This is a genomic window from Nonomuraea sp. MTCD27, from assembly GCF_041950495.1.
GTDB lineage: Bacteria > Actinomycetota > Actinomycetes > Streptosporangiales > Streptosporangiaceae > Nonomuraea.
In genome coordinates, this window is record NZ_JBGNUW010000006.1 from 508,142 (window position 1) to 551,489 (window position 43,348).

Genomic DNA, 43,348 nt, shown 5'->3' on the forward strand with positions numbered 1-43,348 from the left:
CGTCCCCCCAGAAACATCCTCCGGCCGCGAACCCCACCCGGCGTTCGGATGCTTCTCTCGTGACACCCACCGCACTGGATGTCGTGGTTAGAGAGTGCCGGACCCGGCTTGCAGAAGACTTGTAGAACGCTTGCGGCTTCCGTCCGCCTTTATCCACATCCGGGACTTGCGGGGGACTAGTCGCGTTCGGCGGCGGCCGGGACGACCTCGTCCTCCGGCGGCGTGACCCGCCGCACCACGACCGTGCTGATGCGGTTGCGGCGGCCGGCCAGGCTCTCCGCCGTCAGCGAGAGCCCGGCCACCTCCGCATGCGACCCGGCTATCGGCACCCGCCCGAGCGCGTGGGCCAGCAGCCCGCCCACCGTCTCCACGTCCTCGACCTCGATCTCCGTGTCGAACAGCTCGCCGAGCTCGTCCACCGGCATGCGGGCCGTCACCCGCAGCCCGCCGCCCGGCACGGGCTCCACGCGGGGCGCCTCCTGGTCGTACTCGTCGGTGATCTCCCCGACGATCTCCTCCAGGACGTCCTCGATCGTCACCAGGCCGGCCGTGCCGCCGTATTCGTCGATCACGATGGCGATGTGGATCTGCCTGGCCTGCATCTCCCGCATGAGCTGGTCGATGGGCTTGCTCTCCGGCACGTAGGCGGCCGAACGCATGATCGTGTCGACCGGCTCCTTGCCCCCGCCCTCGCCGGACTCGTGGATCTTGCGGGCGATGTCCTTGAGGTAGGCGATGCCGACGACGTCGTCCTCGTTCTCGCCCACGACCGGGATGCGGGAGAACCCGCTGCGCAGCGCCAGCGACAGGGCCTGACTGATCGTCTTCGTGCGCTCGATGTAGACCATGTCGGTGCGCGGCACCATGACCTCGCGCACCAGCGTGTCGCCCAGCTCGAAGACCGAGTGGATCATCTCGCGCTCGTCGGGCTCGATCACCCGGCGCTCCTCGGCCAGGTCCACCAGGTCGCGCAGCTCGGCCTCCGAGGTGAACGGGCCGTCGCGGAAACCCTTGCCCGGCGTCAGCGCGTTGCCGAGCAGGATGAGGAGCTTGGGCAGGGGGCCGAAGATGCGGGTCAGGCCGTACACGATGGGGGCGCTGGCCAGCGCGACCGGCTCGGCGTGCTGGCGGCCCAGCGTGCGCGGCATGACCCCGACCACCACGTAGCTGATCAGGATCATCACGACCGCGGCCCAGACGTAGGCCCAGCCCTGGTCGTGCAGGAGGTCGATGAACAGCAGGGTCGCGATCACCGTGGCGACCAGCTCGCAGCTCAGCCGCAGCAGCAGGAGCAGGTTGAGATAGCGCGGCGGGTCGGTCACGATCGCCTGCAGCCGCGCCGCCCCCCGCCTGGCCTCACGCGTGTATTCCTCGGCACGCACCCTGGAGATGCGCGTCAGCGCCGTCTCCGCGCTGGCGATCAGGCCACCGATGATCACCAGGGCGACGACGGACAGCAACCAGGCGTTCACCGCGGGTTGCGCACCTCCTGCCACGACTCGAGGAGCCGGGACTGCAGTCCGAACATCTCCTTGTGCTCCTCCGGCTCGGCGTGGTCGTAGCCGAGCAGGTGGAGGATGCCGTGGGTGCACAGCAGCTCGAGCTCGTCGGCGGTGCTGTGGCCGGCCTCCTCGGCCTGCCTGGCGGCCACCTGCGGGCAGAGCACGACGTCACCCAGCAGCGCCGGGTCGGCGGGGCCGTCGGACTCCCCCCGCGCGCCGCCGCCGGGACGCAGCTCGTCCATCGGGAACGCCAGCACGTCCGTCGGACCGGGCTCGCCCATCCACTTCTCGTGCAGCTCGGCCATGGCGTCCTCGTCGACCACCACGATGGACAGCTCGGCGAGCGGGTTGATGCCCATCTCGCGGAGCACGTGAGCGGCCAGGGCGGTGATGCTCTCCTCGTCGACCCCGACGCCGGACTCGTTGTTGATCTCGATGCTCACGGTCGCCGCTTCCCCCGCTGCTGGATGGCCTTCGGCTCCTGGGCCTCCCGCGAGGCGTCGTAGCGGCCGTAGGCGTCGACGATGTCGCTGACCAGCTTGTGCCGGACCACGTCGGCGCTGGACAGGCGGGCGAAGTGGATGTCGGGGATGCCGTCGAGGATGTCCTGCACCACCCGCAGGCCGCTGACCGTGCCCGAGGGCAGGTCGACCTGCGTCACGTCACCGGTCACCACGATCTTGGAGTTGAAGCCGAGCCTGGTCAGGAACATCTTCATCTGCTCGGCCGAGGAGTTTTGCGCCTCGTCGAGGATGATGAAGGCGTCGTTGAGGGTGTTGTGGGTCAGGAGGAAGTCCTCGGTGACGTACAGCGAGTCCTCCGCCGCCACCTGGATGCACACGCACTCCGCGGTACCACGTGGTTCGATGCGGTCCACGAAGCGCATCGGGCGACCGCCTCCGGACGCGTTGTAGGCCTCGGCCTTCCGCGACAGCCGGAAAGGCTCGATGCCTTCCGGAAGCCGGATGTCCAGGATGTACGCGTCGTGCCGGTGGCGGATCTGCCTGCCCCGCGCCGACCCGGGCGTGCGTCCTCTCGCCGGACGCGTGCGCCAGTAGGCCACGCCTCCGAGGGACTGGACGAGGAAGACCACGTCCTCGCGAAGCCGCGGCGAGACGGTGCTGAACTGGATCCGGCACGTGCGCCCCTGCTGGGTGACAGGCCCCCCGTCAGCGTCGAGCAGTCCCTGCAGGACCGCCATCCTCGTCTCAGCCGTGTTGCGCAGATAGACCTCGGGCACGAACTTCGTGTTCGACTTGCAGCCCGACAGGCGCAGGCGCCGCATGACGTCGGTGATCGGATTGGCGATCGTCATGCTTTCCCCGGGCTGCCTCACCCGGTTGAGCACGTAGTCCGGCCCGCCCTTCCACCGCGCCCGCACGCCGGGAAGGGCATGCTCGAGCGCCATGACCAGCTCCGGGTCTTCCGTCGCGAAACTCGGGGTGGTCGTCCCGGTGACACACCCGTCTCCCAGGAGCAGGCCGAGCGCGTACGGATCCATGGGAACCTCGCGCTCGGGAAAGCAGACCGGCACGCTCAGCAGCGGCAGCTCCCACTTGTGGTAGTGAGAGGACCGCAGGTCGCCGATCAGCTCCTTGGTCTCCAACACCCGCCACGGCTGCTCGCGTCTGGCGTCGTCACGGGTGCGGACAGTCCAGAGGTGGTCTTCGGAGGCGAGCACCGAAGCACCGTCCTGGCTGTACAGCCGATAGATCTTCTTCTCCCCCTGCGGGTAGACGCCCAGCACAGGGGTCGGCTCGCCGTTCGACCCGATGACGAGGTCACCGACCTCGAGCTCTCCGATGGAGCGCCATCCGTCGGGAGTCAGCACGCCGGTGCCGAGCGGCTGCGCCCGGCCGCGCATGTATGCCAGCGGTGCGACCTCGATCGTGCCCGCCGCCATCAGCTTGGGGATCGAGTCGGGGTCGACCATGTCGTGCAGCGCGTCGTAGAGGGGCCGCAGGTAGGGGTCGATCTTCTCGTAGAGCGTGCCGGGCAGGAAGCCGAGCCGCTCGCCGGCCTCGACCGCCGGGCGGGTCAGGATGATGCGGTTGACCCGCTTCTCCTGCAGCGCGCGCACGGCCTTGGCCATCGCGAGATAGGTCTTGCCGGTGCCGGCCGGGCCGATGCCGAACACGATCGTGTGCTTGTCGATCGCGTCGACGTAGCGCTTCTGGTTGACCGTCTTCGGGCGGATCGTCCGGCCACGGGAGGACAGGATGTCGAGGGAGAGGACCTCGGCGGGGCGGTCGGAGGTCATGCGCAGCATGGCGATGCTGCGCTCGACCGCGTCGGGGGTGAGCTCTCCGCCGCTGCGCAGGACTTCGACCAGCTCCTCGAAGAGCCGCACCACGGTGCCGCTCTCGTCGGGGCTGCCGGTCACGGTGATCTCGTTGCCCCGCACATGGATGTCGGCCCGGAAGGCGCCCTCGATGACGCGCAGCAGCTCGTCACGGGAGCCCAGGAGGCTGACCATCGGATATTCGTCCGGTATCAGCACCTTCGCTTGAGTGCGCGAGGGAGGTGCCGTGCGTCGGGATTCGTGTAGTTCGGACATGGGCAGGCCAGCGGCCTGATGCCTCCCGGTCTCTTTCGGTGTGCTTCTCCGCCCATCGTATCCGGGAGCAGGCGGATTGCTCGCGTCAATATCACCGCGTCCGGTTATCCGGGCGGCCAGCTCAGATCCCGCCCGCCCAGGATGTGGGCGTGCACGTGGAAGACGGTCTGCCCGGCGCCGGGCCCGGTGTTGAACACGATCCGGTAACCGCCCTCGGCCACGCCGTCCAGCACGGCCACCTCGTGGGCGGACTTCAGCACCTCGTCGGCGAGACCGTCGTCGGCCGCCGCCAGCGCTGCCGCGTCGGCGTGGTGCTCCTTCGGGATGACCAGCGCGTGGGTGGGCGCCTGCGGGTTGATGTCGCGGAACGCGAGGGTCCGGCCGGTTTCATAAACGATCTCAGCGGGAATCTGCTTGGCGACGATTTTGCAGAAGAGGCAATCGCTCACCCGATCACCCTACAGAGAGGGCTGCCGTCAGCGAGTCCGTTGCGAATCGGTAATCGGCTGTGTCGTGCGTACGAAGATCGACGCGGTTAGGGTGAGTGTGCGACACTTCAGCGTAAAAACAGACGATTCAGGGTCGGGCGAGCGCCACCTGGCGAGGACACGACTGGGTAATGCACCCTAAGGAACCGGGGAAACCTCAAGAACCGGAAGAGCGTAAACCCTCTGGGAAGGCCGCGCGTCCCACTGATGTGACCACCGAAACCCTTCTGGCCGACAGGTCGATGGGGGCGGTGCCGGTCGGGTGGGATGCCGACATGGCCGTTACCGCGCTGTACAGCGCGCACTTTCGGTCGTTGGTGCGTCTCGCTGTGTTGCTGGTGCGCGACATAGCAACAGCTGAGGAAGTCGTGCAGGATGCGTTCGTCGCCATCCATGGCGCCTGGCGTAGGCTGCGCGACCCCGACAAAGCACTCGCCTACCTGCGTCAATCTGTCGTCAACCGGTCCAGGTCCGTGCTGCGTCACCGCGCGGTCGTCGAGAAGTATGCTCCCAAGGGCCTGCCCGACGCCCCGAGCGCCGAGAACGGCGCGATCGGCGAGCTGGAACGCTCCGCCGTCATCGAGGCGTTACGTGCCCTGCCGACCCGACAGAGAGAAGCACTGGTCCTACGCTACTACGGTGATCTGTCCGAAGCTGAGATCGCCCACGCCATGGGCATCAGCAAGGGCGCGGTCAAGAGCCACACGGCACGTGGCATGGCCGCCTTGCGATCGGTCCTGGAGAAAATGTCATGACCCAGCCCCCCGACGAGTACGGCGATCTGCTGCGCCGTGCGCTCCGCGCGGAGGCGGACGCGGTCGTGCCCTCGCCGGAAGGACTGGAGATCATCCGTGCCCGCATCGAGCGGCGTGGCGTACGCAACCTGTTCTGGTGGCGAGCGGGCGCGGCCGCCGCCAGCGCCATCCTGGTGGCCGGAACGATCGTGATGGCTGTCCCCGAGCTGCGTTCCCAGATCATCGACCAGAAGCCCGTCGCCCCGCTGGGCAACGAGGTCACCGAAGTCCCGTCCAACTCCTCCACCACCCGCTCGCAGCAGCCCCCGGCGCAGGAGCCGAGTCCCGACCAGCCCAAGGTCGTGATCCCTGACACCACGCAGCCGGCGTCGCCGCGGCCCACCAAGAAGGCCGACTCGACCAGCAGGCCGTCGCCGTCGCCGTCGCCCAGCGCCACCCCCACCGACTGCCCGTCCACCCAGGCCGAGCAGGTCGAGCCGCCGGCCGACTGCCCCGTGATCTCGCCGACGCCCACCGTGGAGCAGACGACAGCGCAGCCCACGACGTCGTGTCCACCTGAGGAATGCCCGCCCGACGACGTGACGGAGACTCCCACCACCGTGGCCAGTCCCCTGCTGGAGACCGACCAGACCACGCCCTAGGAGCTCACCAGCGCCCCGTGCGGCTGAGCAGCACGGCCGCCGCCGCCACCCCCGCCGTGGACGTGCGCAGGACCGTCGGCCCCAGCAGCACCGGCATCGCCTTGGCCGCCCGGAACCCGGCCAGCTCCTCCTCCGAGACGCCCCCTTCGGGCCCCACGACCACCACGATGTCGCCCCCGGCCGGCAGCTCCACCCCGGACAGCGGCTCGGCCGCCTCCTCGTGCAGCACCAGCCCCAGCGCCGCCTCCGACAGCAGCCGCTCGACCTGCGCGGTCGAGGCCAGGTCCGCCACCTCGGGCAGGTGGAACCGGCGGGCCTGCTTGCCCGCCTCGCGGGCCGTGGAGCGCCACCGGCCCAGCGCCTTGGCGACCTTGTTGCCCTTCCACTGCGTGATGCTGCGCGCGGCCGCCCAGGGCACGATCACGTCCACACCCGCCTCGGTCATCATCTCGACCGCCAGCTCGCCCCGGTCGCCCTTGGGCAGCCCCTGGACGACCACGATCCGGGGCCGGGGCGCCTCGACGTCGTAGCGGCGCAGCACGTCGAGCCTGAGCGCGTCCTTCAGCGTCTCGCGGACGACGCATTCGGCCACCCCGCCGGCCCCGTCGGTCAGATCGACCCGCTCACCGGCCCGCAGGCGGCGCACGGAGGCCGCGTGCCGCCCCTCGGGGCCGTCGAGCGTCAGCTCCGGCCCGTCCAGCCGGTGGGCCAGGAACACGGGTGCGGTCACGTCACCGGCCGTTGAAGGCGTCACGCAGGCGGGAGAAAAAACCCTGCTGTCCCGGTGCGAACTTGCCAGGCGGGCGCTCCTCACCCCGCTGCCTGGACAGTTCGCGCAGGAGCTCTTCCTGGGCCGTGTCGAGCCGGGTCGGCGTCTCCACGTTGACGTGGATCAGCAGGTCACCCCTGCCGGACTCGTTGAGCCGCTGCACACCGCGCCCGTACATGGTGATGACCTGGCCGGACTGCGTGCCGGGGCGGACGTCGACCTCCTCGGAGCCGTCGAGCGTCTCCACCGCCAGGATGGTGCCGAGGGCGGCGGCGGTCATCGGGATCTGCACGGTGCAGTGCAGGTCGTCGCCGCGCCGCTCGAAGATCTCGTGGGCCCGCTCGACGATCTCCAGGAACAGGTCTCCGGGTGGTCCGCCGCCGGGGCCGACCTCGCCCTCGCCGGCGAGCTGGATGTGGGTGCCGTCCTCCACGCCCGCGGGGATGCGGACCTTGATCGTACGGCGGGTGCGCACCCGGCCGTCGCCGGAGCACTCCTGGCAGGGGTGGCGGATGATCGTGCCGAAGCCACCGCACTGCGGGCACGGCCGCGAGGTCATGACCTGGCCCAGGAAGGACCGGGTGACCTGGGAGATCTCGCCGCGCCCGTTGCACATGTCACAGGTGTCGGGGTGGGTGCCCGCCGCGGCTCCCGCGCCGTGGCACACCTCGCACAGCACGGCCGTGTCGACGACCAGCTCGCGGGTGGTGCCGAACGCCGTCTCGCGCAGGTCGAGCTCCACCCGGATGGTGGCGTTGCGGCCCCTGCGGGCGCGCGAGCGGGGCCCCCGGGCGCCGCCCGCCGTGCCGAAGAAGGCGTCCATGATGTCGCTGAAGGGGAAGCCCGCTCCGAAGCCTCCGGCGCCCGCGCCCGCCGCCGCGCCGCCGAAGGGGTCGCCACCCAGGTCGTACATCTGGCGCTTGTTCGGATCGGACAGCACCTCGTAAGCCTGCGTGATCTCCTTGAACCGCTCCTGGGTCTCAGGATCGGGGTTCACGTCGGGGTGCAGCTCACGGGCGAGTCGGCGGTAGGCCTTCTTGATCTCGTCCTGACTTGCGTCACGGCGCACCCCGAGGGTGGCGTAGTAGTCGCTGTTTGCCACTTATCGACCTCTTATGATGCAGCCAGGATCTGGCTGACGTAGCGTGCCACCGCGCGTACGGCGCCCATCGTCACGGGATAGTCCATCCTGGTCGGCCCCAGCACGCCGAGCCGGGCAAGTTGGTTGTCGCCAGAACCGTATCCGGTCGCGACGACGGATGTGCCGCGCAGGTAGGGGTTTTCTGAGCCGATGCGCACGGTGAGAGCGGACGGCGTGTCTGATGAAGTCTCGCCGAGCAGCCGCATCAGGACCACCTGCTCTTCCAGCGCCTCCAGCACGTCGCGCAGGCCGACGGTGAAGTCGGCGCCGGCGAGGTTGGCCGCGCCGGCGAACACGATCTTCTCGTCGTGCCGCTCCACCAGCGTCTCGAGCAGCACGGACAGGATCGTGGCCACGGCGGGCCGGTCTTCGACGGGCAGCCGCTCGGGCAGGTCGGCGACCAGCTCCGGGACGGTGCTCAGGCCGCAGCCGTCGAGGCAGGCGTTGAGCACGGCCCGCAGATGCGCAATGCGGGTGTCCTCCACCACTTCGGGCAGCTCGACCACGCGCTGCTCGACCCGGCCGGTGTTGGTGATCAGCACGAGCATGACCCGCCGGTCGTTCAGCGGGACCAGCTCGACGTGCCTGACCGTCGAACGCGTCAGCGTCGGGTATTGCACCACCGCCACCTGCCTGGTCAGCTGCGCGAGCAGCCGGACCGTGCGGGTGACCACGTCGTCGAGGTCGACGGCGCCGGCGAGGAACGTCTCGATCGCCCTGCGCTCGGCCCCCGACAACGGCTTGACCTGCGACAGCCGGTCGACGAACAGGCGGTAGCCCTTGTCCGTCGGCACACGGCCCGCGCTGGTGTGGGGCTGGGTGATGTAGCCTTCCTCCTCCAGCGCGGCCATGTCGTTCCTGACCGTCGCCGGGGAGACCTTCAGGTTGTGGCGCTCGGCGAGTGCCTTGGAGCCCACCGGTTCGTTGGTGGACACGTAGTCTTCGACAATGGCGCGGAGCACCGCCAGTTTCCGATCGTCGAGCACGTGCTCACCTCCTGCCTCTGTCCTTATCAGGAACGCGGTGTCTAGCACTCTGTGTTCCCGAGTGCCAAGTGTACGGCTCTCGCCCACAAGGTGCGATAACACCGCGTCCCATCCTGCTGCTAGCTTCCTGGAAGCGACAGGCCTCACACTTGCCCATATGACCGACGAATCCCAGCCCCCGTCGTACGGCCCCCCGCCCGGGCAGGGTCCTTACCACGGTCAGCCGCGACCTCCTCAGTACGGCCCGCAGCCCGGCTCCCAGCCCGGCTACGGCCCGCAACCGGGCTCCCAGCCCGGTTACGGCCCCCAGCCCGGCTCTCAGCCCGGCCCCGGCCAGCCACCACAGGGCCAGCCGCCCTACGGACAGCCGCCTTTCGGCCAGCCACCGCAGTACGGCCAGCCACCGCAGTACGGTCAGCTGCCGCAGTACGGTCAGCCCACCCAGTTCGGCCCGCCACCTCAGTACGGACAATACGGCCAACAGCCCCAATTTCCGCCACGAATCGACTCCAAAGCGATAAAGCCCCGCCTGTGGTGGCTCGCGGCGGCCTGGGGCGTGTTCGTGGTGTGCGCGGTGGCGGGGGTGCTCATGTTCACCGGCGGGGTGGTGAGCAGCGTGGCGGACCTGGCTCCGACCCGGACGTTCGCGTCGGGCGAAAGCGTCACCGTCCCGGTGGACCCGGCCGACAAGCCCGCCGTGTACATCGCCAGTGACACTCAGGTCACCTACGACTGCGCCATCACCGGCGGGCCCGGGCAGGCCAGGCTGGCCAAGACCGCGGGCACCCAGAAGGTCACGGTGAACGGGGCCGTCTGGGAGCAGTTCCTCGTGATCAACGCCCCGGCCAAGGGCGACTACCAGCTCACCTGCACCAACCAGGAGCAGGCCACCGTACGCTACGGCGTGGGCCGCGACGCCCTGTCCGCCGTGGGCGGGATCACCGGCGGGCTGGCCGCGCTGGTGCTCGTCCCCGGCGTGGGTCTGCTCGTCGCGATCGCCGGCACCATCACCGTCCTCGTACGCCGCAGCGGTGCGCGTAAGCGCCTTGCGGTCAGCGGGTGATTTGCTACGGTCCCCGTGTGTACGAGGGCGATGTTCTGTCGGGAAATTGGCGTCGGCCGGGCAAGGGCAAGATCCCGAAAGTGCCCGCCGAGCCGGACCTCGTCGTGGAGGACGCGGACAGCGGCTTCTGCGGCGCCGTGGTGGCCTGCGACAAGGAGGCCGTCACGCTCGAAGACCGGTTCGGCAAGCGCCGCCTGTTCCCCCTCGCACCCGCCGCCTTCCTGCTGGACGGCAAGGCCGTGACCCTGGTCCGCCCCACGGCGGCCCCCGCGGGCCCCAGGCGCAGCGCGTCGGGCTCCATCGCCGTGGAGGGGCTGCGGGCCAGGGTGGCCAGGCAGAGCCGGATCTACGTGGAGGGCGTGCACGACGCCGCCCTCGTGGAGAAGATCTGGGGCCATGACCTTCGGGTCGAGGGGGTCGTGGTCGAATATCTCGAAGGCGTGGACGACCTGCCCGCCATCGTGGCGGAGTTCGGCCCCGAGCCGGGGCGCCGGCTGGGCGTGCTGGTGGACCACCTGGTGCCCGGCTCCAAGGAGAGCAGGATCGCCGCCGAGATCACCTCACCGGACGTGCTGGTGGTGGGGCACCCCTACATCGACATCTGGCAGGCGGTCAAACCCTCCGTGCTGCGCATCCCCGCCTGGCCCGACGTGCCGCGCGGGGTGCCGTGGAAGGAGGGCGTGATCGCCGCCCTCGGCTGGCGCATGGAGCCCGCGGAGGCATGGCGGCGCATTCTCGGCGCCGTCTCGAAGTACACGGACCTGGAGCCGGAGCTGCTCGGCCGGGTCGAGGAACTGATCGACTTCGTTACGGAGGCACCATGACCCACGACCCGCCCCAGCCACCGCCCGACGACGACGCCACGCGCAGAGTCACCCCCGCGGACCTCCCCCCGCCCTCCGGCCCCCAGCAGCCCGGCTACGGCCAGCCGCCGCCTCCCGGGTACGGCCAGCAACCCGGATCGCAGCCGGGTTACGGCCAGCAACCCGGCTCCCAGCCCGGCTACGGCCAGCAACCCGGCTCCCAGCCCGGCTACGGCCAGCAGCCCAGCTACGGCCAGCCGCCGCCTCCCGGGTACGGCCAGCAGCCAGGCTCCCAGCCCGGCTACGGGCAGCCGGGCGCCTACGGGCAGCAGATCCCCTATGGCCAGCAGGCGCCTTACGGCCACCAGTCCGGCTCCCAGCCCAACTACGGGCAGCCGCCGCCCCCCGGCTACGGCCAGCCGGGCGCGTACGGCCGCCCCGGCGCACACGGCTACCCCCAGGGCCCCGGCGAGCCGTACATCCCCGGCAGGTTCGGCCCGCGCCCCGGCACCGACGACACCACCATGGCGATGCTCTCGCACCTCCTCGGCCTGCTGGTCTCGTGGATCGGCCCGCTGATCATCTACCTGATGAAGAAGGACGAGTCCCCCTACGTCAGGGACCAGGCCGCTGAGGCGCTGAACTTCCAGATCACGATGTTCATCGGCTACCTGATCGCCGGCATCCTGACGGTCGTCTTCATCGGCATCCTGCTACTGCCGATCGTCTGGATCCTGTCGCTGATCTTCCACATCCAGGCCGCCATGGCCACGAACAAGGGCCAGCCGTACCGCTACCCGTTCTCCATCCGGATGATCACCTAGACCAGGAGATCCCTGATGAGGGCGTCGGCCAGCAGCCGCCCCTGGAGGGTCAGCACCATCAGCCCCGACCTGAACGGCTCGGGCTCCAGCAGCCCGCGCGCCAGTGCGCTCGCCACGGCCGTGCGCGCCGCGGGCGCCACCTCGGCCAGCGGGTAGCCGGAGACCAGCCGCAGCTCCAGCATCAGCCGCTCGGCGTCGCGGTCGTCCTGGCCGAGCACCTCGCGCGCGTGGGCGGGCGAGGCGCCGGCGGCCAGCCGCTGCGCGTAGGCGGCCGGGTGTTTGACGTTCCACCAGCGGGTGCCGCCGACGTGGCTGTGCGCGCCGGGGCCGGCCGCCCACCAGTCGCCGCCGGTCCAGTAGAGCAGGTTGTGGCGGCAGCGCGCCTCGTCGGAGACGGCCCAGTTGGACACCTCGTACCAGCTGAACCCGGCCGCGGCCAGCAGCTCGTCGGCGATCAGGTAGCGGTCGGCGGCCACGTCGTCGTCGGGCATCGGCAGCTCGCCGCGCCGGATCCGGGCCGCCAGCCGGGTGCCCTCCTCGACGATCAGCGAGTACGCCGACACGTGGTCGGGACCGGCCTCGATCGCCGCCGTCAGCGAGGCCCGCCAGTCGTCGTCGGACTCCCCCGGCGTGCTGTAGATCAGGTCGAGGTTGACGTGCTCGAACCCGGCCGCCCGCGCCTCCCGCACGGCCGCCGCCGCCCGGCCGGGCGTGTGCCGCCGGTCGAGGACCTGGAGCACGTGCTCGCGGGCGCTCTGCATGCCGAAGCTGATCCGGTTGAACCCGCCGTGGCGCAGCTTCTCCAGGTAGGAGGGGTCGACGGACTCGGGATTGGCCTCCGTGGTGACCTCGGCCCCCGGCTTCAGCCCGAACTCCGAGTCGATCGCGGCCAGGATCCTGGCCAGGTCTTCCGGGGGCAGCAGGGTGGGGGTGCCACCGCCGAAGAACACCGTCTCCACCGGCAGGTCGGAGCCGCCCAGGACGCGGCGCGCGAGGCGTATCTCCGCCACCACCGTGTCGGCGTAGTCTCGGTGCGAGGCGCCTGGGCCCAGCTCGGCGGCGGTGTAGGTGTTGAAGTCGCAGTAGCCGCAACGCGTCACGCAGAACGGCACGTGCACGTAGAAGCCGAACGGGCGCTCGCCGAGGCCGCTCAGGGCGCCGGCGGGCAGCTCGCCCGAGGTGGGCGCGGGATCGCCGTCAGGCAGGGTCGATGGCACGCCTCCAGTTTGCCCGGCTCCCAAGGGTGCTCCGATCCACCTGCAAACCGTGGCGGGTCCACTGACGCCATACCGGCAAAGGGGACATCGAATTCGCCCGTACCACGGCGGAGCGGATGTGGGAGGCGGGGGCTCCGGTCACCGACTGGACGAACGCCTTCCTGCAGCCGCCGCCCGAGCGTGAGCCTGCCGTCGGCGGCGACCACCAGGCAGGACCTCGCCGACCTGGTGGTGTCGCTGTTCTCCCACCCCGCGTTCGCGTGGGGGCTGCTGTCGGATCCGGCGGAGGTCGCGCGGATCGTTGACGGTGACGGGCGGCGGCTCTACGATCGCGTCTAACTTATAGGAAAGTTTCCTATATAAGTGGCGCAGTCCCCGGGAGCCGCTCCGTGAAGAAGAAGATCCTGCTCGCACTGTCGCTCTTACTCGGCCTCACGGCGATCTCCGTGCCCGCCGAGGCCCACTCCGGCTTCAAACGGGTCGCGTACTTCATCCAATGGGGCATCTACGGCCGGAACTACCACGTCAAGGACGTGGACGTCTCGGGCGCCGCGGCCAAGCTCACGCACCTGAACTACGCGTTCGGCTTCGTGAACGCCGAAGGCGGCTGCTACTCGGCCGACCCGTGGGCCGACTGGCAGCGGCCGGTGCCGGCGGAGCAGAGCGTGGACGGGGTCGCGGACGCGCCCGGCCAGGCCCTCAACGGCAACCTCAACCAGCTCCGCAAGCTCAAGGCCAAGCACCCTGGGCTCAAGACGATGATCTCCCTGGGCGGCTGGACCGGCTCGAAGTACTTCTCCGACGCCGTGCTCACCCCCGAGTCCCGGGCCGCGCTGGCCAGCTCCTGCATCGACCTGTGGCTGCGCGGCAACCTGCCGGGGCTGGAGCCGGGCGCGGGCGCCGGCGTGTTCGACGGGATCGACCTGGACTGGGAGTGGCCGGGCTCGGCCGGGGCCGAGGGCAACGTCATCAGGCCCGAGGACAAGCGGAACTTCACGCTGTTCGTGGAGGAGCTGCGAGGGCAGCTCAAGGCGTTCTCGTCCGGGGCGCAGCTCACGGCGTTCCTGCCGGCCGCGGCGGCCAAGATCGACGCCGGGTTCGAGGTGCGCAGGGTGTTCAGGCAGCTCGACTTCGCGACCGTGCAGGGGTACGACCTGCACGGTACGTGGGAGCCGCAGACCGGGCACAACGGGAACCTGTTCACCGACCGGCGGGACCCGAACCCGGTGAAGTACAGCGTGGACCAGACCGTACGCGACTACCTCTCGCGCGGCGCGCCCGCCCGCAAGCTCGTGGTCGGCGTGCCCGCGTACGGCCAGGGCTGGACGGGCGTGACCGGCGGCGGCGACGGCCTGTACGCGCCCGCCACCGGCCCGGCCCCCGGCAAGTGGGCCCCCGGCACGGAGGACTACAAGGACCTGGTCGGCAAGCCCGGCAAGCGCTACCGCGACCTGCGCACCGGGGCCATGTGGCTCTATGACGGGAACGAGTTCTGGTCCTACGACGACCCGGCCATGCTGGTGCAGAAGGCGGCCTACATCCGGCTCAAGGGGCTCGGCGGGTCGATGATGTGGTCGATCGACCAGGACGACGCGCGCGCCTCGCTCACCTCGGCGCTCTACTCGGTCCTGCGCTGACGACCCGGCCGGGCGCGGCCTCCCCTCTCAGGCGAGGACGCGCTCGGCCATCTCGTCCCACCGGGCGTCATGTCCGGGAACCGCCAGGATGCGGCGCAACGCGTCCCTGTCACCGTGCCTGGCCCGGAACCAGTCGGCCACGCTGACTCCGGTATCGGGCCGCGAGACGATCTCCACCTCGTCCCCCGCCCCCAGCTCGCCGAGCTCGACCACCTTCAGGTACGCCCCGGGCCGCGCCGCCGCCGTGAACCGCTTGATCCAGCCGGACTCGTCCATCCAGTTGCGGAACACCACGCACGGCGTCCTCGGCTTGGTCACCTCCAGCACGGCCCCGCCCACCCGCCACCGCTCGCCGACCAGGGCGCCGTTGACGTCGAGGCCGGACGTGGTCAGGTTCTCGCCGAACTGCCCGTGGCGCAGCTCCCTGCCCAGCTCGCCCTCCCACCAGTCGTAATCCTCACCGGCGTAGGCGTAGACGGCCTGATCGGGCGAGCCGTGGTGCTGCTTGTCCGCCTGCTCGTCCCCGACCAGCCCGTCGGCCAGCACCTGGACCCGGTGCGGGACCGCCCGCTTGTCGATCGCCGTACGCTTCAGGTTCCCCGCCCAATCGGCGTCGACCGGCGTGCCCACGTTCACCGAGAGAATGCGCATAGGGGGACGGTAACCGAGGATCCGCACCGGCAGCGACCCGCCTCCACCCCAGGGTGGAGATCGGGGCACTCAACCCACAGACCGATCCGGTACGATCGCCGCCTCCCTACGGTCGTGGCCTGTGGAAACTGTGCAAATCTCCCTCCTCGTCCTCCTCGCCGTCGTGTTCGTCATCTACCGCCAGACGCGCACCCGCCCCGCCGCCGCGACGGGCAGCCTCTACACCGCCGCCGCCATGATCGTCCTCGGCCTCGTCTCGGGCGGCCTGCTCGACTCCGGGGGTTCGGGCGGGCTCGTCGACACCGGGCACCTCGCCCTCAGCGCCACCCTCTTCGCCGTGGAGGCGGTCGCCGCCGTGGCGCTCGGTGTGTGGCGCGCGAGGACCGTACGCATGTGGGTCGACGACTCCGGTGTCGCCTGGTCGAAGGCCACCGGCTGGACCCTGCTGGCCTGGCTGGCCTCTATGGCCACCCGCGTCGCCCTCTACTTCGCCGGGGTGGCCGCCGGCCTGACCGTCTCCACCGGGAGTGTCCTGGTGTTCCTCGGCCTGACCATCGGCACCCAGGCGTACCTCGTCGCCCGCCGGGGACGTGCGCTCACCGGCAACCGGATACTTTCATGAGGTGATGCGTGGATTGTCCAGAGTCGTCCCCGTCGCGTTGCGGCTGGGGTTGATCGTGCTGCTGATCGTGGTCCAGGTGCGGGCGACCCCCGCACCCGGCCTCACCGGCGTCGCCCTGGCCGTCACGCTCCTGACCGTGGCACTCGCCCTCACGCTGCTCGCGATCCTCCTCCTGTCGCGCCCGCCCCATGTCCTGCCGCGCCCGCCACACGTCATGTCGCCCTCGCCGCACCTCATGTCGCGCCCGCCGCATCTCATGTCGCCTTCGCCACACGAGACCTCTCGCCGGGCAACGGCGGCCGACGCCGCACAGCCGCACCGAGGAGCCGCGCCATGGAAGGCGGTCCGCCTGCCGGGGAGAGCCTCACAGCTCGTCACACTGATCGCCCTCGGCCTGGCGGTGCTCTTCTCCATCGCCCTCAACTCGATCACCCACAGCGGGGTGACGATCGGCGTCCTGCTCGTCTGCGTCAGCCTGGCGGTGAGCCGCCTGTCGTTGCGCCAGTCGTTCACCATCGGGCTGCTGGCCGTCATAGGGCTCGTCGTGGCCGCCGAGCTCTCCGGCTCCCCGGCGAACGACCTCACCCTCGTTCTCAGCGTCTGCCTGATCTTCCTGATCACGTACGCGGCGAAGCAGCGCAAGGCCACCAGGGCCGCCGAGGCGAGGGAGGCCGTGCTCGCGGAGCGAGCCAGAATCGCCAGGGAGATCCACGACATCCTCGCCCACTCGCTCTCCGCCCAGCTCGTCCACCTGGAAGGAGCCAAGCTGCTGCTCCGCGCGGAGCGGACGGCCGAGGCCCTCGACCGCGTCACCCACGCCCGCGACCTGGCCAAGTCGGGCCTAGATGAGGCCAGGCGGGCGGTGTCGGCGCTGCGCGAGGACCCGCCCGCGCTGCCCGTGGCGCTGCGTACCCTCGCGAAGGACTTCGAGCACACGGCGCACCAGTCGTGCACGCTGCGCATCTCGGGTCCCGAGCAGCGCCTCCCGCCGGAAACGGAGCTCGCCCTGCTCCGCACCGCCCAGGAGGCCCTCACGAACGTCCGCCGCCACGCGCCCGGCAGCCCGGCCACGGTCGAGCTCGACTTCGACCCGACCGGCTGCGACCTGCGCGTCACCAACCCTGCCTCCGCCGAGAAGGGCTCACCGGGCGGTGGGTACGGCCTGGTGGGCATGCGCGAACGCGCCGAGCTCCTCGGCGGCACGCTGTCGGCGGGCGAGCGCGACGGCGGCTTCCAGGTCCACCTGCGAGTCCCAGCATGACCCCGCCTCCACAACCCACCCACCGCCCCGACCCACGGCTCACCCACCACCGTGGGGAGCCGCCCACCGGCTGTCCCAGCAGCCTGCCCACCGGCCAGCCGCCTGGCGGAGTGCTCACCGACTGTCCTAATGGGCTGCTCCCCGGCCGGCCTGACGGGCTACCCACCGGCCGGCCATCTCCCACCGCCGAGCTCCGGGAGCCGGCGGATGGCCGCTCCCCTCGAACCTCAGGAGGTGCCCGTATGACCAGGGTGGTCGTGGTCGACGACCAGGCCGTGGTGCGTGAGGGCCTGGTGCTGCTGCTCGGCCTGCTGCCGGGGATCGAGGTGGTCGGGTCGGCGGGCGACGGCGAGGCGGCGCTGCGGCTGGTCGGCGCGGAGCGGCCGGACGTGGTGCTCATGGACCTGCGCATGCCCCGCATGGACGGCGTGGAGGCCACCGGCCGCATCCGCACCGCGTACCCGGAGACCCAGGTCGTCGTGCTCACCACGTATTCGGATGACGATTCGGTCTTCGCCGCGCTACGGGCGGGCGCGCGGGGCTTCCTCACCAAGGACGCGGAGGCCGACGACATCGCCTCGGCCGTGGCCACGGTGATGCGCGGCGACGCCCAGCTCGACCCCACGGTGCAACGCCGCCTCCTCGACACGATGTCCCCACCCCCGACCACGCCACCCCCGCCGACCCAGGCCACCCCGCCCCAAGCGCCTGCCCCTCGATCGCCAGTCCCCGCCGCAAGCGACCCAGAAGCCATCGAGACAGGGTCCGGAACGGCAGCGAGCAGCCCCGCGCCTGCGCCCACACGCGGATCCGACACCGCGGCCGGACGCGAGACCGGGGCCACAGCCGGACGCGGGTACGGGGCCACAGCCGGGCAGGAGTCGATGGACGCGGACGGAAGCGGGCCAGGGGACGCAGCCGAGCGCGGATCCGGACCCGCAGCCGGGCGGGTGTCCGGGCCCTCAGCCGGGCGGGTGTCCGGGGCTGTGGGCGGACGCGGGTACAGGGGCGGAGCCGGAGCCGGGCAGGGGTCGACGGTCGTGGACGGGCGCGGATCAGGGAGCGCAGCCGAGCGGGAGTCCACGAGCGCGGACGGACGTCGGTCCGGGGTCGCGGGTGGGCGGGAGTCCGGGGTCGCAGGCGGGCGTGGTGGGCGGGGGGCGGCGGCGTGGGGTGGTGGGGCGCCCGACGGGCTTACGCCGCGCGAGAGCGAGGTGCTGGCTCTCATCGCCGAGGGCCTGTCGAACGCCGAGATCGCCTCCCGCCTCTACATCACCGAAGCCACCGTCAAGACCCACATCAACAACCTCTTCGCCAAGGCCCACCTTCGCGACCGGGCCCAGGCCGTCACCTACGCCTACCGGCACGGCCTGGTCAACCCCGGTTGAGCTGGGACTCCTCGTCGAAGCCGGCCAGCTGTAACAACGTCTCCAACGCCGCCTGCCTGGTCTCCTCGATCGAGCCTCCTCGCTCGCCGAAGCACTCGGCCGCCACGTCGAGCAGCGCCGTCACCACGACCGCGTCGGGATAGGGCACGTCGACGAGGACCGTGCCGTCCTCGCCCTCCTCACCCTCCCCCAGGTGGAGTTTCAGCAGCCGCCGAGTCTCCTCGGCCACAGCCACCCCCAGCACCGCGGCACGCTCGAATCGCTCAGAAGCAATCACGTCACCCTCCAGTCGCACAGGTGTTCGGAACAGAAGGTAGACGGTGGCACCGACAGAATCCCTTGCGCAGCCGGGCTTCCCGGGCCCGCCGCCGCGGACGCGTACGCGATCAAGCTTGTGGCTGGATACGCTCGAACGGTGTACGACTCGATCATTCGCATTGACGACCTCACGGTCGAACTCGGGGGCAATCCCGTACTCAAGGGCATGGAGCTGACCGTGTCGCCGGGCGAGATCGTGGCCGTGGTCGGCCCGAACGGATCCGGCAAGTCCACGCTGCTGCGCTGCCTGGCCGGGCTCCAGCCCGCCACCTCCGGCGAGGTACGCGTGTTCGGGCGGCCGCCGGCCGACGACGCCGGCTTCTGGGGCCGGGTCGCGCTGCTGGGTGACGAGCCGGCCTGGTATCCGGGGCTCACCGCGCGCGAGCACCTGGAGTTGATGGGGGCCGTACACACCAGGGCCCGGATGACGGTGGACGCGGCGCTGGAGGAGTTCGCGCTGGTGGAGCGGGCCGACGCGCCGCCGCTGAACCTGTCCACCGGCCAGCGCCAGCGCCTGTCCCTGGCCTCCGCGCTGCTCAGGCCGAGCACGCTGCTGCTCCTCGACGAGCCGGAGCGCGGCCTGGACGCCGGGTTCCGCGCCCGCCTGGCCGACCTGCTCGACGAGTACGCCGCTGAGGGCGGCACCGTCGTCATGGCCACGCACGACGAGGGCCTGGCCACCCGCGCCCGCCGGGTCTCGCCGTCCGGGGTGCCCGCATGACCGGTCCCGGCCGGTTCCGCCGGGTCACGTGGTCGAGAGGTTTCCGCATGACCGGCCGGGACCGGTTCCGTGGGATCTCGGGGCCGGGAAGGGCCCGCACGACCAGCCGGTACGCGTTCCGTGGGATCTCCGGCCCGGTGAGCGTGCCCCGCCGCGTCTCGGCCTGGGAGGCCGCCGTATGAGCGAGTCGGCCGGCAGCGTAAGGGCCGTGCGGGCTTACCTGCGTTCCAAGGGACGTGCCCCCGCCGGCCTGCTCGACCGCTACGTCACCGCGTTCTGCCTGGCCATGTTCGTGGCCGTGGGGGGCCGGCCCCTGTCCGGGGTGTTCACCGGGCTGGCCGGGACGGTCGATCCCGCCCGCATGGGTGCGGGGGTGGCGCTGCTGGCGCTGGCCGTCGCCGGTTTCCTGGCGGTCGCCCGCTCGGCGGGGCCCGTGCTGCTGCCCGCCCCCGACGCTTCCTGGCTGCTGATGTCCCCGCTGGATCGGCGGCTGCTGCTCGCCCGGCCGGCACGGATGTTGTTCACGGTCGCCGTGGCGGTGGGTGTGCTGCTCGGGGTGGGGATGCTGGCGGTGCTGGGCGCGCCCGACCACCTGGTGTGGCGGGTCCTGGGCGCGCTGGCCCTCGGCGTGTCCGCGAGCGTGGGCGGGATGGCGCTGGCCGTGCTCGGGCAGGTCTCCCAGCCGTGGCAGCTCTGGCTGACCGGTGCGACGGCGGCACTGCTGGTGCTGGCCGTGGTGGCGGTCAGCGGGCAGCTGCGTACGGTGCCGGCGGTCGCCGCGAGCGCGCCCCTGACGGCCCTGGCCGCCGCCGTGGCCGCTGCCGCCGTGGCCGCCGGCCTGCTCGTACGGCAGGCGTCGGCCTCGCTCGGCCGGATCCCCACCCGTACCCTCGTGACCGCCTCGACCCGGGCCGGACACGTGGCGAGCGCGACCGTGTCCCTCGATCCCGGCGCGCTGACCTGGATCGCCGAGGACAACCACTGGCGGGCCAGGAAGCTGGGCTCCCGGCGCTGGCCGCCGATGCCGGCGCCGTTCGCGCTGGCCTGGCACGACTGGCGCCGCCTGGGCCGCAGGCCCGGCCGGCTGGCGGCCATCGCCGCGACCGCCGCGCTGCCCTTGGTCCTGGCCCAGGCGGGCGCCTCCCCGGCGGTGCTCGGCGTGGCCGTGCTGGCGGGCGGGCTGGCCGTGGCGACGACGAGCACGTCCGGGGCGCGCCGGGACGCGGACAACCCGGCCCTGGCCCGGCTCATCGGGGTGGGCCACCGCCCGGCGCTGGCGGCCCGGGCGGTGCTGCCGACGCTGCTCAGCGCGACGTGGGCGGCCATGGCACTGGCGGGCCTGGCCATGGCCCACGACCCGTCCTCGGGAGCGGCCCTGGCCCACGTCCCGGCCGTCGTCCACGACCTGTCAGGGACGGCCCTGGCCGACGACGCGGCAGCCGGCTTTCCCATGGCGTGGTGGTTGTTCGGGCCGCTGGCCGCGCCCGCGCTGGCCGCCGGTGCCCTGCGGATGGCCAGGCGTGCCCCGGTCGACCATTCGATGCCGGTCATCGACACCCCGGGCGGCTCCATCCCGACCGGGCCGGTCTTCTGGGCGGCCACCGGGCCGGACCTGGCCCTGCTCGGATGCCTCCCGACCGCCATGGCGCTGGCCTCCCAGCCCGCCTCCCCAGGGCCGTTCCTGGCGGCGCAGGCAGCGGTGAGCGCGGTGGTGCTGGTGGGTTACCTGTGGCGGGCGGGCAGGCCGAGGTAAGGGAGGCGAGGGAGGGTGACGGGAGCTCAGGCCACGTACACGTCGCTCGGCACCCCGCCGTACGGGATCGTACGATCCCTCCGCATCCCGGCCCGCTCGGCCACCCTGCGCGACGGCTCGTTGATGTCCCGGATCACCGCCACGACCGTCCCCAGCTCCCTGCCGATCCGGAGGGCGGCCTGGACCAGCTCCACCGCGTACCCGTGCCCCCATGCCGAGGGCCGGAATCGGTAGTACAGGTTCAGCACCTCGTCCCCGTCCACGATCGCGCGCCGCAGCCCGCCGAAGCCGAGCACGCGCGGCTGCCCCAGAGGCCGTGCGGCCCAGTAGCCGATCCCCCGCTCGGTCCAGTCGTCGATCCACAGTTCGAGCATGGCGCGGCTCGACTCCAGGTCGGTCACGGGGCCGCTGGGATGGTACACGCTCGTGCGCGGGTCGGAATGAATCTCGTGCACCGCGTCCAAGTCGTCGGCCGTGACCCGAGATAGGACCATTCGCGCCGTCTGCACCACTTCCATGCTTTCAGGGTAGTCGCTACGATCGGAAGGCAATCGCTACCGATCGATGGGCGATGAGATGGACGTCCCAAAGATTCAGTCCTCGTTGCGCCTCATCGCGCGCGGGCTGGAAGAGCTGGCCGCCGCGCTGGGCGACGAGCAGGAGGCGGGCGAGGACGAGCGGACGGCGCGGGTCATCCAGGACTGGGGGCGGCGCGGCCTCACCCAGAAGGAGGCGTCGGCGCTGTTCCAGCGGCACGGGTTCGCCCCGCAGACGACGGGCGGATGGGCCCGCGGCGAGTGGGTGGAGATCGGCGACGACGGCCTGCGCTACCTCACCGCCAAATCGCACACCTGGCTGGAGGAACGGACATGACCTTCTCGGTACGCATCGCCGTACGCGGCTACGAGCTCGACACGCAGGGCCACGTCAACAGCGCCGTCTACCACCAGTACGGCGACCACGCCCGCTGGGAGTGCCTGCGCGCGGCCGGCATCGACGTCGACGACCTGCGCGGCACCGGCCTCGGCCCCGTCACCCTGGAGAACACCATCCGCTACCACCGCGAGCTGCGCGGCGGCGACGAGGTGGAGGTGACGTGCGCGTTCGAGTGGGGCGAGGGGAAGACGTATCGGGTCCGGCAGGAGTTCAGGAGGCCGGACGGCGAGCTGGCCGCCGAGCTGACGGGCGTCGGCGGCCTGATGGACCTCGACGCCCGCCGCCTGGTCGACGACCCGAAGGGCCGCTGGCGCTCGCTCGCGCGGACGCCGGCGGTCCTCAACCTGTAGCGGCGGCTACTTCTTGGCCTTGTCGACGGCGCCGGAGTCGGTGGACAGCGCGGCGACGAAGGCCTCCTGCGGCACCTCGACCCGGCCGACCATCTTCATCCGCTTCTTGCCTTCCTTCTGCTTCTCCAGCAGCTTGCGCTTACGGGAGATGTCGCCGCCGTAGCACTTGGCCAGCACGTCCTTGCGGATGGCCCGGATGTTCTCGCGGGCGATGACCCGGGCGCCGATGGCGGCCTGGATCGGCACCTCGAACTGCTGCCTCGGGATCAGCTCGCGCAGCTTCTTCGCCATGTCGACGCCGTAGCCGTAGGCCTTGTCCTTGTGCACGATGGCGCTGAAGGCGTCGACCGGCTCGCCCTGCAGCAGGATGTCGACCTTCACCAGCTCGGCCTCCTGCTCGCCGGCCGGCTCGTAGTCGAGCGAGGCGTACCCCCGCGTGCGCGACTTGAGCTGGTCGAAGAAGTCGAAGATGATCTCGCCGAGCGGCAGCGTGTAGCGGATCTCGACGCGGTCCTCCGACAGGTAGTCCATGCCGAGGAGCTGGCCGCGCCGCCCCTGGCAGATCTCCATGATCGCGCCGATGAACTCGGCCGGCGCCAGGATCGTGGACTTGGTGACCGGCTCGAAGACCTGCGCGATCTTGCCCCCCGTGGGGAACTCCGACGGGTTGGTGACCGTGAGCTCCTTGCCGTCCTCCATGACCACGCGGTAGACCACGTTGGGGGCCGTGGAGATCAGCGACAGCCCGAACTCGCGCTCCAGCCGCTCGCGCACGATCTCCATGTGCAGCAGCCCGAGGAAGCCGACCCGGAACCCGAACCCGAGCGCCGCCGAGGTCTCCGGCTCGTAGACCAGCGCGGCGTCGTTGAGCTGGAGCTTGTCGAGCGCCTCGCGCAGCTCGGGATATTCGTCGCCGTCGATCGGATAGAGGCCGGAGAACACCATCGGCTTCGGGTGCTCGTAGCCGGCCAGCATGTCCGTGGCGGGCTTGACCGACGAGGTGACGGTGTCACCGACCCGCGACTGCCGCACGTCCTTCACGCCGGTGATCAGGTAGCCCACCTCGCCCACGCCCAGGCCCAGCGCGGCCGGCTTGGGCTCCGGGGAGATGACGCCGATCTCCAGCGTCTCGTGGGTGGCGTTGGTGGACATCATCAGGATGCGCTCGCGCTTGCCCAGGTGGCCGTCGATGACCCGGACGTACGTCACCACGCCGCGGTAGGTGTCGTAGACGGAGTCGAAGATCAGTGCCCGGGCGGCCTTGTCGGCGTTCCCGACCGGCGCGGGCACGGTCGCGACCACGTGGTCGAGCAGCTCGCGCACGCCCTCGCCGGTCTTGCCCGACACCTTGAGCACGTCGGAGGGGTCGCAGCCGATCAGGCCCGCCAGCTCCTCGGCGAACTTCTCCGGCTGCGCCGCCGGCAGGTCGATCTTGTTGAGGACGGGGATGATGTGCAGGTCGGCGTTCATGGCGAGGTAGAGGTTGGCCAGGGTCTGCGCCTCGATGCCCTGGGCCGCGTCGACCAGCAGGATCGCGCCCTCGCACGCCTGCAGCGACCGGGACACCTCGTAGGTGAAGTCGACGTGCCCGGGAGTGTCGATCATGTTGAGCACGTGGCCGTCCCACGGCAGCCGCACGGCCTGCGACTTGATCGTGATGCCCCGCTCGCGCTCGATGTCCATCCTGTCGAGATATTGGGCACGCATGGAACGGTCGTCGACCACGCCGGTGATCTGCAGCATCCGGTCGGCAAGGGTCGACTTGCCATGGTCGATGTGCGCGATGATGCAGAAGTTGCGGATCAACGCGGGGTCGGTCTGGCCAGGCTGAGTGCGCACCGAAGTCCGTTTCGACAGGGTTGAGGTCAAGCAGTCTTTCATGGTGACATGCCCGGGTGATTGCCCGAACCGTCATTCGCCGCGGCCTGCGCCTGCTCGCGCTTGCCTTGGTCATCGTGGTCGCGCTGGTCGGCCTCCTCGCCGCGGCGCTCCGCCTCCAGTTTACCGGTGCCCCGGCAGCCTGGGCGAAGAGCACCGGTAACGACGCCCTCTGGCTGGGCCACGCCTGGGTTGACGGCCGCCGCACGGAGCGCGACGTCGAGCAGCTGGCGGTACGCCTCCGCGCCACGGGCGTCAAGGATGTGTACGTCCATTCGGGCCCTTTTGAGTGGGACGGCCGCTTAGATCCCGCCAAATATCCCAACGCCGGAAATTTCATCCAATGGATGCGTAAGCAGCTCCCCGCCATCCGCGTCTCCGCCTGGCTCGGCCAGGCCGTCAAGAACGGCCTCGACCTGGATGACCCCAGATCCCGCGAGAACGTCCTGGCCGGCGTGGCCGCCATCATGAAGCAGGGCTACGACGGCATCCACTACAACTTCGAGCCCATCGGCGACGGCGACACCGAGTTCCTCGACCTCCTCGACCGGACCAGGCAGCACACGAAGCTCCTGTCGACCTCGGTCCCGCAGATCGAGCCGTACGCCGGCATGCGCCTCACCGCCCGGACCCTCCTCGGCCACGACAAGTACTGGTCCGAGGGCTACTTCGGCCAGGTCGTGGACCTCGTGGACCAGGTCGCGATCATGACGTACGACTCCTACACCCCCACGCAGTCCCTCTACGGCGGCTACGTGGCCCGCCAGGCGAGCCTCGCCCTCGACCTTGTCCCCGCCTCCAAGGCGCTGTACATCGGCGCACCCGCCTACCACGACCACGGCGTACCCTGGCTCGACAACGCCGAGAGCGTGGCGATGGCGGCGGAGGGCGCCCGGCTGGCCCTGACCGGCCACGGCAGCCGGCGCGAGCTCTTCGGCCTCGCCCTCTACGTGGACTTCGCGGCCACGGAAGAGGATTGGCACGAGTACATGACACTATGGCGTTGATTTGAGCAGCCGCCTGAGTTATTGGTACCCTGGGTAACTGCGTGTGGCGCGCCCTCTCTCGAGCCCGCGCGCCCCATCCATCACCAGACTTTCACCGAGGCTTCTTCGTGGCGAACATCAAGTCCCAGATCAAGCGCAACAAGCAGAACGAGAAGGCTCGCCTGCGCAACAAGGCGGTCAAGTCCTCTCTGAAGACGGCCGTCCGGAAGTTCCGCGAGGCCGCCGAGCAGGGCAACGCCGAGCAGGCCGTGGCGCTGCAGCGGGTTGCCGCCCGTCAGCTCGACAAGGCCGTGAGCAAGGGCGTCATCCACAAGAACCAGGCCGCCAACCGCAAGTCCGCGATCGCCAAGCAGGCCGCGGCGCTGGCCGCCAAGTAGGCCGAGCCCAGCAACCCGGCGACAGATAACGCCGCACTCCCACGGGGGTGCGGCGTTTTTGGGTTTTGCGGCTCTTTTGTCACGGTTTCGATATCACACCGCCGTATCGGGTGCGTCACCGTTACAAAGATCGCCTTGCCCCTCGCCCAAGATGTGCTCGAAGGTGCACTAAACGGGCGAAGGGGGACACATGCGGGGGCCGTTGGTCGTCAAGAGGGCGTTCAGCGAACCGCTGCTCCTCCTGGCCGCGTTCGGCTCGATCCTGCTGGCCACCACCACGCTGGTGGCGCTGACCATGTATGCCTCCTCGATCGCCGACGCCGGTGTGCGCAGGACGATGGAGACGGCCTCGTACCGGCAGACCGCGGCCACCATCAGCGCGCCCGTGACGGCGGAGACCTTCCCGAAGTTCGACCAGGCCGTACGCGCCGAGCTCGGCCGGGCCTACACCGAGCCGCCCGCCGTCACGACCAGCTTCCGCTCCGACTCCTACACCATGCCCGGCCAGGAGAGCCGCGAGCTGCCCGAACTGCTCAGGTTCGGCAGCTACGACGGGCTCGACCGGCATGCCCGGCTGGTCGCCGGCGCCTGGCCGAAGCCGGGTGAGGAGCCGGGTGAGGAGCCGGTCGAGGCGGCGATCTCGCTGTCGGCGGCCTCGGCGACCGGGTTCGAGGTGGGGCAGGAGTTCACCACGCGGGGCCGGCTCGACCCCCGCCCGGTCAGGGTCCGCGTGGTCGGCGTCTTCCAGCTCAACGACCCGTTCGGCGAGCGCTGGGCCGGCGAGCAGCTGCTCAGCCGGGGGGTCGAGCGCGGCGAGTTCACCACGTACGGGCCGCTCATGGTGGCGCGCGAGACGTTCGTCGCGCGCTTCGCGACCAGCGTCAACGCGACCTGGACCGCCGTGCCCGACCTGCGCGCCCTCACGCCCGAGCAGCTGCGGCCGCTGGCCGGGGCGATCGCCGGGATCGGGGAGCGGTTGCAGGCGGGCGGCTGCCCGAGCTGCGTGGCCGCCGGCCACCTGCCCGAGATGCTCACCCAGCTCGACACCGCCTCGCTGGTGGCACGCTCGACCATGCTGATCCCGGTGCTGCAGCTCCTGCTGCTGGCCGCGTACGCGCTGATGCTCACCGCGCGGCTGCTGGCCGACCACCGGCGGATGGAGGTGGCGCTGCTGCGCTCCCGTGGCGCGGGCACGGTGCGGCTGGCGGCGCTGGCGGGCGGGGAGGCGCTGCTCGTGGCGCTCCCGTGCGCGATCGTGGCGCCGTTCCTGGGGCCGCCGCTGCTCGCGCTGGTCAACCTGCTGCCGTGGATCAGGTCCTCCGGGGTGCGGCTGGCGCCCGAGGCGGACGTGGGCACGTACCTCGTGTCGTTCGGGGTGGCGCTGGCCGCCGCCGTGCTGCTGGTGCTGCCGGCGCTGGCGGGCGCGCGGCGTACGTACGTGGAGGAGCAGTCGGCGCGCGGGCGCGGCGGCGGCCGGGGGTTGATCGAGCGGGCGGGCGCCGACCTGGCGCTGCTGGTCGTGGCCGGGCTGGCCATCTGGCAGCTCCAGCGCTACGGCGCGCCCGTGACCGCGACGGCGGCGGGCGGGCTGGGCATCGACCCGCTCATCATCTCCGGGCCCGCTTTGGCCCTGCTCACCGGCGGCATGCTGGGGCTGCGGCTGGTGCCGCGCATCTCGAGGCTGGCCGAGCGGCTGACCTCCGGCCGGCCCACGCTCGCGCCCGCGCTCGGGGCGTGGCAGGTGAGCCGGCGGCCGCTCAAGTACGCCGGGCCGGCGCTGCTGCTCACCATGGCGATCGCGATCGGCATCGTGTCCCTGGCCACCGCGGCCACCTGGCGTTCCTCGCAGCTCGACCAGGCCCGCCACCAGGCCGGCGCCGACCTGCGGCTGTCGGGGCCGCCGGACGGGCCGGAGCTGGGGGCGCTCGGGCGCGGCACGGCGTTCACCGCCCTGCCCGGCGTCACCGCCGCCTCCCCCGGATTCCGCGGGCAGACCGAGGTCAGCGGCGAGAGCGCGCTGCTGCTCGCGCTCGACGCGGCCAAGCTGGGGGAGCTGTTCCACCTGCGTCCCGACCTGTCGGCGCAGCCGGTCGGGGAGCTGGCCAGAGCGCTGGCAGGCGACCAGGCGGGCAGGCTGGACCTGCCGGGACGGCCGGCCACGCTGACCCTGCGCGCCGAGGCGAGCGCGGAGATGTCGCTGCGGCTGGTGGTGTCCGACGCGCTCGGTGTCTGGCGCGACGTGTCGCTCGGCGTGCTCAAGCGGGGCGAGAACCGGGTCGAGGTGGACCTGCGCGCGCTGGCCGGGCGGAGCGGCACGATCACGTACCCGCTGTCGCTGCGCGGCCTGGTCGCGGGCGCGCCGGAGGGCACCGCGAACCTGGAGGTGACCGGTCTGAGCGCCGACGGCCAGGACGTGGCGGTGCCCGCCCTCACGATGAGCGTGACCCGCTCGACGGCGGCCCCCTTCGTCCGGGGCCCCGAGCCGGGGCCGATGCCCGTGGTGCTGACCGCCGACCTGGCCGCCTCGCTCAAGCTGGGCGTCGGGCAGGTCGGGCGGGCCAGCATCGACCGCAGGGTGCTGCCGGTCAAGGTGGTCGGGGTGGTGGACACGATGCCGACCACCGCGGCCGGCCAGAAGGCCGTGCTCGCCGACTGGGGGACGATGCAGGCGTACGAGCTGGCCGCCGCGCAACCGCCCAGGCCGGCCACGGAGTGGTGGCTGGCGGCAGGGAACGCCTCGACCGCCGCCGCGGCACTCAAGGACCACCCCGAATGGGACGTCACCGCGCTCGACCAGCAGCAGCTGGCCGCCACGCTGCGGGACGACCCGCTGGCCAGCGGGCTGCAGGGAGCGCTGATGCTGGGGTTCCTGGCGGCGCTGGTGTTCGCGGTGCTCGGATTCCTGGTCAACGCGGCCGTCGCGGCGCGGGAGCGGATGGCCGAGTTCGCGATCCTGCGGGCGCTCGGGGTCAGCTCCAGGCAGGTGTTCGGGATGCTGGCCATGGAGCAGGCGTTCGTCATCGGGCTGTCGCTGGCGGCGGGCACCGGGCTGGCCGTGGTCGTCGGCGTGCTGGTGGTGCCGCACATCGTGCTGACCGGCCAGGCCGCCGCCGTCACGCCGGACGTGGTGCTGGACATTCCGTGGGCGGTCACCGGCGCGATGCTGGCGCTGGTGGCCGGGGTGCTGTTCGCGATCGTCGCCGGGCTGGCACGCAACCTGCGCAGGCAAGGGCTCGGCCTTCGGGAGGAACAGTGAGGACCTGGCTGCTCGCCCGGGTGCACCTGGGCACGGTGGCCGTGCTCTTCGTGCTGACGTTGAGCGCCTGCCTGCTGGTCGCGGGCCTGCCCAGGGCCACGCAGGCGTCGTACGACGAGGCGCTGCGCCGCTCGCTGACCGCCGCCCCCGCCATGCAGGCCGACCTGACCGTGGCCGTGGCGTCCGGCTCGCGCGAGGAGGACCTGCGCGAACGCGGCCAGTTCGACTCCCGCGAGCGCCTCTGGCGCGAGATCCTGCCCCCGGACCTGCGCCCGCTGACACGGGCCACCGGCCACATGAGCGCCAAGACCACGCTCACGCCGATCGCCGGCACCAGCGGCGGGGCCTTCATCAACCTGGGCTGGCTCTCCGACGCCGACCGGCGCGTGGACTGGGTCCGGGGACGGGCGCCCGGCGCGCCCGCCACGATGCGCCACGAGGGCGAGACGATCCCCGTCTTCGAGGTCGGGATCGTCGAGGAGGCCCTGGGCGAGATGGACCTGCGGCTGGGCCAGACGACGATCGTCGGCGAGAACGACTACGCCGCGGTGAAGATCGTCGGGGTCTTCCGGGCCAAGGACCCCGGCGACCGCTACTGGTCTCACAACGCCGACGTCCTGCACGTCATCGAGCAGCAGCCACCCGGCGGCCAGGACCATGTGAAGCACATCACCACGCTGATGTCCGACGCCGGGCTGACCGAGCTCAGCGGCGAGGGCCGCCACCTGACCTATCGCTGGGTCCTGCCCCTCGACGGGAAGGCGGCCGGCGCGCTGGCCGCGCCCGCCCTCCAGGCGGCGGTGACCGAGTTCGACCGGGTCGTGGCGCTGCAGTCCGCGGGCTCCGCCAGCCGGTACCACGTCGAGACCGGGCTGCCCGAGCTGCTCCACGACTTCCTGGCCGAGCTGTTCACCGCCCAGACCGTGATGTACCTGGTGCTCGGCGGGCTGCTGGCGGTGGCGCTCGGCGTGATCGTGCTGGCCGTGCAGCTCCTGGCCGACAAGCTGGACCACACGCTGTCGCTGACGCGGGCGCGCGGCGGGTCGCTGCGGCAGGTGGCGGGCACGGCGGCGGCGCTGACCGGGCTGGCCGTGGCGCCGGGGGCGCTGGCCGGGTACGCGCTGTCGTACCTCGTGCCCGGGCCCGTGCTGCCGATCGTGCACGCCGGGCCGGTGATCGTGGTGGTCGTCGCCGTCGGGTTCGCCGCCGTGCGGCCGGCCCTCGTCCACCGCCGGCCGCTGCACGAGCGGCGCGACGACGTGGCCGCCGCCCGGCCCTCCGCCCGGCGGGTCACGCTGGAGGTGCTGGTCGTGGTGCTCGCGCTGGCGGGGGCGTACCTGCTGCGGGCCCGGGGGCTGAGCACCTCGGCGGGGCAGGATCCGTTCCTGCTGGTGGTGCCGATCGCCTTGACGGTCGCGGCGGCGCTGATCACGTTGCGCTGCTACCCGTACCCGCTGCGGCTGCTCGTCCGGCTGACCTCGCGCGGCCGGGCGGCCGTGCCGTTCCTGGGGCTGACCAGGGCGGCCAGGGCGCGCTCCGCCAGCGTGCTGCCGGTGCTGATCCTGCTGCCCGCGCTGGGCGTGTCGGTGTTCGCGGCGGTCGTGTCCGACGGGATCGCGGGCACGCAGCGGCTGGCGTCCTGGCAGCAGGTGGGGGCGCCGATCAGGATCACCTCGGAGGTCGAGATCCCGCCCGCCGCGATCGAGCGGATCCGCGGGCTCGCCGGGGTGCAGCAGGTGGTGCTCGCGCAGACGGGCCGGGTGCAAGTCGGGTACGGCGCGGAGCGGGCGGAGGCCATCGCCGTGGACGTGGCCCAGTGGCGCCGGATCCTGGGTGACGCCCCCGTCGGCCTGCCCGCGCTGTCCGACGGCGGCGCGCTCGTCTCGCCCGAGCTGCGGGGGCGGGGCACGCTGGAGATCGGCTGGCAGTCCCGGCTCAAGCTGGCCACGCGCGGGCTGATCGAGTCGGTGCCCGGCTTCTACGCCAAGGGCAAGTTCATGGTCGTGCCCCCGAGCGTGCAACTCCGTCTCGCCCCGAACACCCTGCTGATCGAGGGGGACGCCTCGCTCGCCGCGCTGGAGCGGCTGGTCCCGTCGGCCACCGTCACCTCCCAGGAGGCGGCCCTGCGGGCCATCCAGGACGATCCGCTGACCAGCACGGTCCGGTGGACGCTGGCCGTGGTGACGGGGGCGCTGGCGGCGTACGCGCTGATCGCCGTGGTGCTGTCGCTGGTCATCGGGGCCGCCGAGCGGGCCAGGGCGGTGTCGTTCCTGCGTACGCTGGGCCTGTCGGAGCGGCAGGCGCAACGGCTGACCGTGCTGGAGATCCTGCCCATGATCCTCGTCACCGCGCTGGTCGGGCTCGGCCTGGGCCTCGGCCTGCCGGCCGCGCTCGGGCCCGGCGTGGACCTGTCGTCGTACGCCGGTGACCTGCCGGTCGGCGACTACTCGCTCGACCTGTTCCTGCCGAGCGCGCTGGCGGCCGGGCTGGCCGCCGTGGCCGTGCTCGGTGCGTACGCGCACACCGCCATCAGCCGCCGCAGCAGCCTCGGCGCCGTCCTTCGAGTGGGGGACCTCACATGAACCCGACCCTGTCAGAGCTGGAAGCCAAGGCCACGCGGAAGAAGGCCGCGTTCGGCGGTGACGCGCACATCGTGTGCGACAACCTCGTACGCATCTACAAGACCGAAGGAGTCGAGGTCGTCGCCCTGCAGGGGCTGGACCTGGTGATCGACGAGGGCGAGCTGGTGGCCATCGTCGGGGCGTCGGGGTCGGGCAAGTCGACGCTGCTCAACGTGCTGTCCGGGCTGGACGTTCCGACTGCGGGCGTGGCCCGGGTGGCGGGCATGGACCTGCTGTCGATGAGCGCGCGCGACCGGCTGCGGTACCGGCGGTCGGTGGTGGGCTTCGTCTGGCAGCAGACGGCCAGGAACCTGCTGCCGTACCTGACGGGCCGGGAGAACGTCGAGTTGCCGATGAAGCTGGCGGGCGGCGGTCGTTCGTCCGGGACCGGCACCGCGAGGCAGCGACGGGAACGGGCCGACCAGCTGCTGGAGCTGCTCGGCGTCGCCTCCTGCGCCGGCCGCAAGCCTCCCGAGATGTCCGGCGGCGAGCAGCAGCGCGTGGCCATCGCCGTCGCCCTCGCCAACTCGCCGCAGCTCATCCTGGCCGACGAACCCACCGGCGAGCTGGACAGCGAGACGTCGGAGCAGGTGTTCGACGCGCTGCGCAAGGCCAACAGGGAGCTGGGGGTGACCGTGGTCATCGTGACGCACGACCCGCTGGTGTCGGAGCAGGTGGACCGAACGGTGGGCATCCGCGACGGGCGTACCAGCAGCGAGACGCTGCGGCGCGAGGACGCGGAGGGGCAGATCATCGCCGAGGAGTACGCCGTGCTCGACCGGGTGGGGCGGCTGCAGCTGCCCCGCGACTTCATGAACGCCCTCGAGATGGAGCGCCGGGTGCGCCTCGAGCTCGAATCCGACCACATCGGCGTGTGGCCCGCCCGAGAGGAGCCCTCAAGTGACTGATTCGCCCCTGGTCGTGGTGGAAGGGCTGCGCAAGGTCTACCGGACCGGGCCCAAGGAGGTCGTGGCGCTGCGGGACGTGTCGTTCTCGGTGTTCCCCGGGGAACTGGTGGCGGTCCGGGGGCGGTCGGGGTCGGGGAAGACGACCCTGCTCAACCAGATCGGCGGCCTGGACAAATCGGACGCCGGGCGGGTCGTGGTGGACGGGCACGAGGTCACGGCCATGTCCGAGGACGAGCTGCTGGCGCTGCGCCGGGACGTGGTGGGGTTCGTGTTCCAGTCGTTCGGGCTGATCCCCGTGCTGTCGGCGGCGGAGAACGTGGGGGTGCCGATGCGGCTGCTGCGGATGCCGGTGGAGGAGCGGGAGGCCCGCGTACGGATGCTGCTGGCCCTCGTGGGGCTGGAACAGCACGTCAACCAGCGGCCGTACGAGCTGTCCGGGGGGCAGCGGCAGCGGGTGGCCATCGCCCGGTCCCTGGCCAACCGGCCCCGGTTGCTGGTGGCGGACGAGCCCACGGGGCAGCTGGATTCGCAGACGGGGCGGCAGATCATGGAGTTGCTGCGGGCGCTCGTACGGAGTGAGGGGGTCACGGCGCTGGTGGCGACGCACGACCCGAGCCTGATGACGCTGGCGGATCGGGTGCTGGAGATCAGCGACGGCGTGGTACGCGAGGCCGCCCGCACCTGACCCGCCCGCACTCGTTGGGCCCGCTTTACTCCCCCCGCACCCCACCCGGGCCCGGCGCCTCCACCTCCCCCACTACGGCACCCCGAGCCCTTACCCCTCCCCACTACGGCACGGCGACCCGCACCCCAACCCCTCCCGCTCCCGCAATGTCCACCCGGCCCCCTGTCTCCCACTCCCGAGGCGTGTCGTCCTCAATCCCTCAGGCTCGGCACCGGTGATCGCGGTCCGGCCGTCGCCGGCGGCCTCGACCAGGCGATCGCGGCCAGGTTGGCGGCCGCGACCAGCACCCCACCCACCAGCGCCATCGCCGCCACCCCGGTCACCCCGGCCAGCGGCGCCGCCACCGCCAGCCCGAGCGGCCGCGCCGCGAACGAGATGAGCTGATCGAACGACCGCACCCGCCCCAGAGCACCTTCCGGGATCTCCTCGGCCACCACCGTCTCCCACAGCGGGCTGAGCACCCCCAGCCCGAACATCGCCACGAAATACGCTCCGGCCAGCACCACGACAGGCGACGGCCCGGCCAGAGCCATCATGGGCAGCAGATAGCACGCGGCACCGACCTGCACCACGACCAGCGGCCGCCGGATCGGCAACCGGGGAGCGGCGAACACCCCCAGAACCATCCCCACGGTCCCGCTCTGCACGATCGCCATCCAGCTCGCCTCGCCCCCCAGCCCCTGCACGGCGGTCACCGGCCCGAGCGTCAGGAACAACCCGGCCATGAAGTGCCACACCCCGTGCCCGAGCACACAGGCCAGGAACCAGGGCCGTACCCTGACCTCCCGCCACCCGTCGGCGAGGTCCCGCCCGAACGCCGAAACCGCCCGTCCCCTGACAGGCCCTCGCAGACCCGCGACAGCCTTACCCCCTCGCGCCTGGCGATGGCCCGCAGCCCGCTCCGCGCGGGCCGCTCCTGCCGTACGGATCCCTCCAAGGGTCACCGCCGAGCACGCGAACAGCACCGCCGTCACCCCCGCCGCCCAGCCGGGCCCGGCGGTGACGGTGATCGTACCGGCGATCGCGGGGGCGGCCACGGACGACAGGCTCGTCACCACGCCGATGCGCGCGTTCATCCGCAACCTGTCCGGACCGGGCACCACCGCCACCACCAGCCGCGGAACGGCCGGGCTCCCGAACGCGATGGCCACCCCCGCCAGAGCCGACAACAACGCCAGGTCGAGCAGGCGATTCAGCCCCAGGAGCAGTTCAACGGCGATGGCGGCCTGCGACACGCACCGGGTCAGGTCCGCGAGCAGCACGACCCGCTCGGGCCTGAACCGATCGGCCAGCACACCACCAACAGGCAGGAGCAGCAGCATCGGAACCAGCTCACTCGCCAGCACGATCCCGACCGCCCCACCGTCGCCGGTGGCCCGTAACACCGCCAGGGTCAGGGTCGTCGGGATGAGCGCCGTGGCCAGAGCCGACAGGCATCGTCCAATCAGAAGCCGGTACGTCATGCCTCGAGACAATATTTCGCCAGCTAATGTTTCGTCAACGAAATACTCGCTGGCATATGATCCCGGCCATGGACGACTCCGTCGATCGCCACCTGGCCCGCTGGCGCGGCAAGGCGCCCTTCGACGAGCGGGTGGAGGCGATCGTGACCCGCCTGCAGTTCCTGGTGAAGCACGTGGCCCACACCAAGGAGGCAGCGCTGGCGGAGGTGGGGATGCAGGACTTCGAGTTCGAGACGCTGCACCGCCTGGTGGCGCGCGGCGGATCCGCCACACCGTCCGAACTCGCCGCGGACCTGCTGCTCTCGCCGGCCGGGATGACGGGCCGGCTGGACACGCTGGAGCGGTCAGAACTGGTGCGGCGGGTGCGCAGCACGGAAGACCGGCGCCGGGTTGACATCGAACTCACCCCGAAGGGTCACGACCTTTGGACGGACGCGATGACGATCCGCGCCGAGGCGGAGGCCTCCGTCGTCAACGCCCTGCCCCCCGAAGACCAGGCCCTCCTGGACAGCCTCCTCAAACGGCTGCTCCTCCACGCGGAAACCCCCAGCTGACCTCCCCCGCGCCAAGCCTGCCAACCCCCTACCGCCACACAACACCCCACCCGCACACCCACCCAACCTTGACCCCAACACCCGCCCAACCTCGACCCGACGACCCGCTCCAACCTCGACCCGGCACCCGCCCAACCCCGGCCCGATACCGCTCCAACCTCAACCCCACACTCGCCCGACCTCGACCCGATACCCGCTGCCCAACGCCTGCCCACGCACCAACCAACTTGAGAGCCGACACTCGCCCAACCCCCGGCTCGACATCGGCCCAACCATCCCCCAGCTAAGTGGTCGGGAGTGTCAACTTAACGGCTGATCTTGGGTGTTGAAGTGTTCAGAGGTTGGCCGGGGTGAGGCGGCCTTCGAAGGCGATCTGGAAGGCGTTCAAGGGTGCCTTCCAGCGCATGGTCCATCGCTTGCGGCCCTTGCCCGTGGGATCCAGGCTCATCAGCGCCATGAATACACACTTCAGGGCCGCGCTCTCGTTCGGGAAGTGGCCGCGGGCGCGGACTGCCTTACGGATGCGGGCGTTGACGCTCTCGATGGCGTTGGTGGAGCAGATGACCTGGCGGATCTCGACGTCGAAGGCCAGGAAGGGCACGAACTCCGCCCAGCTGGTCTCCCACAGCCGCACGACGGCCGGGTATTTGCGCCCCCAGAGCTCGGAGAACTCGTAGAACCGCTCCAGCGCCGCTTCCTCGGTCGGGGCGGTGTAGACGGGCTTGAGCGCACGTGCGATCTTGTCCCAGTCCTGGCGGGCGGCGTACCGGAAGGAGTTGCGCAGCAGGTGTGGTTGTAATGAAACAACACGGTGCTTCTCGGTTTCCGGTTCGATGGCGTGGTATGGCCATCCCAGGCGAGGTCCGCGATCAGCTCGCGGCGCGGTTCGCGGTGTTGCTGCCGCATTTGAACGAGCGTCAACGGCGTCTGGCGTTAGCGACCGAGGCCCGACTGCTGGGTCATGGGGGTGTTCGGTTAGTCGCGCAGGTGACCGGGGTCAGCGAGACCACTGTCCGCAAGGGCGTGTTCGAGCTCGAGTCCGGGATTGATCCGCTGCCCGATGGGCGGATTCGGCGCGTGGGAGGTGGCAGGCTGCGGGCCGAGGCTGTTGATCCCCTTCTGCTTCCAGCGTTGATGGGGCTGGTCGAGCCGGACGAGCGCGGGGATCCCGAATCACCGCTGCGATGGACGACGAAATCGCTCCGGCATCTGGCCGCGGAGTTGTCCCGGCAGGGGCATCGGGTTGCCGCACCGACTGTGAGCCGGCTGTTGAAGGCGAACGGGTTCAGCCTGCAAGGCACCGCCAAAACCCTGGAAGGCGATCAGCATCCTGATCGGGACGCGCAGTTCCGATACATCAACGTGCAGGTCAAGGAGCATCAGGCGGCGGGCGAGCCGGTGATCAGCGTGGATGCGAAGAAGAAGGAGCAGCTGGGACTGCTGTCGATGGGCGGGCGGGAATGGCGGCCTCACGGCGAGCCGGTGCAGGTCGAGGACCACAGCTTCTGGGCCGGCCCGAACGTCGAGACGGTGGTGCCCTATGGGATCTACGACATGACTGCCAACACGGGCTGGGTGAACGTCGGAGTCGACCACGACACCGCGGCTTTCGCGGTCGCCTCGATCCGCCGCTGGTGGCAGGCGCGTGGCCAAGCCGACTATCCAAGCGCGTCTCGGCTGCTGATCACCGCGGATGCGGGCGGTTCGAACAGCTACCGCTACCGGCTCTGGAAAGCCGAATTGGCCGCGTTCGCCGCCGAGACCGGACTGATGGTCATGGTCTGCCATTTCCCGCCGGGCACCTCGAAATGGAACAAGATCGAGCACCGGTTGTTCTCGCATATCACGATGAACTGGCGGGGACGGCCGTTGACCAGCCATCAAGTCGTCCTCAACACGATCGCGGCGACCACGACCTCGGCCGGGCTGAGGGTCGAGGCCGCTTTGGATCCCGATTCCTATCCGACCGGGGTCTCGGTCAGCCGCGACCAGCTCCAGGCTCTGCCCATCACCGCCCATTGCGAACGCGGCGCCTGGAACTACAGCATTGCCCCGAAAGGCGGGCAGGCCGTCCCGCTGCGTGCCGACCAGCGAGCCGCGGCCCGAGCACAGACCATGCAATTGCTCGCCAACCCTCGCCTGACCGGCATGAACAGCGACGAACTCGACGCGCTACGCGCCCGGCTCGCCCCGGCCCAGGAGGCCCGGGCCGAGCAACGCCGTTTCGTACTGCGCGGCGGCCGCCGGGTCGCCACCACCGACCGCAGCCGAGCACTGCTCTCCAGCTCAGACGAGATCCTGATCACCGTCATCTATCTGCGGCAGGTCTGCCCGCAGAAAGTGCTGTGTGACCTGCTCGGGATCAACCCCGTCACGATCGGCCAGGCGATCAAAGCCACCCGGCAACTCCTGGACGAACAGAAGATCAGCATCACCCCGGCCGTCGTCCGCTACTTCACCCGAGCAGACGACCTACGCGCCTGGAACACCGGCACCGACCCGGCCTCGCACGTTCCGGCAAGCCCGACCCGTCATGCATTGACCGACCCGAACCTGACCGGCATGAGCCGAAAGGCGCTGGACGCCATGCTCGAGAAACTGATCGTGCCCTACGCCGCCGCGATCGAACAGCGCCGCCACCGCAAACGCGGAGGCAACCGCCGCCCCGGCACCCGAGGCGGAGTGTTCCGGCAAAAGATCACTGACGGCGATCGGATCCTCGCCACGATCCTCTACCAGCGCCGCGTCTGCACCCTCGACACCCTCGCCGAACTGTTCAACATCAGCCGCAGCACCCTGTGGAACGCGATCAACGACGTCCTGCCCATCCTCAACAACCACGGCACCGCCATCACCCCCGCCGACCACCGCTACGCCTCGGCCGCCGACCTCCTCGCCTCGACCGACACACCACACGAGCATCCCGACCCAGGAAAACCAGCATGTTGATTCTTGGCGGCCACGGTGGATCACGCAGGTCTGGACGATGGTGCGCGGCCAGACCGCCTCCACCGCCTGCGGCAGGCCCTTGAGCCCGTCGCAGACCAGCATGAGAACATCGTCCACGCCGCGGTTCTTCAACTCGGTCAGCACCGCCAGCCAGTGCTTGGCGCCCTCGCCGCCGTCGCCGGCCCAGATGCCGAGGATGTCGCGGTGGCCTTCGACGGTGACGGCCATGACCAGGTAGATGGGCCGGTTGGCGACGTGACCGTCCCTGATTTTGACGTTGATCGCGTCCACGAACAGGACTGGGTACACGCGATCGAGCGGCCGGTTCTGCCATTCGGCCATGCCGTCCATGACCTTGTCGGTGATGGTGGAGATGGTCTGCTTGGAGACCTGGGCGCCATACACCTCGGCCAGATGCGCGCAGATCTCGCCGTGCGTGAGGCCCTTGGCCGACAGCGACAAGACCATCTCATCCACTCCGGACAGCCGGCGCTGCCGCTTGCGCACCAGCTGGGGTTCGAAGGTGCCGGCCACATCGCGTGGGACCCGCACCTCCACCGGGCCGACGTCGGTCACCACGGTCTTGGTGCGGCTGCCGTTGCGGCTGTTGCCGCTGTTCTTCCCGGCCGGGTCGTGCCGGTCGTAGCCGAGGTGATCGGTGATCTCGCCTTCCAGCGCCGATTCCAGTACCCGCTTGGTCAGCTGCTGCAGCAGGCCGCCCTCGCCGGTCAGCTGCAGACCCTCGCTGCGGGCTCGACCCACCAGCATCGAGATCAGCTGCTCGTCCGTCATCGAGCGGTCCGGGTCGGCAGGCACTTCGTTCATGGACAGCGACTCCACGGCAGTCTCGGACATCAAGTGTGTCTCCCTTGATCATCAGATCCGCCGTTAGTTTTACAGTCCCAAGTGGTCGTCTCCGTAAATCCTTCGGGGGTTACGCGGCTGCGTCGAGTACGGCAGGTTGATGGTCGCAGTCATCGTGCTGCTGGGAGTTGCGTTCCTTCTGTTCGTGTCGCTCGATCCGGGCCAGTAGGTCCGCGAGGTCGGCCGGGGTGAACTTCCATCTGAAGGGCCGGGCGGTCTCGTTGTAACGACGCTCGAAGGCGATGAGCCGGTCTTCGACCTGGTCAAGGCCGGTGAAGTCGTTGGGTGAGACAACCTTGCGCTGCACGATGGAGAAGAAGATCTCCACTTGGTTCACCTACGAGGCGTGCACGGGGGTGTGCACCATGACCGCGTTGGGGAAGCGTTCGGTCAGCCGGTCGGCGGCGGTCTTGCCGCGGTGGGAGGAGCCGTTGTCGACGATCCAGAACACTCGCTTGGCCGAGGCGTAAGGCTCTTGGGTCATGATCTGCTCGGCCAGATCCATGAACGGGACGATGCCGGTCTTGGGCGAGCAACGGCCGAACACGTGGGCGCGGTGGACGTCATAGGCGGCCAGGTAGGCCAGAGCGCCGCCGCGGTCGTAGTCGTGGTTGATGCGCATCATTCGCGAGCTGCCGGGTGGCAGGGTGGGGTGGCAGCGGCAGCGGGCCTGGATGGAGGTCTTCTCATCGGCGCTGAGGACGTACTCGTCGTCGCCGAGCGGCGTCCCACCGGCGCGCGTATAAGTCGAGCACGCGGGTGGCCTTGGCGGCGAAGGCCGGGTCTCGGATGAAGATCCACGATTGGTGCTGCCAGGGTTTGAGCGTGTCCTCGGCCAGGATCCGGCGCACGGTGGAGGCCGAGATCGTTGCTGCTAGTGGTCCGTCACGCAACCTTGGCCGGGTAACTGGTCCAGCTTCGGATGGGTGAGCTGGCGGCGAAGCTGGTCTTCGGTTTCGCACGGGCGTTGCGCCAGCGGACGTAGCCGCCGATCGCCGCGTTCTGCTCATCGTGGGTGCGGTGATCGGTGCCGTTGAGGGCGTAGTAGCGCAGCGCGGCGAACTCGGACTCGATCCAGTTCAGCCACGAGCCGTAGGTGGGCAGGAACACCAGCTCGACGTCGTGCTCGGCGGCCCAGGCGCGGACCTGCGGATGCTTGTGCGGCGAGTAGTTATCCATGATCATATACAGCTTCTCGCCGGGCCACCGCTGACGCAGGGTCTTCAGGAAGGACAAGAACTCGCGCCACCGCTTGCGCTTGCGGATGCGGTAGTACAGCTTGCCGGTAGCCAGATCGAGTGCGGCGATCATGTGCATCACGCCGTGGTAGCGGTGGTAGGTGGCCCGCAGCCGGGCCGGGCTTCCGGCCGGCCGCCACCGTTTGCCCTTGCGGGGCATCAGGTTCAACGGGCCGAACTCATCCACGCAGATGACCCGCCCGTCGGCGGGCGGGTCATCGTATAACTCCAGCACCCGGCGCATCTTGGCGATGAAGTGAGGGTCGTTGGACGCCTTCCAGGTCGTGGTGGTCTGCCAGCTGACCCCGCCCTTGCGCAGGATCCGCCGCAGGTGCTCGCGACTGACCGCGACCACCACACCGCGGGCGATGAGGTGTTCGGCCAGGGTGCGCAGACTCCAGGTGGAGTGGCCGGTGATACCCCACTCGGCGGGGACCGTCCGGGCGATCAGGCAGATGTGCTCACGCGTCTGCTCACTGATCGCCGCGGGCCGGCCCCCGCTCCATTTTGGGTCCAGCGCGTCGAACCCCCGCTCGTTGAAGGCGTGGATGACATCGCGCACGTAATCGTCGCTGACCTGCATCAACGAGGTGATGTCCGGGACGCTCTGGCCCTGACCTGACATCATCACCACGATCGCCCGGCGCAGCTTGACCGGGTCCTTGGCGGTCCGGGTGATGCGCTGGATCTTCCGGCCTTCCTCCATCGTCAAGGGCCGGACGAACACATCCGGTGGACGAGCCACGACTACCTCCCAGGTTGCAGAGGCAGCCAGCCTGACGGCTTCACCGTCCGAGATCAATTACCGGGTCAACGTTCAGGGACGGGCCACTAGTCTGCGGGTGACGGCCTCGCGCGCCAGTTCGGGGCAGCTCCAGCGCGACAGCGGCGCGCCGGTCTCGGCCGGCAGCTGGCAGGCCAATGCCTTGACCTCGGCGCGCTGAAGAGTGCTGAAGGTGGGTGGCAGGCCGGAGCGGGGCCGATCGGTCAGGCTCTTGATGCCCTCCTGGCTGCGGTAGCGTCCCCGCCATAACCGTACGGTGTCCACCGTCACCCCACGACGCTGGGCGATCTGGTTGTTGGAGTAGCCGTGCGCGGCATCCAGCACGATCCGGACCCGGACCACGAGCTGGTAGGCAGCGGTGTGGGAGTAGGCGATCTTCTTGAGCCGCCGCCGTTCGGAGGCGGACAGCGTGATCAAGCGAGCGCGACAGCGGGGCACCGAGGTCTTTCTCTGGTCGATCTTGGGCGAGTGGCCCGCCGACATTGCCCGGCGCGTGCCGGTGTGTGCACGCCCGACACGTCTGCACGCCAAGGAGCGCTGGCCGCAACTGGTCACGGTCCACGTTCGCTACCACGGCCAGTTCGCCTACGTTGAAGGCGAGTTCGCCGAGAAGCAAAAGGGGCATGCACCGATGACGGCGGCTGTACCCTGATCAACTGTTTGTGCCAAGCACGATGGCAGGAGACGGGGCATGACTTCGAGGCTGGCCGGTGACGTGGTCGGCGGGCGCTACCAGCTTGCCGCCGAACTGGGGTCCGGTGGCTTCGGGCGAGTCTGGCGGGCCCGCGACGAGACCCTCGACGTGGACGTTGCGATCAAGGAACTGCAGCTGCCGACGGGGATGCCGGAAACCGAACGAGCCGAGCGGCTGGCGCGCGCCACGCGCGAGGCCCGCAATGCCGCCCGGTTACGCAAGCATGACGGCATCGTCGCGATCCACGACGTCGTCATCGACGACGGCCTTCCTTGGATCGTCATGGAACTAGTCGATGGCTGCTCGCTGAGCGAGCACATGCAGAAGCACGGACCGCTTCCGATGGGCAGGGCCATCGAAGTGGCCGCGGCGCTGCTGACGGCGATCGGCGCAGCACACCGGGAAGGTGTCGTGCACCGCGACATCAAACCCGCCAACGTCATGCTCGCCGAGAACGGGAAGGTCCTGCTCACCGACTTCGGGACCGCGATCCACACTACTGACACCGCACTGACCGCCACCGGGATGCTCATCGGCTCGGCCGAGTACACAGCGCCCGAGCGGCTGCGCGGCGCCGACGGCCTCCCCGCCGGGGATCTGTTCTCCCTCGGCGTGACCCTTTACCAGGCCGTCGAGGGCGTCTCACCGTTCCGCCGCGATACCCAGGAAGCGACGTTGGCCGCAGTACTACTGGAGGAGGCCCCGGCGCCGCGGCGAACCGGGCCGCTCACGCAGCTCATCACCCGGCTACTGGACAAGGACCCGGGCCGCAGGCCGACGGCGGACGAAGCACTGGCCATGGCAGGGAGTATTGCAGGTGAGCAGCCGGCAACCACAGTCCACGTGCGGCGCGACACCAAGATCCTGCCGACCCGGTCGAAGAAGTGGTCGCCCGTAGGTGTTGCCGCGTTGGTGTTCACGTTGGCGATGGCGGTCATGACGGCGCTCGGTATCGCCGGACTCCCTGATGCCGGCGGAACGTGGGAGTACTTCGAGCGCTACGGGGACAACGCCGTGCTCAGCGTCACCGTAATGATCGCAGCCGTTGCCGATGTCGTTGTCGTCGGCTTGCTGTGCGCCAGCCTCGCGCGGTTCCTGCCGGCGGACGTCGGCAAGGCCGTCACCGCTGTCGTCGGTGTCGCCGGGCTCGTCTTCGGCTGTGGCGCGACCGCTTTCGCCTTCCATGGTGCCGGCGAGATCTTCCGGAACACGATGGAACTCCCCGGGCGGAAGTCCGCGACAGTGTCACTGGCCATGATCAGCATCGTCGTGCTCGTCGCCGTCGGGTCGGCCTGGAGCTCACAGCGCGCAGATCGACGCAAAACGATCAGAAATCGAACACGATCATGACCGCCCGCATGACCCCATCAGCGTCGGATGCCGGGCTGATCCGGCCGAGCGACCCCGACCGCTACGAGGCCACCCCCTGGTTCACCGGCACCCCATAAGACGCCCTGGACCTGGTCTGCGACCTCTACGTCGCCACCATCGACACCTGACTCTGAAGCACGATCAGTCTCAGTCCGTCAACCCCCGAGAGACTTCCGGGCGGCACCACTAAGCTTGCGATTTAAGCAGGTCCGGGCATCGGTGCAGGTGCGTCCAGATCGCGCCCGATGTTGTGGCATATCACCATGTAACGGGATGTACCGGAATGTGACTGCCGCGCTACGGCGTGTCGTGTCAG

Annotated in this window: 42 protein-coding genes and 3 pseudogenes; 24 read left to right on the forward strand and 21 right to left on the reverse strand. The window is 70.5% G+C overall.

Annotated elements, in window-relative coordinates:
- Nucleotides 1-176: 176 nt before the first annotated feature.
- From ACBJ59_RS21240 to ACBJ59_RS21260, 5 genes and pseudogenes are all read right to left on the reverse strand, one after another.
- Nucleotides 177-1,472, reverse strand: a complete 1,296-nt coding sequence (locus tag ACBJ59_RS21240) for a hemolysin family protein (RefSeq protein WP_375111940.1) — start codon at nucleotides 1,470-1,472, stop codon at nucleotides 177-179.
- Nucleotides 1,469-1,945, reverse strand: coding sequence for an rRNA maturation RNase YbeY (ybeY, locus tag ACBJ59_RS21245; RefSeq protein WP_375111941.1), 477 nt, complete (start codon nucleotides 1,943-1,945; stop codon nucleotides 1,469-1,471). Before ybeY ends, ACBJ59_RS21240 begins: the two co-directional genes overlap by 4 nt.
- On the reverse strand, nucleotides 1,942-3,366 hold the full coding sequence (locus tag ACBJ59_RS21250; RefSeq protein WP_375111991.1) for a PhoH family protein: 1,425 nt from the start codon (nucleotides 3,364-3,366) through the stop codon (nucleotides 1,942-1,944). Before ACBJ59_RS21250 ends, ybeY begins: the two co-directional genes overlap by 4 nt.
- Nucleotides 3,355-3,978 (reverse strand): annotated as a pseudogene (locus tag ACBJ59_RS21255) (PhoH family protein); the annotation flags it as partial. The gene ACBJ59_RS21250 and the pseudogene ACBJ59_RS21255, both read right to left, overlap by 12 nt.
- Before the next feature lie 185 nt (nucleotides 3,979-4,163).
- Nucleotides 4,164-4,508 carry a histidine triad nucleotide-binding protein gene (locus tag ACBJ59_RS21260; RefSeq protein WP_375111942.1) on the reverse strand — a complete coding sequence of 115 codons (345 nt, stop codon included), beginning with the start codon at nucleotides 4,506-4,508 and terminating at the stop codon, nucleotides 4,164-4,166.
- Between the two features lie 281 nt (nucleotides 4,509-4,789).
- Here ACBJ59_RS21260 and ACBJ59_RS21265 point away from each other — a divergent pair, with 281 nt between their 5' ends.
- Both ACBJ59_RS21265 and ACBJ59_RS21270 read left to right on the forward strand, forming a co-directional pair.
- A complete protein-coding gene (locus ACBJ59_RS21265) occupies nucleotides 4,790-5,302 on the forward strand; it encodes a SigE family RNA polymerase sigma factor (protein ID WP_080047132.1) in 513 nt (170 codons plus the stop codon).
- A complete protein-coding gene (locus ACBJ59_RS21270; RefSeq protein WP_375111943.1) occupies nucleotides 5,299-5,943 on the forward strand; it encodes a hypothetical protein in 645 nt (214 codons plus the stop codon). Before ACBJ59_RS21265 ends, ACBJ59_RS21270 begins: the two co-directional genes overlap by 4 nt.
- A 4-nt stretch (nucleotides 5,944-5,947) precedes the next feature.
- On the opposite strand, the gene ACBJ59_RS21275 is transcribed toward ACBJ59_RS21270, so the two are convergent.
- From ACBJ59_RS21275 to hrcA, 3 genes are read right to left on the reverse strand one after another with little or no spacing between them, the layout of a single operon-like run.
- Entirely contained in the window at nucleotides 5,948-6,673 is a 726-nt protein-coding gene (locus ACBJ59_RS21275) for a 16S rRNA (uracil(1498)-N(3))-methyltransferase (RefSeq protein WP_375111944.1), read from the reverse strand.
- A 1-nt stretch (nucleotide 6,674) separates the two neighbouring features.
- Nucleotides 6,675-7,814 (reverse strand): molecular chaperone DnaJ, encoded by a 1,140-nt coding sequence (gene dnaJ, locus ACBJ59_RS21280; protein ID WP_364123443.1) that lies wholly within the window; start codon nucleotides 7,812-7,814, stop codon nucleotides 6,675-6,677.
- Nucleotides 7,815-7,825: 11 nt separating this feature from the next.
- Complete coding sequence (gene hrcA / locus ACBJ59_RS21285) at nucleotides 7,826-8,839, reverse strand: heat-inducible transcriptional repressor HrcA (protein ID WP_375111946.1); 1,014 nt, start codon at nucleotides 8,837-8,839, stop codon at nucleotides 7,826-7,828.
- 157 nt (nucleotides 8,840-8,996) lie between these two features.
- On the opposite strand from hrcA, the gene ACBJ59_RS21290 reads away from it, so the two are divergent.
- The 3 genes from ACBJ59_RS21290 to ACBJ59_RS21300 are packed head-to-tail and all read left to right on the forward strand — an operon-like array spanning nucleotide 8,997 to nucleotide 11,529.
- On the forward strand, nucleotides 8,997-9,902 hold the full coding sequence (locus ACBJ59_RS21290; RefSeq protein ID WP_375111947.1) for a hypothetical protein: 906 nt from the start codon (nucleotides 8,997-8,999) through the stop codon (nucleotides 9,900-9,902).
- 17 nt (nucleotides 9,903-9,919) lie between these two features.
- Nucleotides 9,920-10,726: a DUF3097 domain-containing protein gene (locus ACBJ59_RS21295; RefSeq protein WP_375111948.1), complete on the forward strand. Its 807-nt coding sequence runs from the start codon at nucleotides 9,920-9,922 to the stop codon at nucleotides 10,724-10,726.
- Nucleotides 10,723-11,529: a DUF4870 domain-containing protein gene (locus ACBJ59_RS21300; RefSeq protein WP_375111949.1), complete on the forward strand. Its 807-nt coding sequence runs from the start codon at nucleotides 10,723-10,725 to the stop codon at nucleotides 11,527-11,529. Before ACBJ59_RS21295 ends, ACBJ59_RS21300 begins: the two co-directional genes overlap by 4 nt.
- On the opposite strand, the gene hemW is transcribed toward ACBJ59_RS21300, so the two are convergent.
- On the reverse strand, nucleotides 11,526-12,746 hold the full coding sequence (hemW, locus tag ACBJ59_RS21305; RefSeq protein ID WP_375111950.1) for a radical SAM family heme chaperone HemW: 1,221 nt from the start codon (nucleotides 12,744-12,746) through the stop codon (nucleotides 11,526-11,528). The two genes, ACBJ59_RS21300 and hemW, sit on opposite strands and share 4 nt — an antisense overlap.
- Nucleotides 12,747-12,926: 180 nt before the next feature.
- Here hemW and ACBJ59_RS21310 point away from each other — a divergent pair, with 180 nt between their 5' ends.
- A complete protein-coding gene (locus ACBJ59_RS21310; protein WP_375111951.1) occupies nucleotides 12,927-13,085 on the forward strand; it encodes a hypothetical protein in 159 nt (52 codons plus the stop codon).
- A 50-nt stretch (nucleotides 13,086-13,135) separates the two neighbouring features.
- Nucleotides 13,136-14,383, forward strand: coding sequence for a glycoside hydrolase family 18 protein (locus tag ACBJ59_RS21315; RefSeq protein WP_375111952.1), 1,248 nt, complete (start codon nucleotides 13,136-13,138; stop codon nucleotides 14,381-14,383).
- Nucleotides 14,384-14,410: 27 nt separating this feature from the next.
- On the opposite strand, the gene ACBJ59_RS21320 is transcribed toward ACBJ59_RS21315, so the two are convergent.
- Entirely contained in the window at nucleotides 14,411-15,034 is a 624-nt protein-coding gene (locus ACBJ59_RS21320) for an MOSC domain-containing protein (protein WP_375111953.1), read from the reverse strand.
- Between the two features lie 121 nt (nucleotides 15,035-15,155).
- Here ACBJ59_RS21320 and ACBJ59_RS21325 point away from each other — a divergent pair, with 121 nt between their 5' ends.
- The 3 genes from ACBJ59_RS21325 to ACBJ59_RS21335 all read left to right on the forward strand — a co-directional run bounded on the left by ACBJ59_RS21325 (nucleotide 15,156) and on the right by ACBJ59_RS21335 (nucleotide 18,305).
- Nucleotides 15,156-15,656, forward strand: a complete 501-nt coding sequence (locus tag ACBJ59_RS21325; RefSeq protein ID WP_375111954.1) for a hypothetical protein — start codon at nucleotides 15,156-15,158, stop codon at nucleotides 15,654-15,656.
- A 13-nt stretch (nucleotides 15,657-15,669) separates the two neighbouring features.
- Complete coding sequence (locus ACBJ59_RS21330) at nucleotides 15,670-16,917, forward strand: sensor histidine kinase (protein WP_375111955.1); 1,248 nt, start codon at nucleotides 15,670-15,672, stop codon at nucleotides 16,915-16,917.
- 242 nt (nucleotides 16,918-17,159) lie between these two features.
- On the forward strand, nucleotides 17,160-18,305 hold the full coding sequence (locus ACBJ59_RS21335; protein WP_375111956.1) for a response regulator: 1,146 nt from the start codon (nucleotides 17,160-17,162) through the stop codon (nucleotides 18,303-18,305).
- Here the strand turns inward: ACBJ59_RS21335 and ACBJ59_RS21340 are convergent.
- Nucleotides 18,292-18,582 carry a hypothetical protein gene (locus tag ACBJ59_RS21340; RefSeq protein ID WP_375111957.1) on the reverse strand — a complete coding sequence of 97 codons (291 nt, stop codon included), beginning with the start codon at nucleotides 18,580-18,582 and terminating at the stop codon, nucleotides 18,292-18,294. The two genes, ACBJ59_RS21335 and ACBJ59_RS21340, sit on opposite strands and share 14 nt — an antisense overlap.
- Nucleotides 18,583-18,720: 138 nt before the next feature.
- Here ACBJ59_RS21340 and ccmA point away from each other — a divergent pair, with 138 nt between their 5' ends.
- Both ccmA and ACBJ59_RS21350 read left to right on the forward strand, forming a co-directional pair.
- Nucleotides 18,721-19,344, forward strand: coding sequence for a heme ABC exporter ATP-binding protein CcmA (gene ccmA, locus ACBJ59_RS21345; protein WP_375111958.1), 624 nt, complete (start codon nucleotides 18,721-18,723; stop codon nucleotides 19,342-19,344).
- A 208-nt stretch (nucleotides 19,345-19,552) separates the two neighbouring features.
- Nucleotides 19,553-21,097 (forward strand): DUF6297 family protein, encoded by a 1,545-nt coding sequence (locus ACBJ59_RS21350; protein ID WP_375111959.1) that lies wholly within the window; start codon nucleotides 19,553-19,555, stop codon nucleotides 21,095-21,097.
- A gap of 26 nt (nucleotides 21,098-21,123) precedes the next feature.
- Here the strand turns inward: ACBJ59_RS21350 and ACBJ59_RS21355 are convergent, their stop codons facing one another.
- A complete protein-coding gene (locus ACBJ59_RS21355) occupies nucleotides 21,124-21,615 on the reverse strand; it encodes a GNAT family N-acetyltransferase (protein ID WP_375111960.1) in 492 nt (163 codons plus the stop codon).
- Between the two features lie 58 nt (nucleotides 21,616-21,673).
- Between ACBJ59_RS21355 and ACBJ59_RS21360 the strand changes: the two genes are divergently transcribed.
- Both ACBJ59_RS21360 and ACBJ59_RS21365 read left to right on the forward strand, forming a co-directional pair.
- Entirely contained in the window at nucleotides 21,674-21,970 is a 297-nt protein-coding gene (locus ACBJ59_RS21360; protein ID WP_375111961.1) for a hypothetical protein, read from the forward strand.
- Nucleotides 21,967-22,383 (forward strand): acyl-CoA thioesterase, encoded by a 417-nt coding sequence (locus ACBJ59_RS21365; protein ID WP_364123411.1) that lies wholly within the window; start codon nucleotides 21,967-21,969, stop codon nucleotides 22,381-22,383. The genes ACBJ59_RS21360 and ACBJ59_RS21365 overlap by 4 nt, the downstream gene beginning before the upstream one ends.
- A 6-nt stretch (nucleotides 22,384-22,389) precedes the next feature.
- Here ACBJ59_RS21365 and lepA read toward each other — a convergent pair whose 3' ends face one another.
- Both lepA and ACBJ59_RS21375 read right to left on the reverse strand, forming a co-directional pair.
- Nucleotides 22,390-24,222, reverse strand: coding sequence for a translation elongation factor 4 (lepA, locus tag ACBJ59_RS21370; protein WP_375111962.1), 1,833 nt, complete (start codon nucleotides 24,220-24,222; stop codon nucleotides 22,390-22,392).
- Between the two features lie 38 nt (nucleotides 24,223-24,260).
- A complete protein-coding gene (locus ACBJ59_RS21375; RefSeq protein WP_375111964.1) occupies nucleotides 24,261-24,536 on the reverse strand; it encodes a hypothetical protein in 276 nt (91 codons plus the stop codon).
- 72 nt (nucleotides 24,537-24,608) lie between these two features.
- Here ACBJ59_RS21375 and ACBJ59_RS21380 point away from each other — a divergent pair, with 72 nt between their 5' ends.
- The 6 genes from ACBJ59_RS21380 to ACBJ59_RS21405 all read left to right on the forward strand — a co-directional run bounded on the left by ACBJ59_RS21380 (nucleotide 24,609) and on the right by ACBJ59_RS21405 (nucleotide 33,115).
- Complete coding sequence (locus ACBJ59_RS21380) at nucleotides 24,609-25,268, forward strand: hypothetical protein (RefSeq protein ID WP_375111965.1); 660 nt, start codon at nucleotides 24,609-24,611, stop codon at nucleotides 25,266-25,268.
- Nucleotides 25,269-25,375: 107 nt separating this feature from the next.
- Nucleotides 25,376-25,645, forward strand: a complete 270-nt coding sequence (gene rpsT / locus ACBJ59_RS21385) for a 30S ribosomal protein S20 (RefSeq protein WP_375111967.1) — start codon at nucleotides 25,376-25,378, stop codon at nucleotides 25,643-25,645.
- Nucleotides 25,646-25,835: 190 nt separating this feature from the next.
- Nucleotides 25,836-28,901: an FtsX-like permease family protein gene (locus tag ACBJ59_RS21390; protein ID WP_375111968.1), complete on the forward strand. Its 3,066-nt coding sequence runs from the start codon at nucleotides 25,836-25,838 to the stop codon at nucleotides 28,899-28,901.
- Entirely contained in the window at nucleotides 28,898-31,483 is a 2,586-nt protein-coding gene (locus tag ACBJ59_RS21395) for an FtsX-like permease family protein (protein ID WP_375111969.1), read from the forward strand. The genes ACBJ59_RS21390 and ACBJ59_RS21395 overlap by 4 nt, the downstream gene beginning before the upstream one ends.
- The gene (locus ACBJ59_RS21400) at nucleotides 31,480-32,430 is read left to right on the forward strand and encodes an ABC transporter ATP-binding protein (RefSeq protein ID WP_375111970.1); all 951 of its coding nucleotides are present in this window, start codon (nucleotides 31,480-31,482) and stop codon (nucleotides 32,428-32,430) included. Before ACBJ59_RS21395 ends, ACBJ59_RS21400 begins: the two co-directional genes overlap by 4 nt.
- A complete protein-coding gene (locus tag ACBJ59_RS21405; protein ID WP_375111971.1) occupies nucleotides 32,423-33,115 on the forward strand; it encodes an ABC transporter ATP-binding protein in 693 nt (230 codons plus the stop codon). The genes ACBJ59_RS21400 and ACBJ59_RS21405 overlap by 8 nt, the downstream gene beginning before the upstream one ends.
- A gap of 191 nt (nucleotides 33,116-33,306) precedes the next feature.
- Here the strand turns inward: ACBJ59_RS21405 and ACBJ59_RS21410 are convergent, their stop codons facing one another.
- The gene (locus ACBJ59_RS21410) at nucleotides 33,307-34,578 is read right to left on the reverse strand and encodes an MFS transporter (RefSeq protein WP_375111972.1); all 1,272 of its coding nucleotides are present in this window, start codon (nucleotides 34,576-34,578) and stop codon (nucleotides 33,307-33,309) included.
- A 68-nt stretch (nucleotides 34,579-34,646) separates the two neighbouring features.
- Between ACBJ59_RS21410 and ACBJ59_RS21415 the strand changes: the two genes are divergently transcribed.
- On the forward strand, nucleotides 34,647-35,132 hold the full coding sequence (locus ACBJ59_RS21415; RefSeq protein WP_375111973.1) for a MarR family winged helix-turn-helix transcriptional regulator: 486 nt from the start codon (nucleotides 34,647-34,649) through the stop codon (nucleotides 35,130-35,132).
- A 334-nt stretch (nucleotides 35,133-35,466) separates the two neighbouring features.
- Here the strand turns inward: ACBJ59_RS21415 and ACBJ59_RS21420 are convergent.
- Nucleotides 35,467-35,922 (reverse strand): annotated as a pseudogene (locus ACBJ59_RS21420) (transposase); the annotation flags it as partial.
- 53 nt (nucleotides 35,923-35,975) lie between these two features.
- Between ACBJ59_RS21420 and ACBJ59_RS21425 the strand changes: the two are divergent.
- Nucleotides 35,976-38,081 carry an ISAzo13 family transposase gene (locus tag ACBJ59_RS21425; protein WP_375111974.1) on the forward strand — a complete coding sequence of 702 codons (2,106 nt, stop codon included), beginning with the start codon at nucleotides 35,976-35,978 and terminating at the stop codon, nucleotides 38,079-38,081.
- Between the two features lie 15 nt (nucleotides 38,082-38,096).
- Here ACBJ59_RS21425 and ACBJ59_RS21430 read toward each other — a convergent pair.
- From ACBJ59_RS21430 to ACBJ59_RS21450, 5 genes and pseudogenes are all read right to left on the reverse strand, one after another.
- Nucleotides 38,097-38,873 (reverse strand): annotated as a pseudogene (locus tag ACBJ59_RS21430) (IS256 family transposase); the annotation flags it as partial.
- Between the two features lie 142 nt (nucleotides 38,874-39,015).
- The gene (locus ACBJ59_RS21435; RefSeq protein ID WP_375111975.1) at nucleotides 39,016-39,273 is read right to left on the reverse strand and encodes a hypothetical protein; all 258 of its coding nucleotides are present in this window, start codon (nucleotides 39,271-39,273) and stop codon (nucleotides 39,016-39,018) included.
- Nucleotides 39,274-39,282: 9 nt separating this feature from the next.
- Nucleotides 39,283-39,570 (reverse strand): hypothetical protein, encoded by a 288-nt coding sequence (locus ACBJ59_RS21440; protein ID WP_375111976.1) that lies wholly within the window; start codon nucleotides 39,568-39,570, stop codon nucleotides 39,283-39,285.
- A 260-nt stretch (nucleotides 39,571-39,830) separates the two neighbouring features.
- Nucleotides 39,831-40,985, reverse strand: a complete 1,155-nt coding sequence (locus ACBJ59_RS21445) for an IS630 family transposase (protein WP_375111977.1) — start codon at nucleotides 40,983-40,985, stop codon at nucleotides 39,831-39,833.
- 15 nt (nucleotides 40,986-41,000) lie between these two features.
- The gene (locus tag ACBJ59_RS21450) at nucleotides 41,001-41,384 is read right to left on the reverse strand and encodes a helix-turn-helix domain-containing protein (protein WP_375111978.1); all 384 of its coding nucleotides are present in this window, start codon (nucleotides 41,382-41,384) and stop codon (nucleotides 41,001-41,003) included.
- On the opposite strand from ACBJ59_RS21450, the gene ACBJ59_RS21455 reads away from it, so the two are divergent.
- The gene (locus tag ACBJ59_RS21455; RefSeq protein ID WP_375111979.1) at nucleotides 41,377-41,619 is read left to right on the forward strand and encodes a hypothetical protein; all 243 of its coding nucleotides are present in this window, start codon (nucleotides 41,377-41,379) and stop codon (nucleotides 41,617-41,619) included. The two genes, ACBJ59_RS21450 and ACBJ59_RS21455, sit on opposite strands and share 8 nt — an antisense overlap.
- Before the next feature lie 39 nt (nucleotides 41,620-41,658).
- Entirely contained in the window at nucleotides 41,659-43,011 is a 1,353-nt protein-coding gene (locus ACBJ59_RS21460; protein WP_375111980.1) for a serine/threonine-protein kinase, read from the forward strand.
- Nucleotides 43,012-43,348 lie beyond the last annotated feature (337 nt).

Bases quoted from the DNA above. Each gene is read 5' to 3' on its own strand.
- ACBJ59_RS21390 (WP_375111968.1), top strand. From the start codon at position 25,836: ATGCGGGGGCCGTTGGTCGTCAAGAGGGCGTTCAGCGAACCGCTGCTC.
- ACBJ59_RS21270 (WP_375111943.1), top strand. From the start codon at position 5,299: ATGACCCAGCCCCCCGACGAGTACGGCGATCTGCTGCGCCGTGCGCTC.
- ACBJ59_RS21380 (WP_375111965.1), top strand. From the start codon at position 24,609: ATGCGTAAGCAGCTCCCCGCCATCCGCGTCTCCGCCTGGCTCGGCCAG.
- ACBJ59_RS21425 (WP_375111974.1), top strand. From the start codon at position 35,976: ATGGCCATCCCAGGCGAGGTCCGCGATCAGCTCGCGGCGCGGTTCGCG.
- ACBJ59_RS21300 (WP_375111949.1), top strand. From the start codon at position 10,723: ATGACCCACGACCCGCCCCAGCCACCGCCCGACGACGACGCCACGCGC.
- ACBJ59_RS21440 (WP_375111976.1), bottom strand. From the start codon at position 39,570: ATGATGCGCATCAACCACGACTACGACCGCGGCGGCGCTCTGGCCTAC.
- ACBJ59_RS21365 (WP_364123411.1), top strand. From the start codon at position 21,967: ATGACCTTCTCGGTACGCATCGCCGTACGCGGCTACGAGCTCGACACG.
- ACBJ59_RS21375 (WP_375111964.1), bottom strand. From the start codon at position 24,536: ATGGACGTACACATCCTTGACGCCCGTGGCGCGGAGGCGTACCGCCAG.
- ACBJ59_RS21320 (WP_375111953.1), bottom strand. From the start codon at position 15,034: ATGCGCATTCTCTCGGTGAACGTGGGCACGCCGGTCGACGCCGATTGG.
- ACBJ59_RS21290 (WP_375111947.1), top strand. From the start codon at position 8,997: ATGACCGACGAATCCCAGCCCCCGTCGTACGGCCCCCCGCCCGGGCAG.
- ACBJ59_RS21360 (WP_375111961.1), top strand. From the start codon at position 21,674: ATGGACGTCCCAAAGATTCAGTCCTCGTTGCGCCTCATCGCGCGCGGG.
- ACBJ59_RS21410 (WP_375111972.1), bottom strand. From the start codon at position 34,578: ATGACGTACCGGCTTCTGATTGGACGATGCCTGTCGGCTCTGGCCACG.
- ACBJ59_RS21460 (WP_375111980.1), top strand. From the start codon at position 41,659: ATGACTTCGAGGCTGGCCGGTGACGTGGTCGGCGGGCGCTACCAGCTT.
- ACBJ59_RS21335 (WP_375111956.1), top strand. From the start codon at position 17,160: ATGACCAGGGTGGTCGTGGTCGACGACCAGGCCGTGGTGCGTGAGGGC.
- ACBJ59_RS21355 (WP_375111960.1), bottom strand. From the start codon at position 21,615: ATGGAAGTGGTGCAGACGGCGCGAATGGTCCTATCTCGGGTCACGGCC.
- ACBJ59_RS21400 (WP_375111970.1), top strand. From the start codon at position 31,480: ATGAACCCGACCCTGTCAGAGCTGGAAGCCAAGGCCACGCGGAAGAAG.
- ACBJ59_RS21265 (WP_080047132.1), top strand. From the start codon at position 4,790: ATGGGGGCGGTGCCGGTCGGGTGGGATGCCGACATGGCCGTTACCGCG.
- ACBJ59_RS21415 (WP_375111973.1), top strand. From the start codon at position 34,647: ATGGACGACTCCGTCGATCGCCACCTGGCCCGCTGGCGCGGCAAGGCG.
- ACBJ59_RS21250 (WP_375111991.1), bottom strand. From the start codon at position 3,366: ATGCGCGGCCGGGCGCAGCCGCTCGGCACCGGCGTGCTGACTCCCGAC.